Source organism: Streptomyces turgidiscabies Car8 (assembly GCF_000331005.1).
Classification (GTDB): Bacteria; Actinomycetota; Actinomycetes; order Streptomycetales; family Streptomycetaceae; genus Streptomyces; species Streptomyces turgidiscabies.
The window spans coordinates 1-56525 of sequence record NZ_AEJB01000070.1; the positions used below are offsets into that span (position 1 = coordinate 1).

Below are 56525 nucleotides of genomic sequence, written 5' to 3' on the forward strand. Positions count from 1 at the left end.
ACCGCCTCCAGATCCGCAAGGCCGAAGAGACGTGACGGTCGTCAACAGGCAGTCCAAGGCTAGGGAGATCCCAGCCCTCGCTCGTCGAGAAGGTCACCGGCACCAAGGTCGCCCGCGCGTCGATTCACCTCTTTTTTGTCGCGCAGAGCGGCCGGCCGCTGGAGTGCCGATGGACCAGCCTGTCCCAATACCCGACCCGTCGGCCGCGCGCCGCCTGCGCGACCGGACGACCGTTCCGGCGCTGGCGTTCGGCGGGATGCTCATGGCGGTCATGCAGACCGTCGTCATCCCCCTGCTGCCCGACCTCCCCCGGCTGACGGGAGCCTCGCCCGGAGCGGTCTCCTGGATGGTGACCGCGACCCTGTTGTCCGGCGCCGTTCTCACCCCGGTGCTGGGCCGCGCCGGCGACATGTACGGCAAACGGCGGGTACTGATCGCGGCCCTGGGGCTGATGGTCATCGGCTCGGTCATGTGCGCCCTGTCCTCCGACATCGGCGTACTCATCACGGCCCGCGCCCTCCAGGGCGCCGCGTCCGCCGTCGTCCCCCTGTCGATCAGCATCCTGCGCGACGAACTGCCGCCCGAGCGCACCGGAAGCGCGGTGGCCCTGATGAGCTCCACCGTCGGGATCGGCGCCGCCCTCGGGCTGCCGCTCGCCGCGCTGATCGTCCAGTACGCGAACTGGCACATCATGTTCTGGGCGACCGCGGGCCTCGGCACGGTGGGCGTGAGCGCGGTGTGGTGGGCGGTGCGCGAGTCGCCCGTCCGTGAGCCGGGGCGCTTCGACGTCATGGGTGCGCTGGGGCTGGCCGTCGGGCTGGTGTGTCTGCTCCTCGGCATCGTCGAGGGCGGCGCGTGGGGGTGGGGCAGCGCGCGCGTCCTGGGGCTGTTCCTCGGCGCCGTCGCGATGCTCGGCCTGTGGTGGTGGCACCAACTGCGCACCCCGGAGCCCCTGGTGGACCTGCGGCTGGTCTCCCGGCCCCGGGTCGGCCTCTCCCATGTCGCCGCCCTGCTGACCGGATTCGCCTTCTACTCCAACTCCCTGGTGACGGCCCAGCTGGTCCAGGCGCCCGAGGCCACCGGGTACGGGCTCGGCCTGTCCATCGTCCAGACGGGCCTCGTCCTGCTGCCCGGCGGCATCGTCATGCTGGTGTTCTCGCCCGTCTCGGCCCGCCTCTCGGCACGGTACGGACCGCGGGTCACCCTCGCCGTCGGTACGGCGGTCATCGCGCTCGGCTATGTGGTGCGCATCGCGGACAGCCGCGACCTGTGGATGATCATCGTGGGCGCCGCGGTCGTCGGCATGGGCACCACCTTCGCCTACTCGGCGCTGCCCATGCTGATCCTGGGGGCCGTGCCGCCCGGCCAGACCGCCTCCGCCAACGGCGTCAACGTCCTGATGCGCACGGTCGGCCAGGCCATGTGCAGCGCCGTCGTCGTCGCCGTGCTGGTACGCCACACCAGTCCGGTCGGCGGTGTCCCCGTACCCACGCTGCACGGCTACCTGCTGGCGTTCGGCATGGCGGGGGTCGTCGCCCTGCTGGCCTGCACGGCGGCCCTCACCATCCCCGGCGACCCGGTCGGCGGCGGCACCCGGCGCGCCCGTGCGCGCACCCCGGGAGCGCGGGACGGGGCGATGGAGGGAGCATGAGCGCTGTGCCCACACCACCGACGACCGACACCGATCCGTCCCCGGCCGCCACCCCGCGCCGGGACGCGGAGCAGACCAGGGCCGCCATCCTGCGCGCCGCCCGTTACCTCTTCGCCCGCCACGCCCAGGCGGACATCACACTCAAGGCGGTCGCCGAACGCGCCGGTGTCAGCCCGCCGTTGATCCTGAAGTACTTCGGCAACAAGGACGCGCTCTTCGCCCGCCTGATGTCCTTCGCGGAGGACGCCGACGCCGTCCTCGACGCCCCCCTGGACGACCTCGGCCGCCATATGGTCCGCCATCTCCTCACCGGCCAGACCGAGCGCGGCGCCGACCCCGTCCTGCGGATCGTGTTCGCCCCCGTCCAGGGCGACCAGGGCGACATCATGCGCGCCAACTTCCGCACCCAGGTGAGCGACCGCCTCGCCGGCCGTCTCACCGGCCCCGACCCCGGCCTGCGCGCCGAACTGGCCGTCGCCACCCTGCTCGGCCTGGGCGTCATGTACGGCATCGCCCGCGGCACACATCTGCGGGAGGCGACGGTCGACGACATCGTCGACCGGTACGCCCCCACCGTGCAGGCCCTGCTCACCCCTTGACGAGGCGTCAGCGCAGCAGCCGGTCGAGGAACGCGTTGCCGAACACGCCGTGCGGGTCGAGCCGGTCCAGGGTCCCGACGGCCTCCTGCCACACGGTGTCTCCGTAGGAGGCCGGGACCGCCGTGCCGATGACCTCCTCGTCGCTCCACCCGGCCGATTCCGTGTACGCCCACCCCTTGGACCACTCGACCCGGGTCAGCGCGTGCCCGCCGTCGTACGTCGCGAGCAGGAACTGTTCGAGCTCGCGGAAGAACTCCTCCGCGTACGGCGTCCCGGGCAGCGTCAGTACGTCCAGCCAGACGGCGGTGTCCCACTCGGGATGCCCGTCCACCGGTCGCAGCGCGGACAGCAGCGGGGCGTGGGCGTCGGCCGAGTCGGAGTCGCCGGGGCGGTCGAGGCCGGTGGCGCGGATCTCGACGGTGCCGTTGACCGGGAAGCGGCCCGACGCGGCGTACGCCGCGAGGCGTTCCCGGTAGAACGCGGTGAACTCCGCGATGACCCGCTGCACCTGGGCCCGGCTGGTCAGCACCGCGTACCCGTTGGCGGTGACCCGCAGAGTCGTGGGCCTGACGTACAGCAGCGTGTTCTTCGACGGCCCCCAGATGTCCGCCGACAGCGTCGTCACGAGCCCGAGCGCGGCCGCGTCCAGCTGCGCGTTGCCGAGCACCGGCGCGAGATACCAGGCCCCGTCGGAGAGGATCCGCCCCACGAGGTCGGCCACCAGGGTCGGGACGTTGTCGGAGAACGGGTAGTTGTACGGCGACGACACGCGCCGCGAGGTCAGCGGCTTGACCGGCGCGACGCTCCACACCTTCAGCCAGGGGGACTCCGTGAAGGCGAACCAGATCGTCTCGACCCGCCCGGCCTCGTCCAGGAAACTCGCGAAGGTCCGCCCGCCGGAACCGCTGCCGGGCGCCGCGAACAGTTCGGCCGCCGAGATGTCCGTACGGCTGACGCAGCGCAGGTTGCTGTTCGCCCCCGCCCGCAGCACGACCTCGACGACCAGGGACCGGCCGAGGTGGGTGAGGAGCGCCGCGCAGTCCGCCTCGTCGCGCTGGAAGGTCCGCAGGACGTAGGCGCCGGAGCCCTCGTCCCACACGACCGCCGTCAGGGACAGCACGAGATTGCTGAGCGAGCCGTACGTGTGACCGGGCGGCCTGGTCTCGCCGGTGGCCGGTACGGCGGTGCCGTGCGCGTCGACGGCCAGCGCGCCGCCCAGCGTGAGGTCACCGGGTGCGGGCGCGGCGGTGACCCCGAGTCCGTGCCGCTCCAGGTAGGTGAGCAGGGCCTCCAGGGTGACTCCGGTGCCGGCGCGCACGGCGGCCGGGCCGGTGGACTCCAGGGCGAGGCCGGTGAGATGCGGAGCGGTGTCGACGATCAGTACGGGCGCGCCGGACTCCGTACCGTCCGTGATCGTCAGGGGCGACCAGCCGTGCGCGGAGCCCCGGGCGCGGACCGTCCAGCCTTGCTGCCAGGCCCAGTTGACGACATCGACCACCTGGCCGGGGTCGGCCGGCGCGCAGGCCCACAGTCCGTCGGCGGTGATCTCGCCGACCCAGTTGCGGTAGCCGGAGCGGTAGGGCGTGACGGCCGCCGGGAAGCCGGGAAGCTCGGTGGCGGCGACGGCCGGGTCCGCGGCGATCGGCACCAGGGCGAGGGAGGCCGCGCCGAGCAGGAAACCGCGACGCGCCAAGTGATCAACCATCAGGTCACGCTAAAGGGTGATGGACGCGAATTGGTTGCCGCCTTTATCGCCTCACTCGTATGGGTGACACCGGGCCCTGGTCTGCGGGCAGGTCGGACGGATGAAACACTGACGCCATGGACGAGCGTGTAATCGGTAGGTCGGGTCAGCGGGCGTCGGTCATCGGCCTTGGAACGTGGCAGCTGGGCGCCGACTGGGGCGACGTGGAGGACAAGGACGCCGTCGCGGTGCTGGACGCGGCGGTCGAGTCGGGAGTGACCTTCTTCGACACCGCCGACGTGTACGGCGACGGGCGCAGCGAGCAGACCATCGCCGCCTTCCTGCGCGGCAGGCCCGAGCTGGACGTGCTGGTCGCGACCAAGATGGGCCGCCGGCTCGACCAGCTCCCGGAGAACTACGTTCTCGACAACTTCCGCGCCTGGAACGACCGTTCGCGGCGCAACCTCGGCGTCGACCGGATCGACCTGGTCCAGCTGCACTGCCCGCCGACCCCGGTCTACTCCTCCGGCGAGGTCTTCGACGCCCTGGACACCCTGGTCGACGAGGGGCGTATCGCCCGGTACGGCGTCAGCGTCGAGACCTGCGAGGAAGCGCTCACCGCGATCGCCCGCCCGGGCGTGACCAGCGTGCAGATCATCCTCAACGCGTTCCGCATGAAGCCCCTCGCCGAGGTGCTCCCGGCCGCCGAGAAGGCGGGCGTCGGCATCATCGCCCGGGTCCCGCTCGCCTCGGGCCTGCTGTCGGGCAAGTACACCAAGGACACGGTGTTCCCGGAGAACGACCACCGCACCTACAACCGCCACGGCGAGGCCTTCGATCAGGGCGAGACCTTCTCCGGTGTCGACTACGCCACCGGCGTCGAGGCGGCGGCCGAGTTCTCGGCCCTCGCCCCGGAGGGGTACACCCCGGCGCAGCTGGCCCTGCGCTGGATCCTCCAGCAGCCCGGTGTGACCACGGTGATCCCGGGCGCCCGCTCGGCCGAGCAGGCCCGCGCCAACGCGGCGGCCGCCGCTCTGCCGGCGCTGTCGCAGGAGACGCTCACCGCGATCCAGGACCTCTACGACCGCCGGATCAAGGCCCAGGTGGAGAGCCGCTGGTAGCGGACAGCCGTACGCGCGTCACGGCTCCAGGAGCAGCTGCCGTTCCTGCTCCTGGTCGCCGGAGACAGTGCCCCGGTCCTGCGCGGTGAACGTACCGGTGAGGGTGTCGCCGGCGCAGCGGACGGCCGTGGGCGTGCCCTGCACGGTGACCATCACCGGCGCCGAGAGCGGCGTTCTCCTCGGGTGACCGGGCGCGTGGGACTCCGTACCGACGGTGAACGCGGCAGTGTGCACCGTCGAGTGCCCGTCGTCGTCCCCCGGGGACTCGTCCGCCGGCCCGAAGGCCGATTCCAGTGCTCGTACGACCGTCTGCGCGTCGGCGGCGGTGCCGCCACTGATCGTGAGGGTGAGCTGCGTTCCGGACATGGCCGGACCTCTTCTCGACATGGGCACCGTGGTGCGCTACGAGTAGCCCTCCCCCGATCACTCAAACCGGCTGGTCCTGACCTGATCGATTTCGCCGTGACGGGGAACCCGTAGCCGACAGGACGTGAGGCGAGTGGGCCGGGAGGAATCATGGTGGACACGGACGGCGAGGTCGGCACGCGCAAACGCGGGCGTACGGAGACCGAGGACGAGCGGGCCGACCGTATGTGGGGCGAGCTCATCCAGGAGGTGCGGGTCGCGCAGACGGGTGTGCAGATCCTGTTCGGTTTCCTGCTGACCGTCGTCTTCACCCCGAGGTACCCGCAGCTGGGACAGACGGAACACACGATCTACATCATCACCGTCGTCCTGGGGGCCGCCGCGACCGGAGCCCTCATCGGGCCGGTCTCCCTGCACCGGATAGTCTCCGGACGCCGGGTGAAACCGCAGGCCGTGCGCTGGGCCTCGCGCATGACCTTCACGGGTCTGGTGCTGCTGCTCGCCACGATGACCTCGGCGTTGCTGCTGGTCCTCAGGGTGGCCACCCACGACGGGTACGTGCCCTGGCTGGTCGCGGGGATCGTCGCCTGGTACCTGGCCTGCTGGTTCGTGCTGCCGCTGTGGACGCGCTACCGCTACACCACGAACTGAGCGTGAGCGCGCAGCGCCGCGAGCTGCCGGTCGTGGACGCGGCTCAGCAGGAGCAGCGAGAGGGTCGCACCGATCAGCGCGCAGAACATGTCCCACTGCGTGTCCCACACGTCGCCCTGCGTGGCCAGGAAGTCGTCGGCCGCGGCGCCGCCGATCACGGCCGCCGCCCACTCGAACATCTCGAACAGCGCGCTGAAGGCGAGGCAGGCGCAGACGGTCAGCGGCGCGAGCCAGCGGCTGCCGCGCAGCGGTGACGTCCGGCTCAGCACCTCCCGTACGAGCAGGGCCGGCACGAAGCCCTGCATCAGGTGGCCGAGCCGGTCGTACGGATTGCGGTCGAGGCCGAACGTGTCGCGCGCCCAGTCGCCCAGCGGGACCTGCGCGTAGGTGTAGTGGCCGCCCACCATCAGGACGAGCGCGTGGAGGGCGAGCAGGCAGCACAGCAGGTTGGTGAGGGGGAAGCGCCGCCAGGTCAGGACGATCACGGGCAGCCCGACCAGGATCCAGACCGTCTCCAGGAACCAGGTCATCAGGTCGTGCGGCTGCCATACGGAGATCGCGAGCGCGGCGGTCACCAGCCCGGCCAGCAGCACGGGAAGGCGTCGGCGCGGGGCGCCGACGGCGGCCGGGAGGGGGTGGGAGGCGGTGTCAACTGCGGGCATCGGGACGCTCCTTGTGGTGGAGCACCATCGTGGGGGAGCGTCCCGGCTCCCCGCTTGAGTACGCGTACTCAAGCGGGGGTGCCCATGTCCCCAGGTGCTACGCGGGCGAGGTACGGGCCCCGCGCAGCGCCGTGATGCACGAGGCGATGGCCTCCTGGAGCTCTTCCAGCTGCTGGACCATGTCGTCCTCGGCGAACTCCTGGACGTCGTCGAAGGTCAGCTCCTCGAACGCCTTCGTCGCCTTCGTCAGGCTGCTGTAGAACTTGGTCCGCCGTTCCTGGACGCGCAGTTCCGGGTCGGCCTCGACGGCCTCGACGACGAGGTTCTTGAGGGTGTCGTAGGCCTCGCTCGCCCACTCGCCGGTGTCCTCGTCCTCGTCCAGCTCGTCGAGGAGGGACAGATGCCGTTCGGCCTCCTGGCGCAGGTCGACGGGCGCTTCGATGGTCTGCCCGGCGGGCGTCTTCACCTGGCCGGACTCGGCGATCTGGCGGACGTATCCGACGCGGTCGGCCGACCGGGACTCGGTGGCCACGGCCTTCTTGAGGTCGTCGGTGCGGACGATGTCGCGGGCCAGCTCGGCCTGGAGGTCCGGGTCCTCCTTGATCCGGTCGAGCAGTGCGTGCCGGGCGGCGCGGGCGGTCGAGGGGTCGGCCATGATCGCGGCACGCAGCGCGGTGGGGTTCTCCGCGACCTCCAGCGCCTTGGTCGGCCGGATGCCCTCCGCCTCGGCGGCCTCGGAGATGGCGGCGCCGCGCTCGGAGCCCGCGCTGGAACGGGCGCTGTAGTAGGTGAGCCACAGGTCGGCGCCCGGGAGTTCGACCTCCGCGCCCGGGGCCAGCGCCTCGAAGTGCGGGACGACACCGTCGTCGGCGGCCTTGTCCCAGGCCTTGTAGTAGCGCATGACCCGCTCGGGCGAGCAGTCGGCGAGAGCGGCGAACTCCTTGGCGGAGACCTTCGGCGTCTCACCGGCGGCCTGACCGCCGGGCCGTACGCTCCGCGCCACCTTCAGCCCGAAGGCCCAGCCTCCCGTCCGTGCGTAGGCCCCGAACTCCTGCGCGTCGCGCGCCACGAGGGGGGACACGTCGGCGGGGTCGACGGAGGCCTCGTCGGTGGCGCCGTCGGCGTCGCCGGGTTCCGCGGACGGCTCGGACCACTCGGACCCGGCGAACTCCTCGGCCACGGAAGGCATCTCGGGTGTCTCGGAAGGTTCGGGCGACTCGGACGTTTCGGACGGGGCGATCGCTACGGTCACAGGTGACTCTCCCGGGCAGGGTGGACGGACTGAGAAGGTGCAGACACGCAGCCTATATGCGCGCATTGGCGCTGCTTTGACAGACCGGGCCCGACCCCGGATCCCGGCCTGTCACCGGCTCCGTACGCCCGGTGGTCGACACGTGTACCCGCCCACAGCTGTACGCGGTTCACTCTCTGAAGGTCCGCAGGAAGGTGTCCAGGGCCTGCCGGTTGGCGGTGTCGTTCCAGTCGGCCGCGGGCGTCGTCCAGCGCAGCGAGTAGCCCGTCTTCTCGCCGGTGAGGAAACCCCGGCCGAAGGTCCGTATGCGGGTGCCCTCGAAGTCGGACAGCCACTCCATGTCGGCCCCGCTCCGGCCACGATAGGTCGTCGCCCGGATCGCGCCGATCCGCTGGAAGCCGATGTCCGCCCGGATCAGGTCGGGTTGGACGTCGTCGCGCCACACGGCCACGGGGTCGGGTCGCAGCAGCTGGCTGTACGTGACGGTCAGGGTGCGCGGGTCGTCGTCGGCGCCGAACACGATGCGGTAGGCGACGTTGCCGGGGGAGACGTCCTCGCTCAGCCGCTTCCACCCCTGAGGGAGGGCGATGGAGAACCCTTCCGGCGCGTTGTACACCCGGAACCCCGCGGGCAGGGCCTCGGCGGTACCGCCGGTGGCCGAGGGGGTGGGGCTGGGCGCGGGAGGTGTGGAGGGCGGCGCCGACGGTGTCGTCGAGGTCGGTTCGGAGGGTGCGGGGCTCGGCGCGGGGGGCTGGTCGGGGAGGGTGGCGCCGCCGCCCGTGGCGGGGACGGACGGGACGGGGGCGACGGCTGACGGGGTGGTGTCCACGCCGGACGCGGAGGCGTCGATGCCGGGCAGGTTGTCCGTCGTGGCGAGCACGGCGACCGTGACGGCGGCCAGGGCCGCACCGGCGAGGACGAGTTTGCGGGCGGCACTCCTGTTCCCGTTCCGGCCGACGCGCCGCGCACCGCCGGCGTCACCGGCGCCGCGCACCCGGACCGAGGGCAGCGGTTCGTCCGCGGTGTCGGGTTCGTCCCTGATGACGCGCAGCAGGGCGTCCCGTGCCACCGGGGCGGTCAGCCGTTCCCGGGCGCTCTTGCGCAGCAGCCCCTGGATGACCTGGGTGAGCGGACCGGCTCGCACCGGGCTGCGCAGCGGCAGCCGGTCGACCGCCTTGAGCGTGGCGTCGGCCCGCCCCCGGTCACGGAAGGGCGGGCGTCCCTCGGCCATCGCGTAGAGGAGCGCGCCGAGCGCCCACAGGTCGTCCGACGGGTCGGCGCGCGCGCCGTGGGCCTGCTCGGGCGAGGCGTACGAGGGCGCGCCGACCCGGGACGCGGACGTGGCGCCCGCCAGACCGAAGCCGGTCACCACGACCGGCCCCTGGTCCCGCACGAACACCTGGCCGGGACTGAGTTCGGCGTGCACGATGCCCTCGCGGTGCGCGGCCTCCAGCACGTCGAGTACTTCGAGGGTGATGCGTGCCGCCCGAACGTAGTTGAACGTGCCCTGCCGTTCGAGGAGTTCACTGAGCGGTGTGCCGTCGATCCACTCGGCGACCGTCCACAGGGTGCCGAACTCCTCCAGGACGTCGATCACGACGCCCACCCGGCCGGGCAGGACCAGTCCGAGGATCTCGGACGCGCGCAGCACCCGGGCGATGGCCCGGCGCGCGGTCTGCTCCCGGGGATCGGGCGGGAGCTGGATCTGGGTGAGGACGACCGGGCGCTCGGACGAGGTGTCCTCGCCGTACCAGGAGACCCGGTTCGTTTCGCGATGGACGACATCGAGGAGTCGGTACCTTCCGGCCACCAACTCGTGTGTGGAGACGTGCGCCTTGACCATGGCCATCCCTCGCTGAACCCCTGGCTTTCACCTTTCCCAGTGGTACGAGGGGTGCGACGGTGTCTGTTCAAATATTCCGCAACTCCCGGGCCTGATTTTCCTTTTATTCATCTGCGGGGAGCGGGTGTGCGAAGAAATGGGGACTTTCACCGGCAGTGAGTGACGGCCCGCACACGATCTTTCCACCGGATCTCCTCGGTCCCCCTCACGCCTCCCGGCGTACGAGGAAGCCCAGCAGTGCCCGCAGACCGTCCAGTGTCGGTCCCGCCAACTCCACTTCGTCCAGGCCGCGTTCGACCGCGGCGAGGTGTCGACGGGCCTCCGCGAGGGCCGCCGTACGGCCGCCCGCCTCCGCGACGAGCGCCGCCGCCCGGCGCGCGAGCGCCTCGTCGGGCACCTCGACGGACTCCAGCAGCGCGGCGAGCCGCCGGGCGGCGGGGACCGGGGCGTCGAGCGCGGCCAGTACCGGGTACGACTTCTTCCGCTCCCGGAGATCACCGTGGACGGGCTTGCCGGTTATGGCGGGATCGCCCCAGATGCCCAGTACGTCGTCGACCATCTGGAAGGCGGTCCCGGCGTGCCGCCCCACTCGCTCCAGCGCCGCCGTCGTCGCCGGAGGAGCGCCGCCCAGCGCGGCTCCCAGGGAGAGCGCGCAGCCGAGCAGGGCGCCCGTCTTGCGCTCGGCCATCGACCGGTACTCCTCGGGTCGCACCCGCTCGGGCCCGGTCCACGGCCGGTGGGCGAACAGCAGGTCGTCGGCCTGTCCGGACACCACGTCCGTCAGCGCCGCCGACAGCAGCCGTATCCCGGCCGGGCCCCCTGGAGTCCGCGCGAGGGTCTCCACCGCCAGCGCGAACAGCGCGTCGCCCGCGAGCACGGCCGGCCCGGTGCCGTACGCCTTCCACACCGTGGCGCGGCGGCGCCGGGTCGGGTCGCCGTCCATGATGTCGTCGTGCAGCAGCGAGAAGGTGTGCACCAGCTCCACCGCGACGGCCGCCGCGATGCCGGACCGCGGCGGCGCCCCGGCCGCCTCCGCCCCGAGCACGGCCAGCGCCTGGCGTACGCCCTTCCCGCCGGACGCGTCGGCGGGCGCCCCGCCCACCTCGCACCAGCCGAAGGAGTACGCGGCCATCTCGCCCAGCCAGGGATGCAGCCGGCCGACGGCCTCGGTGAGCGCCGGACGCACCAGGTCACGGCACCGGTCGAGGAGCTGGGGCACGGACGGGACCGCCGGTGCCAGGACCTCGGAGGCGGGCGGCGTCATCGAGCGGCCTCCGTGTCCGTGTCGAGGCCGAGTTCGGCCTGCGCCCGCGCCACCATGGCATGGGCGTGCCGCAGCCCTATGCGGTCCAGCTCGCGGGCGAGTTCGGCCAGTTCGGCGGCCGTCTCGGCGCGGTCGTGACCCAGCCGGGCCAGTGACTTGGCCAGCCCGAGGCGGGACAGCGCCTCACCGCGCGGCTCGCTCATGGCGCGGAACTCCGCCAGGGCCCTGGTGTACAGGTCGCGCGCCTCGGCGTAACGCCCGGCGCGGTAGAGGACGTTGCCGCGCATCTTGTGGTTGTAGGCGAGCGCGCTGATCAGATTCATCGCCGTGCAGCTCTCCTCGGCCTCCGTGAGCAGGGCGAGCGCACGTTCCGCGTCCCCGTCGCGCACGGAGACGATGTCGGCGAGTCCGCGCAACGCCCAGGCGTGACCGCGCCGGTCGTCGGCCCGCGCGGCGATCTCGGCCGCCTCCTCGAACATGGCGTACGCGCTGTCGTACGAACCGGTGTTGCGGTGCATCTGCGCGATGCCCTCCAGCGCCCACACCGTGTGCCGCGCCTCACCGCGCTTGCGTGCCTCGGCGAGCAGCTGCTCGTGCAGCCGGCCGACCGCCTCGTAGTCGCCCTGGATACGCCCGGTCTCGGCAAGCCCCGCGAGCGAGTAGCCGCGTACGACGATGTCGCCGCCGCGCTCCCCGAGTTCCGCCGCGAGTCCCAGCAGCCGCCGGGCCAGCGGGAACGCGCCCCGTTGGCGGGCCAGGGTGCCGCCGCTCCACAAGGCCCACGCCATCGCCGCGGTGTCCCCGGCCGCCCGGGCCGCCCGGTAACTCGCCTTCCAGGCGCGGTCGGCGTCGCCCACCTGCCCGAGCCGCCGGTGCGCCTCGGCGACCGCGAGTCCGGAACGGGCGACCTCGCCGGCCTGCCCCGCCTGCTCGGCGGCGGCCAACTGCTCGGTGCCCGCGGCGAGCACGTCGACCAGGGAGGAGTTCACCGAGAGGCTGGTGAGCGCGCCCTGGTACTCGGGGGCGAATGCCTTGCCGTACATACAACCCTTTCGGTATACGCTCAGCGTATACATGGTGTGTATAGTGCGCCGGAAAATCGCCCCGGCCGGTTCGGGCCGGGGCGGCTCTGTGCTGTCGTCCGTCAAGACGACGGCGACGGCGCTGGGGTTGCCTGTGCGACGCAGATCACGTGCCGAGACGCGAGTTGGAGGAGCGTCAGTGCTGCTGAGCCTTCTGCGGAGTCGCCTCGCTCGGCCGGACGACGACGAAACCCTGTCCCTGGAGCATGAGTTGGACGGCCTCGCCCGAACCGCCCCGGATCATCGAGCCGATGGACTGCGAACGGTGCAGCGACGTCTGCAGGCCGGCCGACCAGCCCACCACCGCGTCCGTGTCGACGTACACCGGATACTGCGGCGACACCGGGATCACCAGCGGATTGCCCTCGCAGACCAGGCCCAGCCGCCCCTGCCCGGTGAAGACACTGTTGAACAGGCCTCCGCCGCTGATTCCCGCCCCCTTCACGGTCTTGATCTCGTACGTCAGAGAAGCGTCGAAACACAGCACGTTGCGTCCGTTGACCGTGAAGACGTCACCCGGGTCGATCTCGACGATGAAACAGTTCTGCGCCTCGTGCGCGAACCAGGCCTCGCCCTGCCCGCGCACCGTCATCAGAGGCAGTCCCTCGCCCGTGACCGCGCGCTTCAGCATGCCGCCGACGCCCTGGCCCTTGCGCTCGAACTGGAGGTTGCCGCGATAGGCGATCATCGCGCCCTGGCGGGCCAACATCTCACCGTTGACCGCGTACTTGATCGACTTGGCGTTCTCGACGGTCATGCCGGGCGCTGTGGCCGGCTGCACCATGTACTCGTGGGAAAAGAGGTCACCCTTCATGCGGGCATCGTGTCCCGGAGGGTGGCGTTCCGCCAGGAGAACGCGCGGAAAGGGGGGAGGCCAGGCGAAAGGAGGCCGGAAGGACTCCGGTCCGGACGATCCGCGCCGTCGGCGGCGCCGGTGACGCTACGTTGTAGGGCAGGGCCAACTACTGTTCCCCACAAGGAGGTTGCCCGGTGACGCAGGACTCGTCCGCCCTTGGCACACAGACGCCCGAGAAGATCGACACGACGGTGCCGCACTCGGCCCGGATCTGGAACTACTGGCTCGGCGGCAAGGACAACTATCCGGTCGACCATGCGGCGGGCGACGCCTTCCGTGAACTCTTCCCGGGCATCACCGACCTGGCCCGTGACTCCCGTGCCTTCCTCGGCCGCGCCGTGCGCCACCTGGCCGGCGAAGCCGGGATCCGGCAGTTCCTCGACATCGGCACCGGCCTGCCCACGGCGGACAACACCCACGAGATCGCCCAGCGGGTGGCCCCGGACGCCCGCGTCGTCTACGTGGACAACGACCCCCTCGTCCTGACGCACGCCGAGGCCCTCCTCACCAGCTCCTCCGAGGGCGTGACCGCCTACGTCGACGCCGACCTGCACGACCCAGACGCCGTCCTCCGGGAAGCGGCCCGGACCCTGGACCTCAAACAGCCGGTCGCCCTCACGCTGATGCAGGTCAGCGGACACATAGCCGACTACGACGAAGCGCGTGCCATCGTCGGCGCGCTGCTGGACGCCCTGCCGTCGGGCAGTTTCCTCGCCTTCAACGACAGCGTGGACACCAACAGGGCCAACGCCGAGGCCACCCGCCTCTACAACGAGAGCGGGGCGGCCCCCTACCACCTGAGGAGCCCGCAGGAACTCGCCGGGTTCTTCGAGGGTCTGGAACTGCTGGCCCCCGGTGTCGTCCCCATCACCGACTGGCGCCCCGGCCCCGGGACGGCCGCCGCGACCGGCGAGACGATCGCCCTGGGCGGTGTCGCACGCAAACCTTAGGCGCGCGGGCACCACGGCGAGGGGGGCAGGCTTCTCAGGCGCCGAACAGCTGGGTCCAGTACGTGCCCGCCTTGCCGCCGCCCGCGAAACCGATGCCTATGTGTGTGAACTCCCGCTTGAGGATGTTGGCGCGGTGCCCCGGGCTGTTCATCCACCCCTCCACGACCTCGGCGGGGGAGCGCTGTCCGCACGCGATGTTCTCGCCGATCGTCCGCCGGGTGGACCCCGCCGCGGCGGCCCGGTCCCATGGCTGGCCGCCGTCGGGCCCGGTGTGCGAGTAGAACGCGCGGACCACCATGTCCGTACTGTGCGCCTGCGCGGCGCGGGTGAGCAGGGCATCGGTGGCCAGCGGCGGCAGTCCCGCCCGCGCCCGCTCCCGGTTGGTGAGGTCGGTGACCTCGGCGGCCGTTCGCGCCAGGTCACCGGGCAGGAGGGGCCGGGCCCAGAGGGCGGTCCAGTACGTGTCATCCGTACGGGATCCGGTGACGTAGGCCAGGCCGACCTGGGTGAACGCCGGGTCTTGGAGGGTGCGCCGGGCCTGTTCGGTGCGCAGGCAGTAGTCGACGAACTCCTCGGGCGTACGCGGACCGGAGACCAGGTGCTCGCCGACGGTCAGATACGTGTATCCGGTGTCGGTGACGCGCTGGTGGACGGAGGTGCCGTCCCGGCTCTCGGTGCCGAGGCGGCCGGCCGACGCCATGTCGGCGGCGTGCGCCCGCGCGGCGGCGCCGAGCCGCCCGTCGAGGGAGACGGGTGGAGAACCGGCGGCGGCCCGGGCGGAGTTGACGAGACCGAGGAACCCGTCGGAGGGGGTGAGCGGGCCCGGTGTTCCGGCGGCCGGGTACACCGACCCCGGCGACCCACCGGCGCCGGACACCACGGCCGGGGGAGCCGACCCGGCCGCCTCGGCCGACGACGGGCCGCCCGTCGGCCGGGACCGGCGGGAAGCCGCCTCCGACAAGCGGGAGGCCGCGCCCGACAGCAGGGAGGCGGCGCCGGACAACCGGGCCGGTGTACGCAGGCGGGCGCCGGCCCGCGCAGGCGGTGCGGCGGACCCTGACGAGGCCGATGCCGAGGAGGCGTCGTCCGTGACGTCCACCCCGAAGTCCCGGGCCAGGCCCGCCAGTCCGTCCGCGTACCCCTGCCCCAGCGCACGCAGCTTCCAGCCCGCGCCCCGCCGGTACAGCTCCGCCAGCAGCAGGACCGTCTCCCGCTGCGGGCGAGGCGGAGTGAACCGGGCGAGCGGGCGGCCGCCGGGGCCGGTGACGTGGAGGGTGGGCGCGGGGAGCCCGCCCAGCGCCCTACCCGGATCGGCCGCGCTGACCACCACCGTGACCCGGGTGGCGCCGGGCCGCAGGGCCGCCGGGTCGACGGTGAGGGTGTCGCCGTGCAGCCGGGCTCCCGGCGTCGCCGGCTGGTTGTAGAACACGAAGTCGGCGTCGCCGCCGACCCTGCCGCCGTCGTCCGTCACGAGCGCGCTCACATCGAAGGGGCCCGGCACCCGGAGCGTGAGGGTGCCGCCCGGAAGGGGCGTGTTGCCCCCGGGGACCAACTCGCTCATCGCGCCTGCCCTGGGGTCGTCGTTCGCGCCCTCGGGGGCGTTGCCCCTGTAACGCGCGGCCGGGGCGCCGGGGTTCCCCGGCCGCTACGACAGCCGACCGGGGAACAGCCCGGCTACGCCTCCTCGACGCGCACCAGGTGCACGGCCGTGCTGGACCAGTCGCCGGGCGCGAGGTCGAGCCGCAGCCCGTAGTCGCCGAGCACGTTCGCGTGGTGGACGGCACCCGTGCGCGCGTCCCGGTACCGGGCGCCGGGGGTGAGGCCCCGCAGCCGCACCGGAATCCGCGGAAGACCGTGCCGGGGGCCGTACCGGAAGCCCAGCACCAGGGCCTCGGCCCCGTCCTCGCCGACGTACTGCAGAGCCGTCGGCTCCTCCCCGAGCGGCCCCGACAGCCGGAACAGCTCACCGTGCTGCACGAGATGCCGCACCGTCTTGTACTCGGCGACGAGAAAAAGCGCTCTCCGCGAGCTCCTCCTCCGACCAGCGGGTGAGGTCACCGCCGATACCGAGCAGCCCGCACATCGCCGCATGGAAACGGAACCGCAACGGCACCGAACGCCCCGTGAGCTGATTGGGCACATCGGTCACCCAGGCGGACATGGCCCGCGCCGGATACACCTGCCCGAACCCGTGCTGGATCACCAGCCGGTCCACGGCGTCCGTGTTGTCGGACGTCCACGCCTGGTCCGTACGGGACAGGATGCCGAGGTCGATCCGGCCGCCACCGCCACTGCACGTCTCCACGCGCAGCCCCGGATGGTCGGCGCGCAGCCGGTCGATGACGTCGTACAGATTCGCCACGTACCGCGTCCACAGCCGGTCGTCGCCGTCCGGCCGCCCCGACCAGCCCGACTCGCCGAACGCCCGGTTCATGTCCCACTTGAGGAAGTCGACCCCGTGGTCCCCGACCAGCCGCGTCAGCCAGCCGTACGCCCACTCGGCGACCTCGTCGCGCGCGAAGTTCAGGACGAGCTGGTTGCGCAGCTCGGTGCGGGCCCGGCCGGGAAGGTGCAGCACCCAGTCGGGGTGCTCGCGGTAGAGGTCGCTGTCCGGATTGACCATCTCCGGCTCGACCCAGATCCCGAACCGCATGCCCAGCCCGTGCACGGCGTCGGCCAGCGGCTTGAGCCCCTCGGGGAAGCGTTCCGGAGTCGGCGTCCAGTCACCCAGCCCGGCGCGGTCGCTGCGCCGTGCCCCGAACCAACCGTCGTCGACGACATATAGCTCCACCCCGAGCAGCGCGGCCCGTTCGGCCAGCGCCAGCTGGCTCGCCTCGTCGACGTCGAACCCGGTGGCCTCCCACGAGTTGTAGAGCACCGGCGCCAACTCCCCTGCCCGGGGCAGCACATGGCTCGTCGTGTACGTGTGCCAGGCGCGGCTCGCCGCCCCGAACCCGCCGTCCGTGCACAGCCCGGCGAACACCGGCGTGGTGAACTCCTCGCCCGGCGAGAGCGGAACACTCGTACCCTCATGGCCCACGCCTCCGGTGAACCCCGCCAGCCCGTCGGGGGTGCGCTGGGCGGTGATGCGCCAACTCCCGCTCCAGGCAAGGGCCGCACTCCACACCCGGCCGTGCTCCTCGGTCGCCTCACCGGCGTCGAGCATCACCCACGGGTTGGCGTGATGGCTGGTGATGCCGCGTCGGCTGGTCAGCACCGTCTCACCGAACGGCATTGTGTCGCGCCGTAGTTGGCTCTCGGCCGACCACTGGCCGGTGACATGGCTGAGCCGGTAGTCGCGCAGCGGCGGCAGCGTCCAGGCGGCGGAGTCGGCCCGCAGCAGGTCGACGTGCTCGTCACCGGCATTGCGCACCACGGTCCGGCGCTCGATGACGTCCGTGTCGGTGCGGACCGTGTAGTGCAGCGCGACATCGAGGGGATACAGACGGTCGCGGAACTCCAGCACCAACTCGCTCACCCCGGGCGCCGGTTCGACGACCCGGTGGCCGATCGGCACCCATTCGAAACCGCGGGAGGAGTCCGCGTACCGAACCTGGAGCGAGGGCGGCCCGTAGCGGGTGCCGCCGTCGACGGGAAGTTCCTCGCCCACCGGGGTGCGGCCCTCGAAACTGCTCGACATGTCCCGCGCCGGGGCGACCAGCGAGCCCGCCTCCGCGAGGGTCAGCCGCGGCCCCCACGCCAGGTGACACGGCGCGCCGGTCTCGTCGATCCGCAGCGCGTACGACGTGCGCGGTGTGGTCAGCAGCCAGACCCCGGTGTCCGGGGAGTGGGAGATCAGCGGCATGGTGCCTCACGTTCGTGGAACTGGCGTTACCGGGCGAAGCCAAGCGCGGCCATGGATCTTGTGTCAATGGGGTGCCCGTATCGGCTTTTCGCAAGTCTAGATGCCAGTCCGGAGATGGTTCGTCTCCTCAGGGCTTCTTTCATTGACAGGGGAAAATAAGCTAGGTTCCCGGGCATGCCCTCGACCATCCGTGCCGAGGCGTTTCCGGCCCGTACGCCGGCCGCCTCGCTGATCTTCACCACGGTCCTGTCCCACGGCCCCCTCACCCGCGCCGACGCGGCCCGGCGCACCAGGCTGTCCGCCGCCGCAGTCACCAAGGCGGTCCGCCCGCTGATCGAGGCCGGCTATCTGGTCGAGGACGAGGACGCGGAGACCCGTCCCGGACTGGGGCGCCCGGCGAACCCGGTACGCGTCGACGGCGGCCGGGCCCTGTTCATCGGCGTCAAGATCACCGGTGACGAGATCTTCGGCGTGCTCACCGACCTGTGCTGCCGTACCCGGATCGCCCGGAACATACCGCTGACCGCCCGGGCTCCCAAGGCGGTGCTGGTCGCGGTCGCCGAACTGGTCCGGGAACTGCTCACCGAGGCGGAGGGTTTCGGGGTGCCGGTGCTCGGCTGCGGAATCGCCCTCGCCGGAGAGATCGACCGCGCCGAGGGCGCCGTACGCTACTCGCCGTTCCTCCAATGGCGTGACGTACCGCTCGCCGAGCTGGCCGCCATGACCACGGGGCTGCCTGTCACGGTCGACAACGACGTGCGCGCGCTCACCGTCGCCGAGCAGTGGTTCGGTGCCGGGGTGGGGCTCTCCGACTTCGCCGTGGTGACCGTCGGCGCGGGCATCGGCTGCGGGCTCGTGGTCCACGGGCGGGTGGTCGAGGGGACGCACGGTGTCGCCGGTGAGATCGGGCACCTCGTCGTCGATCCGGCGGGCCCGCCCTGTCACTGCGGCAGGAGGGGCTGTCTGCAGGCGTTCGCGGGGGACGCGGAGATCGTCGCCCGGGTCCGGGAGGTCACGGGAACCGGGGTCATGGACAGCGCCGGGGCCGTCGCCCTGGCCCACGCGGGCCACCCCGGAGCGCGGGAGGTGTACGCACAGGCGGGTGCGGCGATCGGCCGGGGCATCGCCACCGTGGCCAACCTGCTCGGCCCCCAGCGAGTGATCATCTCCGGCGAGGGGCTGGCCGCGTACGACCTGTTCGCCGACCAGATCCGCGACGCGTTCACCGCCACCGCCTTCGGCTCCGCCGCCCGCTGTGAGCTGCTGACCCGGCCGCTGCCCTTCGAGGAGTGGGCGCGAGGGGCGGCGGCGACGGCGATCCGGTCCTTCGTCAGGGTGGAACTGTAGACGCGGGGCGGGTCAGGCCTTCGTGTCAGCGTGGCTCCTGCGCCGGCTCCGGAGTCGGCGCCGCCGTGGTCGCCGCCGTCGAGGCCGGTGGGATCAGGCCCTCCCGGTAGGCGACCGCCACCGCCTCCCCGCGGCTCGCGGCGCCCAGCTTGGCCAGGATGTTGGAGACATGGACGCTCGCCGTCTTGCCGCTGATGAACAGTTCCTCGCCGATCCGACGGTTGCTGCGGCCGAGGGCGAGCAACCGCAGGACGTCCTGTTCACGGGCGGTGAGCGGGGCCGGAGCCGAGGCGGCGCCGGTGCCCTCTGCGGGGGAGGGGTCCGTGAGCCGGCCGCGGCGGATCAGGGCGTCCACGGCCTGGAGCAGGGGTGCGGCGCCCAGGCGCAGCGCCGTCTCCCGGGCCGCGCGAGCCTGCGTGGCCGCCTCCTCACGGCGGCCGTCCGCCAGCAGTGCCTCGGCGAACCGCCTTCGGCAGCGCGCCTGTTCGTAGACATCGCCGAAGCCGAACGCCGTGACCGCCCGCTCCCACGCCGGTGTCTCGGGACCGGCCGTCGCCCGGGCCCACTCGGCCTCGGCACGGGCCAGCCAGGCGTGTCCCTCCGGGCCCTGCGGGGATCCGTCGCGGCCGATCGCGCCCCGGGACCGGGCCAGCTCCAGCAGTTCGGCCGCCGTGTCCGTCCAGCGCGCGGTCCCCGCGTCGTCGCCGGTCCGGCGGAGCTGGACGACAGTGTCGGCGACGGCGGCCAGGGCGAGGGCGACGAGCCGGACCGCGACCTCTGGACGCGCCCCGGCGTCGTCGGTGAGCGCCTTCACCGTGCTGTGCACGCGCTCCACGGCCGCCTCGGGGTCACCCGCCAGGGCGGCGGCGTCCGTGAGCACCACGCTCGCGACCAGCGTGGCCATCCAGTCGAACGGGCCGTCGAGGAGAGCCCAGGCGCGGTCCACGGCGCCCAGGTCACCGCGTGCCAGTGCCACGTACAGCGAGGGCCCGGCCACATAACCGGCGGCCGCGGGCAGCACCTCGGTGTCGGCCGCCGCCGCGCGGGCGCACTCGTCCCACCGGCCCAGGGTGTACAGCACCAGGGAGTGCAGATAGCGCATCTCCAGGGGGTACGGCGAGGACAGGAGGCCGGCGCGGCGGGCGCGGTCCAGGCCCTCCGAGAGCCACGGCAGGCATTCGTCCAGCAGACCGGACTCGAAGGAGCCGATCGCCAGATTGAACAGCGCGCGCATCTCCACCGGTGTACAGCCCGCCCGCCGGGCCAGTTCCCGGGCTTCCCGGAACCGCTCGCGGGCCCCGGGAGTGCGCCGGCCCCCCGCTTCGAGACCGGCCACGGAGATCATGAGGTCGGCCTGCGCGTCGAGGGCCTGCAGCTCCTCGGCGACGGAGAGCGCCTGCCGTGCCACCCGCAGCGCTGTCTCGTTGTCGCCCATCTGCCGTGCCGCCATGACATGGGTGGCCGCCGCCCACACCCATGTCCGCGACGGAGGCTCGGCCGGGATCAGGGCGAGTGCCTCACTGCTGTACGCGAACGCCGCCGCCAGGTGGTCGATGCTCATGAGGTTGTCGGCGAGGGTATAGCGGACGCGGGCCGCGAGTTCGGTGTCCGTGTCCTGACCGACCCCGGCGAGAGCGGCCCGGGTGAGCGACACCGCGCGGTGCGAGTCCCCGGCGTGCGCGGCCGCGGCCGACGCCCGCAGCATCAGCGTCACCGTGTCCAGGCCCTCGCCCGTGGGACGGGCGCCCGCGTCCACCGCCGGCCACATGTCGAGGGCGGCCTCCAGGTGCCGTAGCTCCTCCGCGGGCGCGCCGACGCGATGGGCGTGATCGGCCGCTTCCAGGGACGCCGTCAGCGCCTCGGCGAGGTCGTGGCTCTCCCGGTAGTGGTGGGCCCGCTCCGCCGCGCTCTCGGCCGGGCGGCCCCGCCCGGCCAGCAGCCGGGCGAAGGCCCCGTGCAGGCGCGATCGCTCGCCCGGCAGCAGATCGGCGTAGACGGCCTCTCGGGCGAGCGCGTGCCGGAAGGAGTACGTGTCGCCCGCACCGGGGACGAGCAGCTGGCGTCCGACCGCCTCGCGCAGCGCCGACTCCAGCTCGTCCTCCGGCAGCCGGACGGCGTCGCTCAGCAGCTCGTGCTCGACGCGCCGCCCGGCGACGGCCGCCGTACGCAGCACCTGCTGGGCCGTGTCGCTCAGTTGCTCGAAGCGGATGAGGAGAACGTCGGCGAGCCCGCTGGGTACGCCTCCCGACTCCGCGTCGGTGGCCGCGAGCAGCTCCTCCGCGTAGAACGCGTTGCCCTCGGCACGCTCGACGATCCGGCGGACGGTCATGTCCGGCAGCGGCCCCTCGCCCAGGGCCCGCACCAGCCGGGCCACCTCGGCGTCGGCCATCGGCCGCAGCTCCAGCCGCTCCACGGCGGGCAGCCGGACCAGTTCCGCGAGGAGGGGGCGCAGCGGATGGCGGCGATGGAGGTCGTCCGCGCGGTACGACGCGAACACCGCGAGCCGGTGTCCGGGCGCGCCGCCCGCGGACCCCTGGAGCACACCCCGGCTGAGCAGGAAGCGCAGCAGGTCCCGGGACGACTGGTCGGCCCAGTGCAGGTCCTCCAGGACGAGCAGCAGCGGGGCGACCTCGGTGACGGCGGCCAGCAGCCCGGCCATCCCCTCGAACAGCCGCAGCCGCCCGCCGGCGTCCTGCACCCCGTCCTCGGCCCCGCCGCCGAGCAGCCGACCGACCACGGGATGCGCGGCGAGCGCCTCCGCGAACCGCTCGTCGGCGGCCAGTACGCCCAGGATCTCGGTGAACGGCAGATAGGGCAGCCCGACGTCACCGAGATCGACGCAGTGCCCCGTGAGCACGGTCATCCCCCGGTCCGAGGCCCGCCCGGCTGCCTCCGCCAGCACCCGCGTCTTGCCCACCCCGGCGTCCCCGGCGATGAGCACGGCACGGGCCTCACGGACACGGGCACGGTCCAGCACACCGCCGAGACGGCTCAGCTCGTCGTCCCGGCCGATGAGTGGGGTGTTGTACAGGTTCTGCGGCACAGATCAATCCTGACACGCACCGCTGACAGTCCTGTCCGGACAGGACTCAGCGCAGCGTCTCGGCCCAGTTCGCCGGAACGCGTCCCGCCGGCCCCGGCACGGGCTGGTCCGCCGGGTGGCTCGACGGGGGAGCCAGGGCTGGGCCGGACTCGTACAGCTCGGACGTCTCGAAGTTCCAGAACCAGGCCTCGCCGGGCTCGTAACTGCGGATCACGGGATGGCCGGTTTCCCGGAAGTGGGCGGTGGCGTGCTTGGCGGGTGAGTCGTCGCAGCAGCCGATGTGGCCGCACTGCGCACAGCGCCGCAGATGGAACCACCAGCCGCCGTCGGCGTCGCACTCGACGCAACCCGCCCCGCTGGGCGGGACGGTGGGGTCGATTCCGGTGTCCTTGGTCATGAGGGCTCCTGGGCCGGGGCGGAGCCCACGGCCGGGTCGGGGTCGGTGGCGGTGAGGGGGAGCAGGACCTGGAAGCGGGTGTCGCCGGGTACGGACTCGACCTTGAGGTCACCGTGGTGCTTGTTGACGACGATCCGCCAGGAGATGTCGAGCCCGAGCCCCGTGCCCTCGCCGACCGGCTTGGTGGTGAAGAACGGGTCGAAGATCCGGCCGCGGATCTCCGCCGGGACTCCCGGCCCCGTGTCGCGGAACTCCACCAGCAGCCGGTCGTGCACCAGCGAGGTCCGCACGGTCAACGTGCCTTCGCCGTCCCCGCACTTGATGGCGGAGACCGCGTTGTCGATCAGGTTGGTCCACACCTGATTCAGTTCGGCCGGGTAGGCCGGAATCCTCGGCACCGAACGGTCGTAGTCCTTCACGACCTTGACCTGTGGACCGATCTTGCCCGAGAGCATCAACAGTGTGCTGTCGAGGAGTTCGTGGACATCGGCGACCTGGTAGGGGGCGCGGTCCAGCTGCGAGTACTGCTTGGCGGCGTCGACGAGATGCGAGATACGGGTGGTGGAGTCCTCGATCTCGGACATCAACAGCTCTGTCTCGACCGTGTAGTTGAGCCACCCGATGGCACTCTGCAGGATCTCCGGCTCGTCGACGGCCGCGTCGATCTGCTCCAGCCAGTCGACGTCGAGACCGCCCTGCACGAAGGTCGGCGCGATCTGCCAGCCGTTCTGGACACCGTGGTCGTCGAGCCAGTCGGCGAGTTCGTCCTCCCGGTCGGACGCTTCGAGCGGGCTCAGTGCCGGCGCCTTGGAGACCCGCTCGGCCGTACGCTCCTGGAGGTCGACGAGCGCCCTGAGGTCCTCGGGCCGGAAGTGGCCCGAGGCGATCATGCCCAGCTTGTGCCGCATGTGCGCGACGCGGTCGCGCAGGGTCGACGTGGCCCGGACGGCAGCCGCAGCCGGGTTGTTGAGCTCATGGGTGAGGCCTGCGGACAACGAGCCCAGCGCCAGCAGCCGTTCGCGCTGCCCGACGGCCCGCTGAAAGGTCTGGGAACCGAGGAAGAGCCCCTCCAGGAGATGGACCGCCATCGGAAACCACTCGTGCATGAAGTTCGCGAACGATTCGGCGGGCAGGACGAAGAACCGCGTCGGCTCCGACACCCGCAACGAGTTCATGTACCGCTGTGGTTTCCCGTCCTCGAGGTACGCCTGTATGGCCCCCGCGTACACCCCTGGCTGGGACGTGCGGCTCACCTCGACCTCGTCGCCGCCCACCCGGCGCGACATGACGACGGTGCCCTCGATCATCACGAAGAAGCGGGCCGCCGGGTCGCCTTCGGTGAACACCGGCCCGGGGTCGAACAGTTCGACCCGCCCCTCGGCGCACAGCCTGCCGAGCTGCTCGGCGTTCAGCTTCTCGAACAGGAACAGCGAGCTGATCTCCGCCGTGCTGCACGGCATCGGCCGGCCGCTCACGACTGCTCCAGATACCGGTGTACGAGCATCACGGCCATGGCTCCCTCTCCGACGGCGGACGCGACCCGCTTGGCGGACTCCGCGCGCGCGTCCCCGGCGACGAACACGCCGGGGATGTTGGTCTCCAGGTGGTACGGCGGCCGGTCCAGCTCCCAGTCCGCCGGTGGCCGCCCGTCGGCGGTCAGATCCGGCCCGGCGAGGATGAACCCGCGCTCGTCCCGCAGCACGGTGCCGTCCAGCCAGTCGGTCAGTGGGGCCGCGCCGATGAACACGAACAGCCACTGCGCGTCGACCAGTTCGGTCTCCCCGGTCGCCGTGTCGCGCAACGTCAGCTGTTCCAGGTGGTCGCCGCCGTGCGCGGCCTCGACGACCGTGTGGGCCCGCACCGAGATGTTCGGCGACTCGGCGATCTGCTGGATCAGGTAGTGCGACATGGAGGCGGTGAGGTCCGCTCCGCGCACCAGCAGGGTGACCGACTTGGCACCCCTGGACAGGTACATCGCCGCCTGCCCCGCCGAGTTGGCGCCGCCCACGATGTAGATGTCGTGGCCCTGGCAGGCGGCGGCCTCGGTCAGCGCCGACCCGTAGAACACCCCGCAGCCCGACAGATCGGTGGCGCCCGGCGCCTCCAGTTGCCGGTAGGACACACCGGTCGCGAGGATCACGCTGTGCGCGGCGATCGCCGACCCGTCCGCGAACCGCACGAGTCGCGCCGCGCCGCTCACCTCCAGGCCGGTCACCTCCCGCGCGGAGAGGATCTCGGCGCCGAACTTGGTGGCCTGGCGCCGCGCCCGGTCGGTGAGCTGGCCGCCGGACACCCCGTCCGGGAAGCCCAGGTAGTTCTCGATCCGCGAACTCTGCCCGGCCTGCCCGCCGGTCGCCGACCGCTCCACGAGCACCGTACGCAGCCCCTCCGAGGCTCCGTACACGGCAGCGCCCAGCCCGGCCGGTCCGCCGCCGATGACGACGAGGTCGTAGAAGTCGGCCGTCGGTGTCGTCGCCAGCCCCACCCGGGCGGCCAGCTCCGGCACCTCCGGCTCGACGAGCGCCGTACCGTCCGCCGTGATCACCACCGGCAGCCGCTGCCCGTCCTGACCGCAGGCCGCGAGCAGCCGCTGCCCCTCGGGCTCCTCGGTGGAGTACCAGCGGTACGGCACCTGGTTGCGGGCCAGGAACTCCCGCACGTCCGTCGAGCGCGCCGACCACCGGTGACCGACGACCTTGGTGCTCGGCACCGGCCGGAAGTCACTGCACCGCCAGGCCGCCAGGAGATCGTCGAGCACCGGGTAGAGCTTCTCCTCCGGCGGATCCCACGGCTTGAGGAGGTAGTGGTCGAGGTCGACGACGTTGATGGCGTCGATCGCCGCGTTCGTGTCCGCGTACGCCGTCAGGAGCACGCGGCGGGCGCCCGGATAGACGTCCAGGGCCTGTTCGAGGAACTCGATGCCGTTCATCTGGGGCATGCGGTAGTCGGCCAGGATCACCGCCACGAGGTCACCGCGCAGCTTCAGCTCCCGCAGGGCCTCCAGCGCGGACTCGCCGGACTCCGCGCGCACGATCCGGTAGGACTCGCCGTAGCGCCGTCGCAGGTCACGGGCGACGGCACGGGACACCCCGGGGTCGTCGTCCACGGTCATGATGACGGTCCGCGCTGTGTCCGCGGCCTGTGCCATACGTCTCCCACCCCGAGTGGTCCGAGTCACCGGGCGGCGCCGGCCGGGTGCCGAGCCGCCTTCGGCCCATCGTATGTTCGATCGCCGCGCTTCGCTCCGGTCAGCTCTTCCGCACGCCGAGGACGCAGAACTCGTTGCCCTCCGGGTCCAGGAGTGTGGTCCAGGGCTGCTCTCCCTGGCCGATGTCCGCGTGGCGCGCTCCGAGGGCCAGCAGACGGTCGACCTCGGCCCGCTGGTCGTCGGGCCGGAAGTCGAGGTGCAGCCGGTTCTTGACGGACTTCGCCTCCGGGACGCGTACGAACAGCAGGCCGGGAAGCCGGTCCGGCGTCGGCCGGACCTCGTACTCCTCGGGTGAGTCGTCGACGACCGCCCAGCCGAGCGCATCGGCCCACCAGCGCCCCAGCGCCGCCGGGTCCGCCGCGTCCACGATCACTTGTTCCCATTCCAAGGCCATGGGCGCAGCGTAGTGAAGACTGGGCGCGGTACGCATCCATGATCACGACAGGGAGGGAACCGTATGACGCGCCCGATCACGGCAGGGGTGGACGGAACGTCCGAAAGTCACGCCGCGCTGGCCTGGGCGGCCCGCGAGGCCGTCCGCCGGGACCTCGCCCTGCGGGTCGTGCACGCCTGGCAGCTGGTGCCGGACCAGGCGTTCGGGGCCGGGACCCGGGAGACCCACGACCAGTGGGTGCGGGAAGGAGTGGACGAGACCGCGAGGAGCGTCGCCGAACGCCATCCGGGGCTGGACATGACCGTCGACGTGGTCGAGGGCGGCGCGGCGCACGTGCTCGCCGAGGCCGCCGCGCAGGCCGAGATGCTGGTGCTCGGCTCCCGCGGGCACGGTGCCGTCGTCGGGTTCCTCCTCGGCTCGGTCGGGCAGCACGTGATCGCCGAGTCCACGCGGCCCGTCGTCCTCGTCCGCGCCGAGGACCGCGCCTCCGACGAGGCCGCCGGGCGTGAGGTCGTCGTCGGGCAGCACGGTGACCCAAAGGAGAGCGCGCCGGCCCTGCGGTTCGCGTTCGAGGCGGCTGCGGCCCGTGGCGCGGCCGTCCGTGCCGTCCGCGCGTGGAGCCTGCCGCCGGTTTTCGCGTACAGCCCCGGCTCGATGAAGCTCCTCGACGAGGCCGGGGGGCTGGAACCGTACGAGAAGAACGCGCTCGCCGCCGCGCTGGAGCCGTGGCGTGAACGCTTCCCCGAGGTGCCGGTCACCCAGCAGGTGGAGATGGGCAGCGCGGGTGAGGTGCTGCTCTCGGTGGCCCCGCACGCCCAGCTCCTGGTCGTCGGGCGGCGCGCCCACCGCTCGGCCGTGGGCGCGCGGATCGGCTCGGTCGCCCACGGCGTACTGCACCACGCGCACTGCCCGGTGGCCGTGGTCCCGCACGACTGACCGACTCAGACGGGCGGCGCGGCCTCGTCCGTGGGCAGGGGCAGTGCCTGGCGGGCCTTGGGCAGGATGTTGACGATGTAGTCCTTGACCGCCGTGTCCAGGCCGATGTCGTGCTGCGCCCGCTCGGAGAGGAACCAGCGGTGCTCCAGCAGCTGGTGGTAGATCTCGGCGGGGTCCACGTTCCCCCGCAGTTCGCGCGGCACCTCCCGGACGGTCGGCCGGAACACCTCACGCACCCACCGGTGCGCGAGGACCTCCGGGCTGGCACCCAGGGGGTCGCCCGGCTCGTAGTCGTCCTGGGTGGCCATCCAGCTCTCCAGGTCGCTCAGGAGCCGCCGAGCCTGGTTCTCCTCGGTGTCGAGCCCGGTCAGCCGCAGCAGCTGCCGCTGGTGATGACCGGCGTCGACGACCTTCGGTACGAAGGTCACGGTGTCGCCGTTCGACGAGTGCTCGATCTGCATCTCGGCCACGTCGAAACCGAGCTCGTTGAGGCGCCGGATCCGGCGCTCGATGTAGTGGTACTTGCCCGCCGGATAGACGGAGGTCCGGGTCAGTTCCTGCCACAGCCGCTGGTAGCGGGCGCAGATCTCCATGCCGAACTCGATCGGGTCCACGGAGGGGTGCAACGCCCCGGACGCCTCCAGGTCCAGCAGCTCACCGCTGATGTTGACCCGGGCGAGGTCGAGGTCGTACTCGCGCTGTCCGTCGCTGAGCTGCGGGTGCAGATCGCCCGTCTCGGCGTCGACCAGGTAGGCGGCGTAGGCGCCCGCGTCGCGCCGGAAGAGGGTGTTGGACAGGGAGCAGTCGCCCCAGGCGAACCCGGCGAGGTGGAGCCGGACGAGCAGGACGGCCAGCGCGTCCATCAGCCGGTGCATGGTGGCCGGGCGCATCGTCGTCTCGAACATCGAGCGGTACGGCATGGAGCCGCCGAGGTGCCGGGTGATCAGCACCGGCTCCAGGGCGCCGCCCCCGTCGGTGACCCGCCCGGTGACCACGGCGAGGGGGTCGACGGCCGGGATGCCCAGCCGGTCCAGGTCCCGCAGCAGTTCGTACTCGCGCAGGGCGGGGCGTTCCGCCAGCTCCTTGACGGCTATCACCTCGTCGCCGGCGCGTGCGTAGCGCACGACGTGCCGGGAGATACCGCGCGGCAGCGGAACGAGGTAGCGGTCGGGCCACTCCTCCAGGGGGAGGTCCCACGGCAGTTCGAGCAGGAGTGCGGGATGCTCGGGGTTGGTGGCGCTGATCTGCAATGCCATGGCTCGACCGTTCTCGTTTTGCTGGTGATCGTCACCTCACTGTAGAGCGCCGCCTCACAGCGCCCGCTCCCGCGCCTGCCCGGCCGCCTCCAGCACGCTGCCGTGGTGCACGGGCCCGTGCCCGGGCAGTACGACGTCGGCCTGGAGCTTCGCCAGCAGGTCCAGGGAGGCCAGCGCACGCGCGCGCTCGCGGTGGAACATGTCCGGCAGCAGCTGCGGGCCCTTGAGCCGCGAGGTCGGATGCCCGCTGACCAGGGCGTCACCGGAGACCACGACCCCGGCGTCCGGGAGGTGGAAGGCACAGTGCCCGTCGGTGTGCCCGGGGGTGTGGACGGGGACGGGCCCGCCCGGCAGGTCGAGCGCCTCCGGGAACGGCAGCGGCTCGGCGACCGGGACCTGCGCGGTGCCGCCGGAGCGGATCGCGTGCACGGCCCAGGGGAGCACACCCGGCCGCCACCCGTTCTTCAGCACCTCCCCGACCGTCACCTGGTGCAGGAAGTCCCGGCGCGCGTGCGGTACTTCGGCCTCGTGCGTCAGCACCGGCGTGCCGTAGGCGGAGCGCAGGTACTCGGCCGAGCCGATGTGGTCGTTGTGGGCGTGCGTGACGAGTATCGCCGCGACCGCCTCCGGTGAACTGCCCACCTGCGCCAGCGAGTCGAGGACCAGCTGCCGGTCGCCGGGGTATCCGGTGTCGATCAGGGTGGCGGCGTCCCCCTCGGTGAGGATCACCCAGTTGGTGTTGCTCCCGTGTACGAGGTAAATGCCATCGGCGACTTGCTGGACGTCTGCCCGCATGATCTTCCCGTTCTGCAGTTCGCTGCCGGATGACGCACAGCAAAGCAGACGGCGCCGGAGTGGATCACGACGGGGCTCACCTCTCGGCGTCTCACCGCACCCCGCGCGGCCGGAACTGGATGCTGATGCGAGGGCCCGTGGCGCGTGTGCTCTTGGGAACGGCGTGCTCCCAGGTCCGCTGACAGGAGCCGCCCATCACGATCAGGTCCCCGTGTCCCAGCGCGCGCCGAATCGTCTCGCCGCCGCGCACCGGCCGCAGCAGGAGGTCGCGTGGCGTGCCCACGGAGACGATCGCGACCATGGTGTTCTCGCGCGCACCGCGCCCGGTCCGGTCCCCGTGCCAGGCGACGCTGTCCCGCCCGTCCCGGTAGTGACACAGCCCGGCCGTGGCGAACGGCTCCCCGAGCTCGGCTGCGTATTGCGCGCCGAGCGCGTCCCGCGCGCGGGACAGCACCGGGTGCGGCAGGGCGTCCCCCTCGCCGTAGAAGGCCAGCAGCCTCGGTACGTCCACGACGTGGTCGTACATCTTCCGGCGCTCGGCCCGCCAGGGGACCTCGGCCGCCAGCTGTTCGAACAGGGCGTCCGCTCCGTGCAGCCAGCCGGGCAGTTCGTCGATCCAGGCGCCGTGCCCCAGCGGTGTACGGCGCATTCCGGCCAGGGAGCCGAGCCGTACCTCGTCCGTCTGGTCGAAGAGGGAGCCCTGGAGATGCGCGGTCATGGCATCAGCGTACTCCCGGATTCGAATATGCGTTCCTATTTAGGGGTGGCGGGATCCCATCCATTCCGAACCCTTTGGATACATCGATGTATCGGATACATTCGCGTATCGAACGGAGGGCCGGACATGGCGGTCGAGGGAACGACGGGGCGGGTGACCAAGCGCCGGGTGCGGACGCGGGCCAACCTGCTGGAGGCCGCCTTCGCGGTGTTCGCCGCGAAGGGGTTCGGGCGCGTCTCCATCGAGGAGGTCTGCGAGGCCGCCGGCTACAGCAGGGGCGCCTTCTACTCGAACTTCGACAGCCTCGACGAACTGTTCTTCGCCCTCTACACGGACCGCGCCGGTCTGATCGCCGACCAGGTCGCGGGCGCCCTCGCCCTGGACGGCCCGGGTCTCGACGTCCCCGCGGCCGTCGACCGGGTCACCGAGGTGCTGCTGCTCGACCTGGACTGGCTGCTGGTCAAGACCGACTTCCTGGTCCACGCGGCCCGGATCCCGGCCGTCGCCCAGACCCTCCTGGAACACCGCGAGCGGCTGCGGCGGGCCGTCGCGGAGCGACTCGCCCGGGCCACCGGACACACCGAACTGCCCGTCGTACTCGGTGACACCGAGGGCGCCGCCCACGCGGTGATCGCCGCGTACGACGGGGTCACGACCCAACTGCTGCTGGACAAGGACGTCGAGCACGCGCGCGCGTGGCTGAAGCAGCTGCTCACCGCACTGCTCACCGACGGCCCTGACAACCCGACCGCGCGCAGCGGCGGATGAGAGAGGGAACAATCGCCATGGATGCGGACGTCATCGTCGTCGGAGCCGGCCTCGCCGGACTGGTCGCGGCCCACGAGCTGACCAGCAAGGGCCGACGGGTCGCACTCGTCGACCAGGAGAACGCCGCCAACCTCGGCGGGCAGGCCTTCTGGTCCTTCGGCGGGCTCTTCCTCGTCGACTCCCCGGAACAGCGGCGAGTGGGCATCAAGGACTCCTTCGACCTCGCCTGGAGCGACTGGCAGGGCAGCGCCGGATTCGACCGCGTCGACGACGAGGACTCCTGGGCGGTGAAATGGGCGCGCGCCTACGTCGAGTTCGCGGCCGGGGAGAAGCGGTCCTGGCTCGCCGGTCACGGCATCTCGTTCCTGCCGACGGTCGGCTGGGCGGAGCGCGGTGACCTGCGCGCCCACGGGCACGGCAACTCCGTACCCCGCTTCCACGTGTCGTGGGGCACGGGCACCGGGGTCGTCGAACCGTTCGTCCTCAGCGCCAAGCAGGCGTCCCGCGCCGGACTGCTGACCTTCTACCACCGTCACCAGGTCGACGAACTCGTCGTCACGGAGGGCGCCGTGCGCGGTGTACGCGGCACGGTCCTCGCCGAGGACACCTCCGCGCGCGGAGTGGCCTCCAACCGGGAGCGGATCGGCGACTTCGAACTCACCGCCCAGGCCGTGGTCGTCACCACCGGCGGCATCGGCGCCAACCACGACATCGTGCGCCGCTACTGGCCCGAGCGGCTCGGCACGGCGCCGGCCAACATGGTCACCGGTGTGCCCGCCTACGTCGACGGGCGGATGCTCGACATCAGCGCCGAGGCCGGAGTCCGCCTCGTCAACCGCGACCGGATGTGGCACTACACCGAGGGCATCCAGAACTGGAACCCGATCTGGCCCGGCCACGGCATCCGCATCCTGCCCGGCCCGTCGTCCATGTGGTTCGACGCGCTCGGCCGCCGCCTGCCCGACCCCTGCCTGCCCGGTTACGACACCCTCGGCACCCTCAAGTACCTGCGTACCACCGAGGACATCGCCGAGCACGACCACTCCTGGTTCATCCTCACCCAGCGGATCATCGAGAAGGAGTTCGCCCTCTCGGGCTCCGAGCAGAACCCCGACATCACGGCCAAGAACCGCAAGGCCTTCCTCAAGGAACGCATCCTCGGCAAGGGCGCCCCCGGCCCGGTGGCCGACTTCGTGAAGCACGGCGCGGACTTCGTGGTCGCGGGCTCCCTCGACCAACTCGTCGTCAAGATGAACGAGCTGACCGACAAGCCGCTCCTCGACGTGGACCGGGTGCGCCGCCAGATCGAGGCCCGCGACCTCCAGATCGCCAACCCCTACAGCAAGGACGCGCAGGTCCAGGGCATCCGCAACTCCCGCCGCTACATCGGCGACCGGCTCGGCCGCACCGCCGTCCCGCACCGCATCCTCGACCCCGAGGCCGGTCCGCTCATCGGCGTCAAACTCCACACCCTGACCCGTAAGACCCTCGGCGGCATCCAGACGGACCTCGACTCACGCGCGCTGGGTGCGACGGGCGAGCCCGTCGACGGGCTGTACGCGGCCGGTGAGGTCGCCGGCTTCGGCGGCGGCGGTGTGCACGGCTACAACGCCCTGGAGGGCACGTTCCTCGGCGGCTGCCTGTTCTCGGGCCGCGCGGCGGGGCGGGCGGCGGCCCGGGCGACCGCCTGAGATTCCTTCACTGCCCGCCTCCGGACGACAGCAGTTCGACCAGTACCGAGGTGTGGCTCCGCGCGGGGGACCTGGTGGCGGTCAGGAGTGTCACCGGTCCCTCGCCGGCCAGCGCGCGCAGCGCGTCCAGGGCTTCCGCCGCCTCGGGCGCGGCCAGCTCCGCCTCGTACCGGCGCCGGAACTCCTCGTACGCGTCGGAGGTGTCCTCCTGGGCGTGGTGCCAGCGGCGCAGCTCGGTCGACGGGGTGAGTGCCTTCGGCCACTCGTCGACCCGCGCCGCGTCCTTGGACAGGCCGCGCGGCCACAGCCGGTCGACCAGGACGCGTACGCCGTCGTCCGGCTCGGGCGGTTCGTAGACGCGACGGACGCGGACGGTCACGGTGAACCTCCGGCGGGGCGGGGAAAGAGGGCCGAAAGAATGATGTGGCCGGTCTCGGTGACTCGCAACTTGACCAGAAGGAGGAGGAATCCGCGCGGTGGCGCCTCTAGGGTGAAAGACCTGAAGATGATCAGACCCATCACCGTAGGAGCTCGCGTGAGACCCCCCAGGAAGTACGCAGGCAGACGCACCGCAGTCCTCCGCCGTGACGCCGTCGTCGCGACGGTGCCCGTGGCTCTCGCGGCCCTGCTGGCCGCCGCCGCACCCGCCGGAGCCGCGACGACGGGCACCTCCGGCGTCGGCGACCCGTACTTCCCGCTGTCCGGCAACGGCGGCTACCACGTCGCCCACTACGACCTGAACCTCCGCTACGACCCCGTGAGCCGCCGCCTCGACGGCAAGGCCGTACTCACCGTCCGCGCCACCCAGAAGCTGACCCGCTTCAACCTCGACCTCAGCGGCCTGAAGGTCACCGCCCTCACCGTCGACCGCGTGAAGGCCGGCTTCCGGCGCTCCGGGCAGGAACTGATCGTGAGCCCGCGCCGCGCCCTGAACAAGAACCAGACGTTCCAGGTCGCCGTCACCTACACCGGTGTCCCCAAGGCCGTCATCGACCCGGACGGCTCGAAGGACGGCTGGATCGCCACCGACGACGGCGTGTTCGTCGCCGGTGAACCGCAGGGCTCCATGAGCTGGTTCCCCGGCAACAACCACCCCAAGGACAAGGCCTCGTACGACTTCACGATCACCGTCCCCCAGGGACGCACCGCGGTCGCCAACGGTGTCCTCGTGAGCCAGAAGACAGCGGGCGGCAAGTCCACCTTCCGCTGGCGCCAGACCGAGCCGATGGCCGCCTACCTGGCCACGGCCACGGTCGGGAAGTTCAAGGTCGAGCAGTACACCACGCGCGGCGGCATCAAGGTCTACAACGCCGTCGACCCGCGCGAGGCCACCGCCGCCGCGCCCGTGCTGAAGAAACTGCCGTCCGTCCTGGACTGGGAGGCCAAGCTCTTCGGCCCCTACCCGTACAAGGCCGCCGGAGCCATCGTCGACCGCGCCCCGCAGGTCGGCTTCGCGCTGGAGACACAGACCCGTCCCGTGTACGACCGGGCACCCGACCTGAGCACCGTCGTCCACGAGAGCGCGCACCAGTGGTTCGGCGACTCCGTCGCCCTCACCACCTGGAAGGACATCTGGCTCAACGAGGGCTTCGCGACGTACACGGAGTGGCTGTACGAGGAGCAGCACGGCGGCCCGAGCGCCCAGAAGACCTTCGACGGCCTGTACGCCACGGCCAAGGACGACGATCTGTGGTCGTTCCCGCCCGCCGACCCGGGCAGCGGCGCGAACATCTTCGACAGGCCCGTCTACGACCGCGGTGCCATGGCCCTGCACAAGCTCCGCAAGGCGGTCGGTGACCCGGCCTTCTTCAAGATCCTGCGCACCTGGGCGACCGAGCACCGGGGCGGGCACGGTACGACCGCCCAGTTCACCGCCCTCGCCGAGCGCGTCTCCGGCAAGGATCTGGACCAGCTGTTCCTGACCTGGATCGGCACCAAGGGCAAGCCCTCCGCGCCGTAGAACCGCGCCGTGGAACCGCCGGCTCCCCGGGTTTCGGCCCGGGGAGCGCACCTCACTGCTCGCGCAGGCCCCACGGCGAGCCGTACGCCGTCAGCAGGTCCAGGAAGGGGCGCGCCGGGAACGCCTCCGGGCCGAGGACACCCGAGCCGGACCAGGCGCCGGTGGCGACGAGTTCCAGGGCGACGACCGGATTGACGGCCGTCTGCCACACCACGGCCTGGGAGCCGTACTCCGCCATGGACCACTGGTTGTCGACCACGTGGTAGAGGTACACCTCGCGGGGCGCCCCGTCCTTCGTGCCCTTGACCCAGGTCCCCGCGCACGTCTTGCCGTGCATACGGTCGCCCAGTGTCGCCGGGTCGGGCAGACAGGCGGCGACGACATCCCGGGGCGACACGGCGACGGGTCCTGCGGCGCTCGGGACGGTCACGGGGTCGGTGCGGTCCAGGCCGAGCAGATGGAGCGTCCTGAGGGTCTGGATGAACTCCTCGCCCAGGCCGTACTTGAAGGTGACGCGGCGCGCGTCGATCCAGCGCGGCACGAGCAGCACCTCCTCGTGCTCGACGTTCACGCACTCCACCGGTCCGATGCCCTCGGGGAAGTCGAACACCTCGGGTTCGCTGAAGGGCGGTGTGGTGAACCAGCCTCGGCCGGACTCGTAGACGACCGGCGGGTTGAGGCATTCCTCGATCGTGGTCCAGATGCTGAAGGACGGCGCGAAGTCGTAGCCGTCGACGGTGAGATTCGCTCCGTCGCGGATACCGATCTCCTCGATCTCGTCGAAGAGTTCGTCGGCGGCGTACCGGGCGAACACATCGGACATGCCCGGCTCCACACCCATGCCGACCAGGGCCAGCGCGCCCGCCTTCGCCCACTCGTCGCCCGCAGCGAACTGTTCGTCGCCGAGCTTGACCCCGCACAGCTCGTGCGGCCGCTCGGCGTGCGGGCGGGACAGGGACATCGCCATGTCGAGATAGGTGACCCCGGCGGCGCGGGCCGCGCGGAACAGCGGCATCACGAAGCGCGGGTCGGTCGCGTTGAGCAGCACGTCGCACCCGTGCCGGGCCAGCAGCTCCGCCACCGCACTCTCGTCGGACGCGTCGACCCGCTCCGCCACGAACCGCTCCCCGGTGTCGAGCGCCGTGACCGCGGCCTCGGCCCGCGCCGGGTCGTAGTCGGCCACGACCATCAGGTCGAAGAAGGAGCGCCGGGCGGCGATCCGGGTGATCGCGGTCCCCACACCGCCGGCTCCCACGAGTAGCACACGCATGGCAAAACTCCCTTTTGTAAAGGTTCCGACGCCGTTGTCCGCCGATCCAACGCCGTGCCGTCACCTAAGGTCAATGGCGTTGGCATAAGAGACGCGGGGAGGTGCCTGTGCCGAAGCAGGTCGTGCCGGAGGAGAAGCGGCGGCGACGCCGTCCCACGAGGGGCGGCACCGTGCTGTCCGAGCGGCTGATCGTCGACACCGCCTTGCGCATGCTCCGCGAACACGGCAGTGCCGGCCTCACCGCCCGCCGCCTGGGCCTCGCCCTGGACGCCGACCCGAGCACCCTCTACCGCTACTTCCGGGGCATGGACGATCTGACCCTCGCCATCGGTGACGCCCTCATCGGCCAGGCGCTGCACGGCTGGCGACCCACGGGGGAGTGGTCGGCGGACCTGCGGGCCATCGGGCTGCGCGTCCACGCCGTGTACGTCGCCCATCCGCAGGCCGCCGTCCTGACCGCCAGCCGGGTCACGGGCCGCGCCAACGAGCTGGCCGCCGACGAGGCCATCCTCGACGTTCTGCGCACCGCCGGTTTCCCGCTGCCGGAGACCGTACGGATCTACCACGCCTTCATCGACCAGACGCTGGCCTTCGCCGCCCTCGACGCCGCCTCCCTGGCCCTGCCGCGCGCCAGCCTCACCGCCGACGAGGACATGTGGCGCTCGACCTACGCCCGTCTGCCCCGCACCACCCACCCCCGCATCGCCGAAGCGGCCCCGCTGCTCGCCGCCCGCATGGTCGCCAGCGCCTATCCGACGGCCCTCGACATGCTGCTGGACAGCGCCGCACGGACGCTCGCCGGAGAAGACCCCGGGAGTACTTGTGATATTGAAAGCTGAGCCGATTGGATGTAACGAGCAACCAGGACACCCGTGGACCCCAGCGACAACAGCACCGGCAACGACTCGGACCCTCAGCCGGCCGCGCCCCCGGAGGAACCCCGCCCGGCCGGGCGCCGTTGGGCCATGGACACCCGGCCCCTGCGCCGCCCCGCCTACCGCCGCCTGTGGTCCTCGACCGCCGTCACCGCCGTCGGCAGCCAGCTCACCGCGGTCGCCGTGCCCAAGCAGATCTACGACATCACCGGCTCCTCCGCGTGGGTCGGCTACGCGAGTCTGGCCGGGCTCGTGCCCCTGGTCGTGTTCGCGCTGTGGGGCGGCGCCATCGCCGACAGCATGGACCGCCGCAAGCTGCTGCTGATCACCAACACCGGCATCGCCGTCACCTCGCTGCTGTTCTGGATCCAGGCGCTCGTCGGTCTCGACTCGGTGGCGACCCTCATGCTCCTGCTCGCCCTCCAGCAGGCGTTCTTCGGCCTGAACTCACCGGCCCGCAGTGCCGTCGTCGCCCAGCTCGTCCCCGAGGAGGAGTTCGCCGCGGCCAACGCCCTCGGTACGACCGTCATGCAGACCGGCCTGGTCGCGGGACCGCTGCTCGCCGGCGCCCTGATACCCGTCGTCGGTCTCGCCGAGCTGTATCTGATCGACGCGCTCGCCCTGTCCGTCACCCTGTGGTCCGTCGTCCGCCTGCCCGCGCTGCCGCCGGGGCCGGCGGCCACCCGGAAGGCGGGCGCCCAGGAGATCGTGGCCGGCTTCCGCTACATCGCCCTGCACAAGGTGCTCCTGCTCTCCTTCCTCGCGGACATCGTCGCCATGGTCTTCGGCATGCCCCGCGCCCTGTTCCCCCAGCTGGCGGCCCAGACGTACGCCCCCTACGGGGAGGGACTCGCCCTCGGCCTGATGTTCGCGGCGATCCCCGTGGGCGCGGTGCTGGGCGGACTGTTCTCCGGCACGTTCTCGCGGGCGCGCCGGCACGGCTGGATGGTGATCGGCGCGGTGGTCGTCTGGGGACTGGCGATCACGGGGTTCGGGCTGAGCGGCAGCCTGTGGGTGGCGGTGGCGTTCCTGGCCGTCGCCGGAGTCGCCGACCTGGTCTCCAGCGTCTTCCGGGTGGCGATCCTGCTGTCGGCGGCGACCGACGAGATGCGAGGCCGGATGCAGGGCGTCTTCACGGTGGTCGTCGTGGGCGGCCCCCGACTGGCCGACCTGCTGCACGGCACCACGGCATCCGCCCTCGGCCCCCGCACGGCCGTCGCCGGCGGCGGACTCCTGGCCGTCGCCGTCACCCTGGCTCTGGCGGCCGCGATGCCGGCGCTGCGCCGCTACCGCGTCTGAGCCCGGACCGGGCCTGTCACCCGGACCCACGCCTGTGCGGGGAGAACTGCTCCATCAGCCGGCCCCGGGTCAGCTCCAGCCGATGGGCGAGGATCTCGGCGATGACCCGCACCAACTGCAGCCCGAGGGCCGGTTCCTCCTCGCAGAGTTCGAGGACCGACGCGGCATCGAACTCGTAGGCGCGCACGAAACTGAATGCCTCGGCGCCGAAGTCCCACTGGTGGGGCGGGAAGAGCCAGGACCAGCCGAGCAGATCACCCGCCCCGAGGCTGGCCACGGTCACCCGCTGCACCGGCGTCACCTGCTGGACCAGGGAGACAGCGCCCGAGCGGACGACCCAGAAGCGGTCGGCGGTGCCGCCCGCCTCGAAGATCCTGAAGTCCTCGGGGAAGGACACCTCCGTCGCGAGCGCGAGCAGACGCTCACGGCGCGGCGGGGGAAGGGCGGTCAGCAGCTTTGTCGCTTTGGTCATGAGCAGGGCTCCTCACCGGCGATCGGGAGGGAAGACGTCCGCCACGACAGCGCGCTGCCCGGATCCGGCGGCTTCCCCTACACCCATTTGAGCCGTTGCGGACGCGCCGGGCACCTCGGCGGCGGGCAGGAATCTGGTTTTGGACAGAAGAAGGCCCTGGCTGGACGGGGGAGACCAGCCAGGGCCGTAGGTGGTGGCACGCGGAGGGCGGTCGCCTCGCGGCGAAAGGCTCCATGGGGCTTCAGCCGAACGATCTTCCCCATGGGCTATAGGTGAGGCCCGGGGACACTGTCCCCTCCGCAGCCACGTACAGAAGAACGGCCGGCCCCTCCGGGTTGTTCCGTATCCACTCCGAAGCGGCGCGTGATCCACGTCACGCGCGTTTTCGGGGCTGCTCAGGCCTCGGACACCTGGGCCATCAGCGTCTGCAGATGCAGGCCGCGACGGGCGTCGAGCTCTCCGGAGACACCGGTGCGTACGGAGGTCGCGAACTCGTGGCGCAGTACCGGCCAGGTCTCCTCGTGGTCGAGTTCCGCGCTGTCGAACACCAACTCCGGGCCGGATCCGAAGAGTTCGACACGGGCGGAGCCCTTTGCCACGTTCACCGAGCCGGACAGGGAGGCCTGGCTGACCGCGCCGTTCTCGTGCTCACAGGTGAGTTCGATCCACCGGCGCGGATCCCCGGTGCCGCGCACCCGCGTGATCGGCCCCACGGAGGCGTCGAGGAGGTCGAGGACGTGCGGCCCCAGATCGAGCAGCGCGCCCTGTTCCAGCCGCCAGGGGCTGGCGAACGCGCCGCCGAGGAAGGCACCGCTCAGAAAGGCCGCCCGAGCGCCGAACACGTCCGCCTCACCCGCCGCCGCCAGGAACCGGCGTGTCTCGGGGTGGAATCGGTTCGTCAGGGTCACCTGGGAGACGACCCCGGCCTCGTCGATCGCGTCCACCAGCCGCCGGGCCGCCCCGAGATCCTCGGCGATCGGCTTCTCCAGCAGCAGCGCCTTGCCCGCCTTCGCTGCGCGCAGCGCGAGCTCGGCCTGGACGGCGGGCGGCACGGCGAACGCCAGCGCCTCGCAGGAGTCGAGCAGATCCTCGAACCGGGCGGCGACCGGGGCGCCGTACGGCGCCGCCGTCTCCTGGGCCGCCTCCGGGCGGCGCGCCCAGACGCCGGCGAGTTCGGTCTCGGGCCCGGCGGCCAGCGTGCGTGCGTACACCCACTGCGCCCAGGGGCCGGCGCCGACGAGCCCGACCTTGACGGGCGCGTGCGACCACGGTGCGGCGGTACTGGTCACGGGGATGGTCCAATCCGTACGGGAGCCGATTCGGAGATCACTCTGCGGGCCCGTCCGTCGTACCGTCAACCAAGAACTGCCCCGCGTCCGTGCCCGGCGATCAGCGGAACACGTTGTCCGAGTCGTCCCAGTGCGCGAGTTCGTCCGCCGCCGCGTCCGGTCGGGGAGAGCGCGTCCTGGCCTGGTACATCGCGTCGATCTCGAAGGCGTAGTGCCGCACGATCGCGTCCCGGCGCAGCTTCATCGAGGGGGTAAGCAGGCCGTTGCTGAGGGCGAAGGGCTCCGCGAGGACCCGGAAGACCCGGATCGACTCGGACCGCGACACCGAGCTGTTGGCGGCGGCGACGGCCCGGGCGATCTCCTCCCGCAGGGCGTTCTCCTCGCGCGCCTGACGGTGCGGCGTGTCCTCCTGCAGGGCCAGCGAGGCGCGCCAGTGGGCCAGGAACTCCGGGTCCAGGGTGATCAGGGCGCCCACGCACGGCCGGTTGTCGCCCACGATCACCGCCTGGTGCACGAGCGGATGCATGCGCAGCCGATGTTCCAGGGCGGCCGGAGCGACGCTCTTGCCGCTGCTGGTGATGATGATGTCCTTCTTGCGCCCGGTGATCGTCAGGTACCCCTCCTTGTCCAGCCGCCCGATGTCCCCGGTGGCCAGCCAACCGCCCCGCAGCGCCGCCCGGTTCCCGGCTTCGTCGTTCACGTACCCCTGGAAGACGGAGGCGCCGTACACCAGGATCTCGCCGTCCTCCGCGACCCGGATCTCCGTGCCGGGCAGAGGCTGTCCGACCGTCCCGAACTTCTCCCGGCCCACGGGCTGAGCGGTGACGCCCCCGCAGGTCTCGGTGAGGCCGTAGCCGTCGTGGACGAGGATGCCGATCCCCGAGTAGAACAGGGCGAGTTCACGGTTGAGGGGCGAGCCGCCCGACACCGCGCCGCACACCCGCCCGCCGAGGGCGCCACGGAGTTTGCGGTACACCGTCCGCTCGTAGAGGGCGTGTTGGAGCCGCAGGTCGAAACCGGGACCGGAGCCCGTGCCCAGCCGCTGCCGTTCGGCAGCCGTCGCGAAATCCCGGGCTGTGGCGACGGCACGCTCGAAGAGGCTGCCCCGGCCCGATCTCTGGGCGGCGCGCAGGAAGTTCTTGTAGATCTTCTCGAACACCGACGGCACCGCGTAGAGGTAGGTCGGCCGGAAGGAGAGCATCGCCGAGGACAGCGCCTCGCCGCTCAGGTCGGGTTCGTGACCCATCAGGAGACCGCCGCGCAGACACAGGCCCTGGACCATCAGGCCGTACACGTGCGAGAAGGGCAGGAAGGCGAGAACCTTCGGCTGTTCGCCGGGCGGCGCCGCCGTGTGCCTCCAGCCCGCGAGCAGGGTGTCACAGGGGCTGGCCAGACTGCGGTGACTCAGGGCGCAGCCGCGCGGATGCCCGGTCGTGCCGGACGTGTAGGCGATCACCGCGGCCGAGTCCGGCAGCACGATCCGGCGCAGTGAGTCGACCGTCGTCGTCGCCACCGACCGGCCCAGCTCGACGAGTTGGGCGAGGGCTCCGTCGTCCAGCTGCCAGACGTTGCGCAGCAGGGGCAGCGAGGTGCACACCGAGCCGACGGTCATGAGGCCCTGTTCGTCCTCCACGACGACGGCGCTGCACTGCGAGTCCGCGAGGATCCAGGCGACCTGGTCGCGCGAGGAGGTCGGGTAGATCGGCACGACCTCGGCGCCCACCGCCCAGAGCGCGTAGCAGAGCACCGTCCACTCGTAACGGGTGCGGGCCATGATGGCCACGCGGTGGCCCGGTGAGATCCCGGAGGCGATGAACCCCTTGGCCAGGTCGACGACCTCGTCCCGCAGTTCGGCGGCCGTCACCTGGGTCCAGACCTGTTTGGCCGGATCGACGCGACGGCCGAGCTGCACCAGGTCGGGTTCACGGATCGCCGTGTCGAAGACGCTGTCGGCGAGTCCGCCCGTCAACGGTGGGGCGCCGGTGGGGGGAGCGAGGGCGAAGTCGCGCATGCGCTGCTCCTGGATCGTACTGACTGTGACCGCGCCGACGGGTGGAGTTATCGACGGTGAACGAATCTAGCTCAGGTCACGGGCTTTGTTGTCGGGAACTGTGAAGTCGTTGTCCCCCAAAGGTTTCGGAAGAGGACTTCCGTGACCGCACCTCATGTCACCTCACCGCACTTCACCTCATTCGGGCCGGCGTCAGCCACACCGTGGCGAGCGGCGGCAGGGTCAGCCGGATGCCCGACGACCTGGGCTTCACCGTCCCGGGGTTGAGGATGTCACCGCCTCCGTAGTGGGCGGCATCCGTGTTGAGGACCTCCTGCCAGGCGGTGACCGGGCCGGGGACGTCGAGGCGGTACTCGCGGCGGACCACCGGCGAGAAGTTGCTGACGGCCAGCAGGGGCACTCCTTCCGCGTCGTAACGGAGGAAGGCGAAGACGTTGTCCTCGGCGGCGTCCCCGGCCACCCACCGGAAACCGGCGGGGTCGGTGTCGCGCTGCCAGAGCGCGGGGGTGCGCCGGTAGGCGGTGTTGAGATCGCGGACGAGATCGCGGACACCCCGGTGATCGGGCTCGGCGGCGTACGTGGGGTCCAGTAGCCACCAGTCCGGCCCGACGGCCTCGGACCACTCGGAACCCTGGGCGAACTCCTGCCCCATGAACAGGAGTTGCTTGCCGGGATGGGCCCACATGAAACCGAGGTACGCGCGGTGGTTCGCCCGTTGCTGCCACCAGTCGCCCGGCATCTTCGACACCAACGACCGCTTGCCGTGGACGACTTCGTCGTGCGAGATGGGCAGGACGTAGTTCTCGCTGTACGCGTACACCATGGAGAACGTCATCTCGTGGTGGTGGTACCTGCGATGGACCGGCTCGTGCTGGACGTAGCCGAGCGAGTCGTGCATCCAGCCCATGTTCCATTTCAGGCCGAAGCCGAGCCCGCCACTGTCGGTGGGCCGGGTCACCCCGTCCCACGCGGTCGACTCCTCGGCGATCGTCATGACCCCCGGGACCCTCCGGTACAGGGTGGCGTTCATCTCCTGGAGGAAGGCGACCGCGTCGAGATCCTCCCGCCCGCCGTGCACGTTCGGCGTCCACTGCCCCGAATCGCGCGAGTAGTCGAGGTAGAGCATCGAGGCGACCGCGTCCACCCGCAGCCCGTCGAGGTGGAACTCCTCGCACCAGTACACGGCGTTGGCGACCAGGAAGTTGCGTACCTCGGTCCGCCCGAGGTCGAACTCGTACGTCCCCCAGTCCGGATGCTCGGCACGCCGCGAGTCACCCGGCTCGTAGAGGGGCTCCCCGTCGAACCGGGCCAGCGCCCACTCGTCCTTGGGGAAGTGCGCCGGAACCCAGTCCAACAGGACGCCGACACCGGCCCGGTGCAGCGCGTCGACCAGATACCGGAAGTCGTCGGGGGAACCCAGCCGGGCTGTCGGCGCGTAGTAGGAGGTGACCTGATACCCCCAGGACGGGCCGAAGGGGTGCTCGGCGACCGGCATGAGCTGCACATGGGTGAAGCCCAGGTCGGCCACATACGCGGGGAGCTCGTCGGCCAGCTGACGATAGGTCAGTCCTGGTCGCCAGGACGGGAGATGGACCTCGTACACGGAGAACGCCTCCTCGTGCACGGCACTTCCCGAGCGGCGTGCGAGCCACTCCTCGTCGCCCCAGTCGTAATGCGAGGCGGTGACAATGGACGCCGTCGCGGGCGGGACCTCGGTGCGCCGGGCCATCGGGTCCGCCTTCATGACCCGGCCGCCGCCCCGGCCCACGACCTCGAACTTGTACCGCTCGCCCTCACCCACACCGGGCACGAACAGCTCCCACACCCCGGCGGCGCCGAGGGAACGCATGGGGTGGGCGGTGCCGTCCCAGCAGGTGAAGTCCCCGGCGACCCGCACGCCCTGCGCGTTCGGCGCCCAGACGGTGAAGCGGGTGCCGGTGACACCCTGGTGGGTCATCGGCTCGGCGCCCAGCGCCTTCCACAGCTCCTCGTGCCGCCCCTCCCGGATGAGATGCAGATCCAGCTCACCGAGCGAGGGCAGGAAACGGTACGGATCCCCGACCTCCGACGCGCCGCCCTCGTACGACACCAGCAGCGTGTGGTCGGGAAGCGTCTCGGAGGTGGGGTCGAAGGGGAGTACGGCACTGAAGAACCCGTCACCGTCGTCGTCGAGCCGGTTCGGCCGCCCGTCGACCAGCACGCTCACGCCGCGCGCGAACGGGCGCAGCGCACGGAAGACGATCCCGCCGACGGGCAGGGGATGCGCGCCCAGAACGGAGTGCGGGTCGTGATGGGTGCCGGCGAGCAGACGCCGCCTGTCGTCGGGGTCCCACAGCGCGTCGGGCCTGCCCAGGGAGGGCGTGTCGGGGAGTGAGGGATCGTGCAGGGCCACAGCGGTCAGCCTCCTCGGACGGCGAGTCGTTCGATCGCCGCCATCGGGACGGGGAGCCAGTCCGGGCGGTGCCTGGCCTCGTAGACGACCTCGTACACGGCGCGGTCCGTCTCGTACGCGCGCAGCAGCCCGGGGTCGCGGCGCGGGTCCCACCCGGCCCGGGCGGCGTACCCCGCGCAGTAGGCCTCCCGGCAGCGCCGGGCCCACTCGGGGTGCCACGGCAGCCGGGTGCGGGCGGCGTAGTCGAAGGAGCGCAGCATGCCGGCGATGTCCCGCACCGGTGACTGGGCGCTGCGCCGTTCCGCGAGCGGGCGGGACGGCTCGCCCTCGAAGTCGATCACGTACCAGTCGCCGTCGGCACCGCCCGTACGCAGCACCTGTCCGAGGTGCAGATCGCCGTGGACGCGCTGCGCGGCCGGACCGGCGTCGAACCCGGCCAGGGTGTCGAACGCGGCGCGCAGCCCCCGGGCGTACGGCCGCAGCGCCGGTACGCAGTGCACGGCGGCATCGAGACGGTCGGTCATCGCAGCCGCCGTACGTCGGCTGTGCCGTCCGTCGCGGGTGTCGCAGGGGAAGGCGGTCGCGAGGGCCAGATGGACATCGGCGGTGGCGCGGCCCAACTCGTGGGCCTCGGCGGTGAAGTCGTGCCCCGAGGCGAGAGCGCGCAGAGCGAGGGTCCAGCCGTCGGAGGCGCCCGGAAGAAACGGCTGGAGCACTCCGAGGGTCGCGTCCTGAGGCAGATCGGTCCTGAACCAGGCGGCCGGCGCGGGTACCCGGGCACAGCCCTGCCTGGCGAGAGCGGCGGGCACCTCCAGGTCGGGATGGACACCCGGCTGGACGCGTCTGAGCACCTTCAGGATGAACGAGTCGCCGTACACGAGCGAGGAGTTGGACTGCTCGACGTCGAGGAGACGCGGGGCGAGTCCGGCGGGCACGCTGACGGCGGGGTCGGCCTCGAAGCGCAGGGGGCCGGCCGTTCCGGGGTGACGGAGGCGCTCCAGCAGCAGTTCCGCCGCCCGGGGGTCCTGCAGCGCGTCGTAGACCAGCAGACCGGCCAGGGGCCCCTCGTGCGCGCGGCCGATGAGAGCCCGGCCGAGGCGCGGCGAGGGGCGGTCCTGGACTCGGAGGAGCAGTTGGTAGCAGTCGCCGGGCGGGGGAGGGCCGCCGGGGACGGGGAGAGCGGTGTGGCCGGTGCGGACGAGCAGGTGCAGGCAGCCCGGGAACAGCTCCGTCATCGACAACAGATCCAGGTCCGTGACGGGCCGGTCCTTGCCCGCGAACCAGCGCTGCTGCGGCAGCCACTCGCGGAGCAGCCCACCGAGCGAACTCAGCGGCTCGGCGAGGGCCGTGGTCCGGCCCGGGCGAAGAGATGCGGTCTTCGGCATGGTGACGCTCCTTTCGCGGGGCACTCGGTCACGGCCGTCGGGCGGTACGCGGGGCGGCTCGGGGGAGCCTGAACCAGTAGAAGCCGTGGCCTGCGAGGGTGAGGAGGTAGGGGAGTTCGCCGATGGCGGGGAAGCGGACTCCGCCGATGAGTTCGACGGGGTGTGTGCCGTTGAAGGTTTGCAGGTCGAGTTCGGTGGGCTGGGCGAAGCGGGAGAAGTTGTGGACGCACAGGACGAGGTCGTCCACGCCGTCCTCCGACAAGGTGGTCTCGCGTAGGAAGGCGATGACGGCGGGGTTGGAGGAGGGGAGTTCGGTGTAGGAGCCGAGGCCGAAGGCGGGGTTCTGTTTGCGGATCTCGATCATGCGGCGGGTCCAGTGCAGGAGCGAGGAGGGGGAGGACATGGAGGCTTCGACGTTGGTGACCTGGTAGCCGTAGACGGGGTCCATGATCGTGGGCAGGACGAGGCGTCCGGGGTCGCAGGAGGAGAAGCCGGCGTTGCGGTCGGGGGTCCATTGCATGGGGGTGCGGACGGCGTCGCGGTCGCCGAGCCAGATGTTGTCGCCCATGCCGATCTCGTCGCCGTAGTAGAGGATCGGCGAGCCGGGGAGGGACAGCAGGAGGGCGGTGAAGAGTTCGATCTGGTTGCGGTCGTTGTCGAGGAGGGGGGCCAGACGGCGTCGGATGCCGATGTTGGCGCGCATGCGGGGGTCTTTGGCGTATTCGGCCCACATGTAGTCGCGTTCTTCGTCGGTGACCATTTCGAGGGTGAGCTCGTCGTGGTTGCGCAGGAAGATGCCCCATTGGCAGTTGTTGGGGATGGCGGGGGTCTTGGCGAGGATTTCGGAGACCGGGTAGCGCGATTCGCGCCTGACTGCCATGAAGATGCGGGGCATGACGGGGAAGTGGAATGCCATGTGGCATTCGTCGCCGCCGCTGGCGAAGTCGCCGAAGTAGTCGACGACGTCTTCGGGCCATTGGTTGGCTTCTGCGAGGAGGACGGTGTCGGGGTAGTGGTCGTCGATTTCTTTGCGGACGTGTTTGAGGAATTGGTGGGTGGCGGGGAGGTTTTCGCAGTTGGTGCCTTCGGCTTGGTAGAGGTAGGGGACGGCGTCGAGGCGGAAGCCGTCGATGCCGAGGTCGAGCCAGAATTTGAGGGCGGAGAGGATTTCTTCCTGGACTGCGGGGTTTTCGTAGTTGAGGTCGGGTTGGTGGGAGAAGAAGCGGTGCCAGTAGTACTGTTTGCGGACGGGGTCGAAGGTCCAGTTGGAGGCTTCGGTGTCGACGAAGATGATGCGGGCTTCTGGGTATTGTTCGTCTTTGTCGGCCCAGACGTAGTAGTCGCCGTAGGGGCCTTGGGGGTTGTTTCTTGATTCCTGGAACCAGGGGTGTTGGTCGCTGGTGTGGTTCATGACGAAGTCGATGATGACGCGCATGCCGCGTTGGTGGGCGGCGTCGACGAATTCGACGAAGTCGGCGAGGTCGCCGAATTCGGGGAGGACGGCGGTGTAGTCGGAGACGTCGTAGCCGCCGTCCCTCAACGGTGATTTGAAGAAGGGGGGGAGCCAGAGGCAGTCGATGCCGAGCCATTGGAGGTAGTCGAGTTTGGCGGTGAGGCCTTTGAGGTCGCCGATGCCGTCGCCGTTGCTGTCCTGGAAGGAGCGGACGAGGACCTCGTAGAAGACGGCGCGTTTGAACCACTCGGGGTCCCGGTCCTTGGCGGGAGTGTCCTCGAAGGTGTCCGGAACAGGGTCGTTGACGGTCACGGTGTTACTGGCCTCCAGTCGAATACCGCAGCACGTGGAATACGTGCGCGGGCGTCCTGCCCGGCTCCAGACGCACGTAGTTGGTGCGTCCCCAGCGATAGGTCTCACCGCTCAGTTCGTCACGCACCGCGAGCGAACATTCCTCGTCTTCCCGCTTGTCCAGGCCGAGTTGCGGCATGTCCAACGAGACCGTCGCCTCCTGGGTGTGGTGAGGATCGAGGTTCACGACCACCAGAACGGTGTCCTCGCCGGTGCGCTTGCTGTACGCGATCACCGCGTCGTTGTCGGTCCGGTGGAAGTGCAGGTTCCTGAGCCGGCGCAGGGCGGGGTGGCCGCGTCTGATCCGGTTGAGGGCGGCGATGAGCGGGGCGATCGAATGCCCGTTGCGTTCGGCCGATTCCCAGTCCCTGGAGCGGAGTTGGTATTTCTCGGAGTCCAGGTATTCTTCGCTGCTCTCGCGCAGCGGGGTGTTCTCGCACAGTTCGTAGCCGCTGTAGACGCCCCAGGTCGGGGAGAGTGTCGCGGCGAGCACGGCGCGTACCTCGAAGGCGGGGCGTCCGCCCTGCTGAAGGTACGCGTGCAGGATGTCGGGCGTGTTGACGAAGAGATTCGGGCGCATGTACGCGGCCGTGTCACCGGACAACTCGGTCAGGTACTCGGTGAGTTCGCTCTTGCTGGTACGCCAGGTGAAGTAGGTGTACGACTGCTGGAAGCCGACCTGGGCCAGGGTGTGCATCATCGCCGGCCGGGTGAAGGCCTCCGCCAGGAAGATGACGTCGGGGTCGGTGTGGTTGATGTCCGCGATCACCTGTTCCCAGAAGACGACCGGTTTGGTGTGCGGGTTGTCGACGCGGAAGATCCGCACCCCGTGGTCCATCCAGTGCCGCAGCACCCGCACCGTCTCCGCGACCAGCCCGGGCAGGTCGGCGTCGAAGGCGATGGGGTAGATGTCCTGGTACTTCTTCGGCGGGTTCTCCGCGTAGGCGATCGTCCCGTCGGGGCGGTGATGGAACCACTGCGGGTACTTCTGCACCCAGGGGTGGTCCGGTGAGCACTGCAGCGCGAAGTCCAGCGCCACCTCGAGCCCGTGCCGGGCGGCCTCGGCGACGAAGAAGTCGAAGTCCTCCAGCGTTCCCAGATCCGGGTGGACGGCGTCGTGGCCGCCCGCTTCGGAACCGATCGCCCACGGCACCCCCACGTCCTGCGCCGACGCGGACAGGGTGTTGTTGGGGCCCTTGCGGAAGGTGTGCCCGATCGGATGGATCGGGGGCAGATAGAGGACGTCGAAGCCCATCGCGGCGATCGCCGGCAACCGCCGCGCCGCCGTCCGGAACGTGCCGTGCGGCTGCTCCGGGGTGCCCTCCGAACGGGGGAAGAACTCGTACCACGCCCCGTACAGGGCCCGCTCCCGCTCCACCACCAGCGCCAACGGCTCACTCGACGTGAGCGGTTCACGCAGCGGGTACCGGCGCAGCACCTTGTCCACCGCCGGAGTCAGGGCCGGTGCGAGACGATCCGTCACAGGGAGCGAGTCGTCGCCCAGAGCCCGTGCGGCGGCCAGTACGACAGACCGGGCCGACCGCTCCGGCACACCGGCGGCGGCACGCTCGTACAGCAGCGCGCCCTCCTCCAGCACCAGCCCCACATCGATACCGGCCGGGATCTTGATGCCCGCGTGGTGCCGCCAGGTGCTGATCGGGTCGCCCCACGCCTCGACCCGGTAGGTCCAGTGGCCCGCCGTGTCCGGGGTGACGTCCGCGCCCCAGCGGTCGGTGCCCGGGGCCAGTTCACGCATCGGCGTCCAGGGGCCCGGCCGGCCCTCCGCGTCGCACAGCACCACGTTCGCGCCGACCGCGTCATGGCCCTCGCGGAAAACCGTCGCGGTGACCTGGAAGGTCTCTCCCGCGACGGCCTTCGCCGGGCGTCTGCCGCTTTCGACGGCCGGGCGCACATCCCGCACCGGGATGCGGCCGATGGCCGGGGTCGGGCTCATGGGTCTCACCTCTGGGGTGTGGGGTCGGGGTCGACGGGGGGCCGTGGGCGGTGCTATCCGCCCGCCGTGGAGCGCTGCACGGCCGGGGGCGTATGCCCGGTGAAGCGGTCCGCGTGGGCCCATCCGGCCTGCTCCCGGAGATAGGCGACCAGGCTGGTACGGAGATAGCGCTCGGCGGCGTGCACGGCCTCCCGCGCACAGCGCTTCCCCATCAGCACGCACAGGGTGTAGCCCGAGTCCTCGAAACTGTCCCGCGCCGAACGGTCGGACGGGGCCGCGAGCATGACGCGCTCCCACTCCCGGTACCTGTTCAGCTGTCGGGCGACCTCGGCTTTGGCGGGCAACAGCATGGTGCTGGTCCCCTTCCTCGTGACTCACTGCTTCTACGGCGAGACCTTCACTCATGGTGCACGCGCGACGACCCAGCGTCCTGTTGGATTTTCAACCACCGGGAGTTCCGCTCGTGTTGCACGAATGGACTAGCGCTCCCACTCTGGGAGGTGACTCAGAAGCGAACAGTGCTCACGCTTCGCGCTCGGGGCCCTGCCCCGCAGAGCGTGAGGAACGTGGGTCCGCCGCCGTGAGGAGCCAACGACGATGAAGACCGCAGAGTCCTGCTACTACCACCTCGACGTGGAGGTCTGTCCGGAACGGATCGGACAGGTGGGCCGCATCCTGGCCGCCCATCTCCGGCTCTGGGACCTGGAACACCTGGTCGGGCCTGTCTGCGACGGCACCGAAGCTCTGTTGAGCGCCATCGACGGACACGCGACCGACAAGCGTGCGGTGATCGAGATGTGGTGGAACGGCCAGCACCTCATCACCGCCATCGCCGAGAACGACCGTGACCTGCGGCTCGACCGGGAACTCGGCAACTGCCTGGCCTGGATCGCCGCGGCGAGCGACGGCTGGGGCTGCTGCGACACCGACACGGGCGCCAAGGTCATCTGGTTCTCACGCCGGGCCCGCTCCTGCGAAGGCGTGCCGCTGATCCCGGCCCCGCCCGCGCCGACCCTCCGCGAGGGATGCCGGACCCCGGGAGGCGCGCCGGCCTTCGCCGGTGGGGAGCAGCATCGGGCACCGGACGTTCTCGTGACCGCGTAGCAGCGGTACCGCCGACTCTCCCTGGGCATAGTGAAGTTGGCACCCTGCTACGGGGGCGGGGCGGGCCACAGGGGGAACGCCGTGATCAGGTATGTCCACTACGAAGTGATGTGCGGGATTCTCGCGGTCTGCGCGGCAGCGGTGAGCGCGGGGGTGGTGTTCGGGTCGGAGGGTGCTCCGGAGGCGCCGCGAGGTGTCGCCCCGGCGATAGCCCTCGGTCTGCTCGCCCTGGCGTGCGCCGCGGGGTTCGGAGTGCTCACCGTCTCCCGGCTGAAGTGGTTCGGCGAGGGACGGGACTTCGAAAAGGCGGTTCCGCTGGAGAAGACCGGTGTGGTCCTGCCTGCACCGGGCAGGCAGTACCGCGACAGCGTCAACGTCTGGCTCTTCCTCGGTCTGGTGGCGTCCGCGCTGGGCGGCGGACTGCTGTGGGGGCGAGCGCTGGCGCTCTGGCCGCTGCTCTTCGCGGCGGTATGGCTGGCCCGGGGCCGGCAGGTCGCCCGCTGGGAGCGCTGTCACGGCCTGGTGCTCTGGATCGGTCGGGTCCACACCCGGCTTCCGGAAGGCGACAACCAGAATCTGTACTCCTCGGTCCGGTGACAGGCGGGCTCAGCGCGGGATGCGTGAAGTCACCGTGAACTGCGCCCCGTCCGGATCGCGCAGCACCGCCTCGTAGGGCACGGAATCGGGGTCGTGCCGCAGGATGCTGCCGCCGTTGTCCTGTGCGGCCTTGACACAGGCCGTCACGTCCTCGACCGCGAAGTGGACCTGCCAGTGAGGGCGGATCGTGGGGTCGGGCGCGGCTTCCAGTGCGCCCGACACGATGCGGGCCACGACGTCGCCCCGACTGCGCAGCACGACCTCGTCGCCCTCGTACAGGACCTGGCAGCAACCTGGCTGGTCCGAAGCCCACTCCAGGATCTCGCCGTAGAAGATGGCGGCGTCGAACGCGTCTCGCGTGTGCAGCCGTACGAACGTCGGTGCGGACCGCCGCCAGGCCTCCCAGCCGGCCAGCAGCTCTCCCTCCCAGACGCCGAAGATCGCGCCGTCGCGGTCGGCCAGCAGGGCCGCCCGGCCGGGCGGGAGGGAGAGCGGCCCGACCGCCGCCGTGCCCCCGCGCTCACGGACCCGGGCCACCGCCTCGTCCGCGCTCGGCACGGCGAAGTACGGCGTCCAGGCGACCACCATCTGCCATACGGAGGCCACCGCGGCGATCCCCGCGACGGGTGTGCCGTCCACCAGGGCGACCCGGAAGCGGTCGCCCAGCCGGGCCGGACGCCACCTCCAGCCCAGGACGGCGGTGTAGAACGCCTCGGTGGCCCGCAGGTCGCGGCTGGTCAGACTCACCCAGCAGGGGGCGCCGAACACGGAACGGGTCGAGAAGACGTCCGTCGCGCCGCGGGGATGTGTCGGGTGGTTCATGGCACTCGTGTCCTGACTTCGTCGACCGGCGGGCACCGGTCGGACACCAGTCTCCGACCGACCCCGTCCCGGTGCCTGTCGAGTACCCCGATCGGGCCTGTCGGCACCTGGGGGGCGGCGGCGGGCGAAGTCACGCGACGGGAGTGTGTTTCAACTCCGTCCCTCCGGTGCAACCGGGAGGGGTGGGTTCGCTGGTGAACCGTTCCCGGGAGGGTTCGGCAGTGAGCCCGTCCCCCAGTCGCCCGGCATTGAAGCAATTGCCCGGGCGACTGTGGTGTGTTCGGGTTCGGCAGGCCCTCAGCAGGCATCTGCGAGCATGTCCTCGTCCCGCGCCCGGCTCCTCCCGGCGGCGTGTTCGACGGACGGCTCGGCGGCGGACTCCTCGTCGAGCTCCTCGCGGATGCGCGCGCAGCAGGTGCTCAGCAGCCGGGAGACGTGCATCTGCGAGATGCCCAGTTGCGACGCGATCCGGCTCTGGGTCATCCCGCCGAAGAACCGCAGGTAGAGGATGGTCCGCTCGCGCTCGGGCAGAGCCCGCAGACAGGGACTGACGGCTGTGCGGTCGACGATTCTGTCGAAGCCGGGGTCGGTTCTGCCGACGGTGTCCGTGAGCGCGTATCCGTCGGTGCGCGGCATCTCCGCCTCCAGCGACAGCACGGAGAAGCACTCCAGGGCCTCCATGCCGGTACGCACCTCGCTCTCGCTCAGCTGTGCGTACGCGGCGATCTCGGCGTCGGTCGGGGGCCGCCCCGGGGTGGTGGCGGAGAGTTCCCTGGAGGCGGTGCGCACCCGGTTGCGAAGGTCCTGGACCCGGCGCGGCACATGCAGCGCCCACAGATGGTCGCGGAAGTGGCGCTTGATCTCGCCGGTGACCGTCGGTACGGCGTAGGCCTCGAAGGCGGTGCCGCGCTCCGGGTCGTAGTGGTCGACGGCCTTGACGAGTCCGACGGCGGCGACCTGGTAGAGATCCTCCAGGGCCTCACCGCGCCCCCGGAACCGGACGGCGATCCGCTCCGACATGGGGAGCCAGGCCCGTACGAGGTCGTCGCGGAGCGTCTGACGTTCCGGCCCTTCGGGGAGTCGGGCGAGCCGCTCGAAGTCGGCGGCGGTGTCGGGGGCGTCGTCGTGCGGATGTTGCCTCGTTCTGGTGGCGATACGCATCGCGCGCACCTTCCTCGGTTGGCGCTGGATGGACAGACACCGAGGGAGGGTGCGCTCACGGACCGGACGGAGGTCGGCCGGAGCCCGGCGAACCGGCTCCCACGGGCGTGCCTCCAGTCCGAAGCACTAGGTGACCGATTCCCGTTCCAGGCGGTATGGAAACAAATCGGCATAAAATATGACTCACTGTTTCCGGTCGACCGCGAAACGAATTCACGAAATGGAACGTGCCGCATACATGTTCTTGACCGCTCCATTTGTTTCCCGTGGTTCATTACCTCTGACACAGAGCTAATCTCGCTGTGTGGACCGAATGGACCCGGCAGACCCAGAGACCTTCTCGGACGAACTGGCCGACGCGCTCCTCGGAGTACAGCGGCTGATCCGGCGCCGGCTGCGCGGCGGGACGAGCGTGCCCCGGCTGCGGGGTGCCGAGGTCGAGCTGCTGCGGCTGGTCATCGGCCGCCCCGGTATCGGTATCTCCGACGCCGCCAGGGAGCTGTACCTGGCGGGCAACTCCGTGTCGACGCTGGTGAACCAGCTGGTGGCGGCCGGATACCTGATCCGCGGCACGGATCCGGCCGACCGGCGGGCCGCCCGGCTGCTGCCCACCCCTGCGGCCGAGGCCCGCCTCAGGGAGTGGCGGGAACGGCGCGCCGCTCTCGTACGGCGGCAGGTGTCCCGTCTCGACGACGCCGACCGGGACGCCCTGCGGGCCGCGCTCCCGGCTCTGCGGACACTCGCCCGCAACCTGCACGAGGAGACGGAGGAGGCATGACGTCAGAACGGATCACCGGGGCGGCCGCTGAGGCGACCGGTGAGAAGGCCGCTGGGGCGACCGAGAGGGTCGCGGAGAGCCGTGCGGCCGTCAGCTGTACCGGTCTCGTGTACGCCTTCGGCGGGACCAGGGCCGTCGACGGACTCCATCTCACCGTCCGGGAGGGGGAGGTGTTCGGCCTCCTCGGGCCCAACGGCGCGGGCAAGACGACCGCTATCCGCTGCGTCACCACACTCCTGCCGGTGCCCGCCGGCATGGTCCGCGTCTTCGGCCACGACGCCGCCGGGGACCGGATGGCGGTGCGCCGGCTGCTCGGCTACGTACCGCAGCAGCTGTCCGCCGACTCCGGGCTCACCGGGCGCGAGAACGTCGTCCTGTTCGCCCGGGTCTTCGACGTCCCGCGCCGCGAGCGGGCCGAGCGGGTCGGCCAGGCCCTGGCGGCGGTAGGCCTCACCGACGCCGCCGACCGTCTCGCGAAGACGTACTCCGGTGGCATGGTGCGCCGGCTCGAACTCGCCCAGGCGCTGGTCAGCGCGCCCCGGCTGCTCATCCTCGACGAACCCACCATCGGACTCGACCCCATCGCTAGAACGGACGTGTGGGAGCACATCGGCGCCGTGCGCGCCACCACCGGTATGACCGTCCTGGTCACCACGCACTACATGGACGAGGCCGACCAGTACTGCGACCGCGTCGCCCTGATGCACCACGGCCGTATCCGCGCCCTCGGCACCCCCGACGAACTCCGGGCGGGGCTCGGCGAACGGCGCAGGACCGAGGGCGCTTCCAGCACCGCCTCGCCGCCCACGCTGGAGGACGTCTTCCGGGATGTCGCCGGCAGCGGCCTCGAAGACAGGTCAGGAGACTTCCGCGATGTCCGCAGCACCCGCCGCACCGCTTCCCGCGTCGGCTGACCCCACCGCCCGGAACCTCCTGCTCGTGCCGCCCCGGCCCAGAACGGGCTGGCGGCTGCTGCCCGCCCGGGCCGGCGCGATGTGCGCGGTCGAACTGCAGAAACTCCGCCACGACCGCACCGAGCTGTACACCAGGGCCGTCCAGCCCGCCCTCTGGCTGCTCATCTTCGGCGAGACCTTCACCCGGATCCGGGCGATACCCACCGGCGGCATCCCGTACCTCGACTATCTGGCGCCCGGGATCATCGCCCAGTCCGCGATGTTCATCGCCATCTTCTACGGCATCATGATCATCTGGGAGCGGGACGCCGGGATCCTCACCAAACTCCTCGTCACCCCGACCCCGCGCGCGGCCCTCGTCACCGGCAAGGCCTTCGCGGCCGGGGTGAAGGCGCTGATCCAGGCCGTCGTCGTGATCGTCATCGCCGCCCTGCTCGGCGTGGCCCTGACCTGGAACCCGCTCAGGCTGCTCGGAGTCGCCGCGGCCGTCGTCCTCGGGTCCGCGTTCTTCTCCTGCCTGTCGATGACGATCGCCGGGATCGTCCTCACCCGCGACCGGCTGATGGGCATCGGCCAAGTCAATGGCTGCTCGCAAGCTATAAAATCCGGAGAGGTAGCGACTAGGGCGTGTGTTGGAAGTGGATCATGCGCCTAGGGTGTTGGCATGTCGCTGAGTCGCATAGTCCTCCCGTCTGGTCGGTCGATCGAGCTCATCGAGCTGCGGATGTCGTCGACCTATGGGGGGATGCTGGAGGGTTACCCGTGCAAGCGCATCAACGACATGAAGGTCAGCGGTCTCCAGTGGCAGGCCGAACGCGCGTTTCCCTCCACGCCGTTCCATCTCGTTCCGCCCTCCCGTGAGTACCCGGACCAGACCGCCGGCCCCTTCGGCCCTGTTGAGGTGCTGCCTTCCGTGGCGTGCATCGGCGTCTTCGGCTCGACAGCGGTCACTCCTGAGGTCGACCCTGTGCTGTACCGCTCCGCTCTCGTTGTGGCCTGGTTCCAGGCCGCCCCGGATGTCCCGTCGGGTGAGGATGCTGATTGGTCGCTTGGCAGCATTCGCTGGGAGGAGCTGGCCCAGGACTACGAGCTCTAGCCTCCATCAAGAAAGATGGAGGCTAACGCCTCTGCCGACGCCTGGGGGCAGGTGTGATGCGTGCTCATCCGGTGAGACCGAGTTCGCGTAGGGCGTCGGCGGGGTGGTTGCGGTAGTGGTCGTGGGCGGCGGCGTTGTTGGTCCAGCCGGCGAGGTGGGCGAGGCTGATCGCCAGGCTGCGGAAGGTCGCGAGGGCCCGGGGCAGGCTGCCGGTGCGGGCCCGGCAGGCATCCTCGCCGAAGGTCACGTCTCGCACGAAGTGCTGGGCCTCGATGGACCACTGATCACGGGTGCAGCGGGCCAGGGTGGCGGCGTCGGCTGTGGCAACGGGTGCGGTGGTGATGCCGAGTTCGGCCACGGCGTGCTGCTTTCCGTCGCCGCGGCCGGTGGTGTACCGCTCGGTCAGCAGGGCCTGGGTGGCGTGCGGGAAGGCGACCTGGCCGTCGGCGAGGGGCTGGACGCGCACGATGCGGATCTCGTGACGGCCGCTGTTCCTCTCCTCGGTGCGGTGCACCGTGATGGCCGTGTTGGTGTACTCGTCCCGGTCGAGGGCGTCGAGTTGAGCGAAGAGGGCGGGCCGGTTCTCCTTGACCGGGAAGAGGCCGAAGGCGCCCCGTCGGTGCAGGTAGCGGGCGTGGGCGGCGACGGTGTGCAGGGCGTCCGCGGTCACGATCATGCCGGAGATGTCGGTGACCAGGTCCAGGGCCGGGGCGAAGTGGAGAGTCTCATGCGGCTTGTGCCGCATTTCGCGCTGGGCGAGCATCACGCCCGGATCGGTGAGGTAGACGCCCAGCAGGTGCAGTTGATGCCCGTCGCTGTCGCGGGCGCCACGGACCGTCTTGCCGTCCGCTGCGAGCGAGAGCACGGGCATCTCGCCGGCGATGCCGGCCGGCGGGTCGGCTGTGTGCGCCTGGATGAACGTGCCGACGGCCGCATCCAGCGCGTCCAGACGGGCGAGCGCGCGGGTGAGAGTGGTGGCCACCGGAAGCCGGTCCGGGTCTGC

The 56525-nt window shown here is 71.2% G+C and carries 47 protein-coding genes and 2 pseudogenes (1 of these 49 running past the window's edge); 18 read left to right on the forward strand and 31 right to left on the reverse strand.

Going from position 1 to position 56525, the window contains the following annotated elements; all coding sequences use genetic code 11:
- Window positions 1–169: 169 nt before the first annotated feature.
- Window positions 170–1651: an MFS transporter gene (locus STRTUCAR8_RS04135; protein WP_044471611.1), complete on the forward strand. Its 1482-nt coding sequence runs from the start codon at window positions 170–172 to the stop codon at window positions 1649–1651.
- Window positions 1648–2250 (forward strand): TetR/AcrR family transcriptional regulator, encoded by a 603-nt coding sequence (locus tag STRTUCAR8_RS04140; RefSeq protein WP_044471612.1) that lies wholly within the window; start codon window positions 1648–1650, stop codon window positions 2248–2250. The genes STRTUCAR8_RS04135 and STRTUCAR8_RS04140 overlap by 4 nt, the downstream gene beginning before the upstream one ends.
- A 7-nt stretch (window positions 2251–2257) precedes the next feature.
- On the opposite strand, the gene STRTUCAR8_RS04145 is transcribed toward STRTUCAR8_RS04140, so the two are convergent.
- Window positions 2258–3955, reverse strand: a complete 1698-nt coding sequence (locus STRTUCAR8_RS04145; protein WP_006374214.1) for a cholesterol oxidase substrate-binding domain-containing protein — start codon at window positions 3953–3955, stop codon at window positions 2258–2260.
- Window positions 3956–4071: 116 nt separating this feature from the next.
- Here STRTUCAR8_RS04145 and STRTUCAR8_RS04150 point away from each other — a divergent pair, with 116 nt between their 5' ends.
- Complete coding sequence (locus STRTUCAR8_RS04150) at window positions 4072–5055, forward strand: aldo/keto reductase (RefSeq protein ID WP_006374227.1); 984 nt, start codon at window positions 4072–4074, stop codon at window positions 5053–5055.
- 18 nt (window positions 5056–5073) lie between these two features.
- Here the strand turns inward: STRTUCAR8_RS04150 and STRTUCAR8_RS04155 are convergent, their stop codons facing one another.
- Window positions 5074–5421, reverse strand: coding sequence for a hypothetical protein (locus STRTUCAR8_RS04155; RefSeq protein WP_006374217.1), 348 nt, complete (start codon window positions 5419–5421; stop codon window positions 5074–5076).
- Between the two features lie 150 nt (window positions 5422–5571).
- Here STRTUCAR8_RS04155 and STRTUCAR8_RS04160 point away from each other — a divergent pair, with 150 nt between their 5' ends.
- Complete coding sequence (locus tag STRTUCAR8_RS04160) at window positions 5572–6072, forward strand: DUF6328 family protein (protein WP_044471613.1); 501 nt, start codon at window positions 5572–5574, stop codon at window positions 6070–6072.
- On the opposite strand, the gene STRTUCAR8_RS04165 is transcribed toward STRTUCAR8_RS04160, so the two are convergent.
- From STRTUCAR8_RS04165 to STRTUCAR8_RS04190, 6 genes are all read right to left on the reverse strand, one after another.
- Window positions 6057–6734, reverse strand: coding sequence for a DUF2238 domain-containing protein (locus tag STRTUCAR8_RS04165; RefSeq protein ID WP_006374176.1), 678 nt, complete (start codon window positions 6732–6734; stop codon window positions 6057–6059). The two genes, STRTUCAR8_RS04160 and STRTUCAR8_RS04165, sit on opposite strands and share 16 nt — an antisense overlap.
- 97 nt (window positions 6735–6831) lie before the next feature.
- Window positions 6832–7986, reverse strand: coding sequence for a hypothetical protein (locus tag STRTUCAR8_RS04170; RefSeq protein ID WP_006374180.1), 1155 nt, complete (start codon window positions 7984–7986; stop codon window positions 6832–6834).
- 169 nt (window positions 7987–8155) lie between these two features.
- On the reverse strand, window positions 8156–9829 hold the full coding sequence (locus STRTUCAR8_RS04175) for a serine/threonine-protein kinase (protein ID WP_006374223.1): 1674 nt from the start codon (window positions 9827–9829) through the stop codon (window positions 8156–8158).
- Between the two features lie 205 nt (window positions 9830–10034).
- Window positions 10035–11093, reverse strand: a complete 1059-nt coding sequence (locus STRTUCAR8_RS04180; protein ID WP_006374208.1) for a polyprenyl synthetase family protein — start codon at window positions 11091–11093, stop codon at window positions 10035–10037.
- Window positions 11090–12136, reverse strand: a complete 1047-nt coding sequence (locus STRTUCAR8_RS04185; RefSeq protein WP_006374182.1) for a tetratricopeptide repeat protein — start codon at window positions 12134–12136, stop codon at window positions 11090–11092. The genes STRTUCAR8_RS04180 and STRTUCAR8_RS04185 overlap by 4 nt, the downstream gene beginning before the upstream one ends.
- Before the next feature lie 175 nt (window positions 12137–12311).
- The gene (locus STRTUCAR8_RS04190; RefSeq protein WP_006374215.1) at window positions 12312–12989 is read right to left on the reverse strand and encodes an AIM24 family protein; all 678 of its coding nucleotides are present in this window, start codon (window positions 12987–12989) and stop codon (window positions 12312–12314) included.
- Window positions 12990–13165: 176 nt separating this feature from the next.
- On the opposite strand from STRTUCAR8_RS04190, the gene STRTUCAR8_RS04195 reads away from it, so the two are divergent.
- The gene (locus STRTUCAR8_RS04195; RefSeq protein ID WP_006374174.1) at window positions 13166–13981 is read left to right on the forward strand and encodes an SAM-dependent methyltransferase; all 816 of its coding nucleotides are present in this window, start codon (window positions 13166–13168) and stop codon (window positions 13979–13981) included.
- Between the two features lie 34 nt (window positions 13982–14015).
- Here STRTUCAR8_RS04195 and STRTUCAR8_RS04200 read toward each other — a convergent pair whose 3' ends face one another.
- Window positions 14016–15542, reverse strand: coding sequence for a CAP domain-containing protein (locus STRTUCAR8_RS04200; protein WP_044471614.1), 1527 nt, complete (start codon window positions 15540–15542; stop codon window positions 14016–14018).
- A gap of 113 nt (window positions 15543–15655) precedes the next feature.
- Window positions 15656–17786 (reverse strand): annotated as a pseudogene (locus STRTUCAR8_RS04205) (alpha-galactosidase).
- Window positions 17787–17960: 174 nt separating this feature from the next.
- Between STRTUCAR8_RS04205 and STRTUCAR8_RS04210 the strand changes: the two are divergent.
- Window positions 17961–19133 carry an ROK family transcriptional regulator gene (locus STRTUCAR8_RS04210; RefSeq protein WP_006374202.1) on the forward strand — a complete coding sequence of 391 codons (1173 nt, stop codon included), beginning with the start codon at window positions 17961–17963 and terminating at the stop codon, window positions 19131–19133.
- 25 nt (window positions 19134–19158) lie between these two features.
- Here the strand turns inward: STRTUCAR8_RS04210 and STRTUCAR8_RS04215 are convergent, their stop codons facing one another.
- From STRTUCAR8_RS04215 to STRTUCAR8_RS04235, 5 genes are all read right to left on the reverse strand, one after another.
- On the reverse strand, window positions 19159–22176 hold the full coding sequence (locus tag STRTUCAR8_RS04215; RefSeq protein ID WP_006374173.1) for a helix-turn-helix transcriptional regulator: 3018 nt from the start codon (window positions 22174–22176) through the stop codon (window positions 19159–19161).
- 46 nt (window positions 22177–22222) lie between these two features.
- Window positions 22223–22573 carry a UBP-type zinc finger domain-containing protein gene (locus tag STRTUCAR8_RS04220; protein ID WP_006374177.1) on the reverse strand — a complete coding sequence of 117 codons (351 nt, stop codon included), beginning with the start codon at window positions 22571–22573 and terminating at the stop codon, window positions 22223–22225.
- Window positions 22570–24048 (reverse strand): ATP-binding protein, encoded by a 1479-nt coding sequence (locus STRTUCAR8_RS04225; protein WP_006374206.1) that lies wholly within the window; start codon window positions 24046–24048, stop codon window positions 22570–22572. Before STRTUCAR8_RS04225 ends, STRTUCAR8_RS04220 begins: the two co-directional genes overlap by 4 nt.
- The gene (locus STRTUCAR8_RS04230) at window positions 24045–25721 is read right to left on the reverse strand and encodes an NAD(P)/FAD-dependent oxidoreductase (RefSeq protein WP_006374191.1); all 1677 of its coding nucleotides are present in this window, start codon (window positions 25719–25721) and stop codon (window positions 24045–24047) included. Before STRTUCAR8_RS04230 ends, STRTUCAR8_RS04225 begins: the two co-directional genes overlap by 4 nt.
- A 100-nt stretch (window positions 25722–25821) precedes the next feature.
- A complete protein-coding gene (locus tag STRTUCAR8_RS04235; protein ID WP_044471615.1) occupies window positions 25822–26175 on the reverse strand; it encodes a VOC family protein in 354 nt (117 codons plus the stop codon).
- Between the two features lie 63 nt (window positions 26176–26238).
- Between STRTUCAR8_RS04235 and STRTUCAR8_RS04240 the strand changes: the two genes are divergently transcribed.
- The gene (locus tag STRTUCAR8_RS04240) at window positions 26239–27111 is read left to right on the forward strand and encodes a universal stress protein (RefSeq protein ID WP_006374201.1); all 873 of its coding nucleotides are present in this window, start codon (window positions 26239–26241) and stop codon (window positions 27109–27111) included.
- Window positions 27112–27116: 5 nt separating this feature from the next.
- Here STRTUCAR8_RS04240 and STRTUCAR8_RS04245 read toward each other — a convergent pair whose 3' ends face one another.
- The 3 genes from STRTUCAR8_RS04245 to STRTUCAR8_RS04255 all read right to left on the reverse strand — a co-directional run bounded on the left by STRTUCAR8_RS04245 (window position 27117) and on the right by STRTUCAR8_RS04255 (window position 29880).
- Entirely contained in the window at window positions 27117–28367 is a 1251-nt protein-coding gene (locus tag STRTUCAR8_RS04245; protein WP_006374200.1) for a DUF4032 domain-containing protein, read from the reverse strand.
- A 54-nt stretch (window positions 28368–28421) separates the two neighbouring features.
- Entirely contained in the window at window positions 28422–29162 is a 741-nt protein-coding gene (locus tag STRTUCAR8_RS04250; protein WP_006374210.1) for an MBL fold metallo-hydrolase, read from the reverse strand.
- Window positions 29163–29253: 91 nt separating this feature from the next.
- The gene (locus tag STRTUCAR8_RS04255) at window positions 29254–29880 is read right to left on the reverse strand and encodes an alpha-ketoglutarate-dependent dioxygenase AlkB (RefSeq protein WP_006374218.1); all 627 of its coding nucleotides are present in this window, start codon (window positions 29878–29880) and stop codon (window positions 29254–29256) included.
- Between the two features lie 126 nt (window positions 29881–30006).
- On the opposite strand from STRTUCAR8_RS04255, the gene STRTUCAR8_RS04260 reads away from it, so the two are divergent.
- Together STRTUCAR8_RS04260 and STRTUCAR8_RS04265 are read left to right on the forward strand one after the other, a co-directional pair.
- On the forward strand, window positions 30007–30648 hold the full coding sequence (locus STRTUCAR8_RS04260) for a TetR/AcrR family transcriptional regulator (protein ID WP_006374224.1): 642 nt from the start codon (window positions 30007–30009) through the stop codon (window positions 30646–30648).
- Between the two features lie 17 nt (window positions 30649–30665).
- Complete coding sequence (locus tag STRTUCAR8_RS04265) at window positions 30666–32339, forward strand: FAD-binding dehydrogenase (RefSeq protein WP_006374185.1); 1674 nt, start codon at window positions 30666–30668, stop codon at window positions 32337–32339.
- A 7-nt stretch (window positions 32340–32346) separates the two neighbouring features.
- On the opposite strand, the gene STRTUCAR8_RS04270 is transcribed toward STRTUCAR8_RS04265, so the two are convergent.
- Window positions 32347–32718, reverse strand: a complete 372-nt coding sequence (locus tag STRTUCAR8_RS04270; protein WP_006374219.1) for a DUF488 domain-containing protein — start codon at window positions 32716–32718, stop codon at window positions 32347–32349.
- A gap of 156 nt (window positions 32719–32874) precedes the next feature.
- On the opposite strand from STRTUCAR8_RS04270, the gene STRTUCAR8_RS04275 reads away from it, so the two are divergent.
- Window positions 32875–34299, forward strand: a complete 1425-nt coding sequence (locus tag STRTUCAR8_RS04275) for a M1 family metallopeptidase (RefSeq protein WP_044471618.1) — start codon at window positions 32875–32877, stop codon at window positions 34297–34299.
- 52 nt (window positions 34300–34351) lie between these two features.
- On the opposite strand, the gene STRTUCAR8_RS04280 is transcribed toward STRTUCAR8_RS04275, so the two are convergent.
- A complete protein-coding gene (locus STRTUCAR8_RS04280) occupies window positions 34352–35569 on the reverse strand; it encodes a saccharopine dehydrogenase family protein (protein WP_006374193.1) in 1218 nt (405 codons plus the stop codon).
- A gap of 107 nt (window positions 35570–35676) precedes the next feature.
- Between STRTUCAR8_RS04280 and STRTUCAR8_RS04285 the strand changes: the two genes are divergently transcribed.
- Window positions 35677–36408 (forward strand): TetR/AcrR family transcriptional regulator, encoded by a 732-nt coding sequence (locus STRTUCAR8_RS04285; protein ID WP_006374212.1) that lies wholly within the window; start codon window positions 35677–35679, stop codon window positions 36406–36408.
- A gap of 33 nt (window positions 36409–36441) precedes the next feature.
- The gene (locus tag STRTUCAR8_RS04290; RefSeq protein ID WP_006374190.1) at window positions 36442–37743 is read left to right on the forward strand and encodes an MFS transporter; all 1302 of its coding nucleotides are present in this window, start codon (window positions 36442–36444) and stop codon (window positions 37741–37743) included.
- Between the two features lie 16 nt (window positions 37744–37759).
- Here STRTUCAR8_RS04290 and STRTUCAR8_RS04295 read toward each other — a convergent pair whose 3' ends face one another.
- The 8 genes from STRTUCAR8_RS04295 to STRTUCAR8_RS04330 all read right to left on the reverse strand — a co-directional run bounded on the left by STRTUCAR8_RS04295 (window position 37760) and on the right by STRTUCAR8_RS04330 (window position 49400).
- On the reverse strand, window positions 37760–38215 hold the full coding sequence (locus tag STRTUCAR8_RS04295) for a cyclic nucleotide-binding domain-containing protein (RefSeq protein ID WP_006374205.1): 456 nt from the start codon (window positions 38213–38215) through the stop codon (window positions 37760–37762).
- A gap of 395 nt (window positions 38216–38610) precedes the next feature.
- Window positions 38611–39504: a Gfo/Idh/MocA family protein gene (locus tag STRTUCAR8_RS04300; protein ID WP_006374213.1), complete on the reverse strand. Its 894-nt coding sequence runs from the start codon at window positions 39502–39504 to the stop codon at window positions 38611–38613.
- A 100-nt stretch (window positions 39505–39604) separates the two neighbouring features.
- Window positions 39605–41515: an AMP-dependent synthetase/ligase gene (locus STRTUCAR8_RS04305; protein ID WP_006374178.1), complete on the reverse strand. Its 1911-nt coding sequence runs from the start codon at window positions 41513–41515 to the stop codon at window positions 39605–39607.
- 172 nt (window positions 41516–41687) lie between these two features.
- Window positions 41688–43907 carry a 1,4-alpha-glucan branching enzyme gene (gene glgB, locus STRTUCAR8_RS04310; protein ID WP_006374195.1) on the reverse strand — a complete coding sequence of 740 codons (2220 nt, stop codon included), beginning with the start codon at window positions 43905–43907 and terminating at the stop codon, window positions 41688–41690.
- Between the two features lie 5 nt (window positions 43908–43912).
- Window positions 43913–45292, reverse strand: a complete 1380-nt coding sequence (locus tag STRTUCAR8_RS04315) for a maltokinase N-terminal cap-like domain-containing protein (protein ID WP_006374225.1) — start codon at window positions 45290–45292, stop codon at window positions 43913–43915.
- Between the two features lie 28 nt (window positions 45293–45320).
- Entirely contained in the window at window positions 45321–47057 is a 1737-nt protein-coding gene (gene treS / locus STRTUCAR8_RS04320) for a maltose alpha-D-glucosyltransferase (RefSeq protein WP_006374189.1), read from the reverse strand.
- A 4-nt stretch (window positions 47058–47061) separates the two neighbouring features.
- Window positions 47062–49050: an alpha-1,4-glucan--maltose-1-phosphate maltosyltransferase gene (locus tag STRTUCAR8_RS04325; RefSeq protein WP_006374188.1), complete on the reverse strand. Its 1989-nt coding sequence runs from the start codon at window positions 49048–49050 to the stop codon at window positions 47062–47064.
- 53 nt (window positions 49051–49103) lie between these two features.
- Window positions 49104–49400, reverse strand: a complete 297-nt coding sequence (locus STRTUCAR8_RS04330; protein ID WP_006374175.1) for a DUF5133 domain-containing protein — start codon at window positions 49398–49400, stop codon at window positions 49104–49106.
- A 247-nt stretch (window positions 49401–49647) separates the two neighbouring features.
- On the opposite strand from STRTUCAR8_RS04330, the gene STRTUCAR8_RS04335 reads away from it, so the two are divergent.
- Window positions 49648–50154, forward strand: a complete 507-nt coding sequence (locus STRTUCAR8_RS04335; RefSeq protein WP_006374199.1) for a hypothetical protein — start codon at window positions 49648–49650, stop codon at window positions 50152–50154.
- Window positions 50155–50235: 81 nt separating this feature from the next.
- Window positions 50236–50751 carry a hypothetical protein gene (locus STRTUCAR8_RS04340; protein ID WP_006374204.1) on the forward strand — a complete coding sequence of 172 codons (516 nt, stop codon included), beginning with the start codon at window positions 50236–50238 and terminating at the stop codon, window positions 50749–50751.
- 9 nt (window positions 50752–50760) lie between these two features.
- On the opposite strand, the gene STRTUCAR8_RS04345 is transcribed toward STRTUCAR8_RS04340, so the two are convergent.
- Both STRTUCAR8_RS04345 and STRTUCAR8_RS04350 read right to left on the reverse strand, forming a co-directional pair.
- Complete coding sequence (locus STRTUCAR8_RS04345) at window positions 50761–51573, reverse strand: VOC family protein (protein ID WP_006374226.1); 813 nt, start codon at window positions 51571–51573, stop codon at window positions 50761–50763.
- Window positions 51574–51870: 297 nt separating this feature from the next.
- A complete protein-coding gene (locus STRTUCAR8_RS04350; RefSeq protein WP_006374197.1) occupies window positions 51871–52734 on the reverse strand; it encodes a SigB/SigF/SigG family RNA polymerase sigma factor in 864 nt (287 codons plus the stop codon).
- Between the two features lie 313 nt (window positions 52735–53047).
- Here STRTUCAR8_RS04350 and STRTUCAR8_RS04355 point away from each other — a divergent pair, with 313 nt between their 5' ends.
- From STRTUCAR8_RS04355 to STRTUCAR8_RS04370, 4 genes and pseudogenes are all read left to right on the forward strand, one after another.
- Window positions 53048–53512: a MarR family winged helix-turn-helix transcriptional regulator gene (locus tag STRTUCAR8_RS04355; protein ID WP_006374211.1), complete on the forward strand. Its 465-nt coding sequence runs from the start codon at window positions 53048–53050 to the stop codon at window positions 53510–53512.
- Window positions 53509–54426 (forward strand): ABC transporter ATP-binding protein, encoded by a 918-nt coding sequence (locus STRTUCAR8_RS04360; protein ID WP_006374184.1) that lies wholly within the window; start codon window positions 53509–53511, stop codon window positions 54424–54426. The genes STRTUCAR8_RS04355 and STRTUCAR8_RS04360 overlap by 4 nt, the downstream gene beginning before the upstream one ends.
- Window positions 54386–55003, forward strand: a pseudogene (locus STRTUCAR8_RS04365) (ABC transporter permease); the annotation flags it as partial. The gene STRTUCAR8_RS04360 and the pseudogene STRTUCAR8_RS04365, both read left to right, overlap by 41 nt.
- An 87-nt stretch (window positions 55004–55090) precedes the next feature.
- The gene (locus STRTUCAR8_RS04370) at window positions 55091–55522 is read left to right on the forward strand and encodes a hypothetical protein (protein WP_006374187.1); all 432 of its coding nucleotides are present in this window, start codon (window positions 55091–55093) and stop codon (window positions 55520–55522) included.
- A gap of 64 nt (window positions 55523–55586) precedes the next feature.
- On the opposite strand, the gene STRTUCAR8_RS04375 is transcribed toward STRTUCAR8_RS04370, so the two are convergent.
- Window positions 55587–56525 carry the 3' portion of an ISAs1 family transposase gene (locus tag STRTUCAR8_RS04375; protein WP_006374198.1) on the reverse strand. 279 nt of this gene lie beyond the right edge of the window, so only the last 939 of its 1218 coding nucleotides appear in the window; the start codon falls outside the window, past its right edge — the gene reads right to left on this strand; its stop codon occupies window positions 55587–55589.

Bases quoted from the DNA above. Each gene is read 5' to 3' on its own strand.
- STRTUCAR8_RS04135 (WP_044471611.1), top strand. From the start codon at position 170: ATGGACCAGCCTGTCCCAATACCCGACCCGTCGGCCGCGCGCCGCCTG.
- STRTUCAR8_RS04140 (WP_044471612.1), top strand. From the start codon at position 1,648: ATGAGCGCTGTGCCCACACCACCGACGACCGACACCGATCCGTCCCCG.
- STRTUCAR8_RS04145 (WP_006374214.1), bottom strand. From the start codon at position 3,955: ATGGTTGATCACTTGGCGCGTCGCGGTTTCCTGCTCGGCGCGGCCTCC.
- STRTUCAR8_RS04150 (WP_006374227.1), top strand. From the start codon at position 4,072: ATGGACGAGCGTGTAATCGGTAGGTCGGGTCAGCGGGCGTCGGTCATC.
- STRTUCAR8_RS04155 (WP_006374217.1), bottom strand. From the start codon at position 5,421: ATGTCCGGAACGCAGCTCACCCTCACGATCAGTGGCGGCACCGCCGCC.
- STRTUCAR8_RS04160 (WP_044471613.1), top strand. From the start codon at position 5,572: ATGGTGGACACGGACGGCGAGGTCGGCACGCGCAAACGCGGGCGTACG.
- STRTUCAR8_RS04165 (WP_006374176.1), bottom strand. From the start codon at position 6,734: ATGCCCGCAGTTGACACCGCCTCCCACCCCCTCCCGGCCGCCGTCGGC.
- STRTUCAR8_RS04175 (WP_006374223.1), bottom strand. From the start codon at position 9,829: ATGGTCAAGGCGCACGTCTCCACACACGAGTTGGTGGCCGGAAGGTAC.
- STRTUCAR8_RS04180 (WP_006374208.1), bottom strand. From the start codon at position 11,093: ATGACGCCGCCCGCCTCCGAGGTCCTGGCACCGGCGGTCCCGTCCGTG.
- STRTUCAR8_RS04185 (WP_006374182.1), bottom strand. From the start codon at position 12,136: ATGTACGGCAAGGCATTCGCCCCCGAGTACCAGGGCGCGCTCACCAGC.
- STRTUCAR8_RS04190 (WP_006374215.1), bottom strand. From the start codon at position 12,989: ATGAAGGGTGACCTCTTTTCCCACGAGTACATGGTGCAGCCGGCCACA.
- STRTUCAR8_RS04200 (WP_044471614.1), bottom strand. From the start codon at position 15,542: ATGAGCGAGTTGGTCCCCGGGGGCAACACGCCCCTTCCGGGCGGCACC.
- STRTUCAR8_RS04210 (WP_006374202.1), top strand. From the start codon at position 17,961: ATGCCCTCGACCATCCGTGCCGAGGCGTTTCCGGCCCGTACGCCGGCC.
- STRTUCAR8_RS04220 (WP_006374177.1), bottom strand. From the start codon at position 22,573: ATGACCAAGGACACCGGAATCGACCCCACCGTCCCGCCCAGCGGGGCG.
- STRTUCAR8_RS04230 (WP_006374191.1), bottom strand. From the start codon at position 25,721: ATGGCACAGGCCGCGGACACAGCGCGGACCGTCATCATGACCGTGGAC.
- STRTUCAR8_RS04235 (WP_044471615.1), bottom strand. From the start codon at position 26,175: ATGGCCTTGGAATGGGAACAAGTGATCGTGGACGCGGCGGACCCGGCG.
- STRTUCAR8_RS04240 (WP_006374201.1), top strand. From the start codon at position 26,239: ATGACGCGCCCGATCACGGCAGGGGTGGACGGAACGTCCGAAAGTCAC.
- STRTUCAR8_RS04245 (WP_006374200.1), bottom strand. From the start codon at position 28,367: ATGGCATTGCAGATCAGCGCCACCAACCCCGAGCATCCCGCACTCCTG.
- STRTUCAR8_RS04250 (WP_006374210.1), bottom strand. From the start codon at position 29,162: ATGCGGGCAGACGTCCAGCAAGTCGCCGATGGCATTTACCTCGTACAC.
- STRTUCAR8_RS04255 (WP_006374218.1), bottom strand. From the start codon at position 29,880: ATGACCGCGCATCTCCAGGGCTCCCTCTTCGACCAGACGGACGAGGTA.
- STRTUCAR8_RS04260 (WP_006374224.1), top strand. From the start codon at position 30,007: ATGGCGGTCGAGGGAACGACGGGGCGGGTGACCAAGCGCCGGGTGCGG.
- STRTUCAR8_RS04265 (WP_006374185.1), top strand. From the start codon at position 30,666: ATGGATGCGGACGTCATCGTCGTCGGAGCCGGCCTCGCCGGACTGGTC.
- STRTUCAR8_RS04280 (WP_006374193.1), bottom strand. From the start codon at position 35,569: ATGCGTGTGCTACTCGTGGGAGCCGGCGGTGTGGGGACCGCGATCACC.
- STRTUCAR8_RS04295 (WP_006374205.1), bottom strand. From the start codon at position 38,215: ATGACCAAAGCGACAAAGCTGCTGACCGCCCTTCCCCCGCCGCGCCGT.
- STRTUCAR8_RS04305 (WP_006374178.1), bottom strand. From the start codon at position 41,515: ATGCGCGACTTCGCCCTCGCTCCCCCCACCGGCGCCCCACCGTTGACG.
- STRTUCAR8_RS04315 (WP_006374225.1), bottom strand. From the start codon at position 45,292: ATGCCGAAGACCGCATCTCTTCGCCCGGGCCGGACCACGGCCCTCGCC.
- STRTUCAR8_RS04325 (WP_006374188.1), bottom strand. From the start codon at position 49,050: ATGAGCCCGACCCCGGCCATCGGCCGCATCCCGGTGCGGGATGTGCGC.
- STRTUCAR8_RS04330 (WP_006374175.1), bottom strand. From the start codon at position 49,400: ATGCTGTTGCCCGCCAAAGCCGAGGTCGCCCGACAGCTGAACAGGTAC.
- STRTUCAR8_RS04335 (WP_006374199.1), top strand. From the start codon at position 49,648: ATGAAGACCGCAGAGTCCTGCTACTACCACCTCGACGTGGAGGTCTGT.
- STRTUCAR8_RS04345 (WP_006374226.1), bottom strand. From the start codon at position 51,573: ATGAACCACCCGACACATCCCCGCGGCGCGACGGACGTCTTCTCGACC.
- STRTUCAR8_RS04350 (WP_006374197.1), bottom strand. From the start codon at position 52,734: ATGCGTATCGCCACCAGAACGAGGCAACATCCGCACGACGACGCCCCC.
- STRTUCAR8_RS04355 (WP_006374211.1), top strand. From the start codon at position 53,048: ATGGACCCGGCAGACCCAGAGACCTTCTCGGACGAACTGGCCGACGCG.
- STRTUCAR8_RS04360 (WP_006374184.1), top strand. From the start codon at position 53,509: ATGACGTCAGAACGGATCACCGGGGCGGCCGCTGAGGCGACCGGTGAG.
- STRTUCAR8_RS04370 (WP_006374187.1), top strand. From the start codon at position 55,091: ATGTCGCTGAGTCGCATAGTCCTCCCGTCTGGTCGGTCGATCGAGCTC.